We start from the raw sequence: 55,159 nt of genomic DNA, 5'->3' as shown, positions 1-55,159 counted from the left end.
TGAATGGAATTTAAAGATTGTATCAAATATTATCAAAAATATCTCAACGGGGAAACAGATGCTGTAAATCAACTATTTACAGCATCTGCAAAACACCTATTTTAATAAGATACGCAGATCCATATTTTTATGACGCGCCATTAACTGGGCTATATACAACGAACGGGGGAATACATTCAACTCATTATGACCTTCCCATATACCATCCTGCCGATCGGTGAAATGCCCGGGATATTTTTCTCCCTTCATACCGATATTATAATTATTACCGGAAGTCCACGGATTTTGTACCGCAGCACGTTTCACCCGGCAATTCCACAATACCTGAGTAACACCTGCCCAGCCATGACCGCTGCCCATTTTTCCACGGTCCTGTACATTTATCTCGCCGTCCGTCACAATATTATCATACAAAGTCCCCACTGCCCAACGGTGGTGAGGTCCTATATCCGCATAAGTTTGAGAAGCCGTACAATTATAAAAGACATTCGGTCCGCACACGCGGGCACCTGTCACGTAATCATGACGCCCTTCCGTACTTTGGCAATTCATGAAAAGATTCTGTTGTCCCCAATTATTAAACGAATAGCGCAAGCCGCCCGTTATGACCGACTTTGTTTCGAGACAGCGGCAATTCGCTACCGTCACATTTTTGGCAAAACGTTCGCAACTTACCGCAGAGTATCCGAAATAACGGCAGGTAAGATTGCGCGCCCAGCAGTTTTCCACCTTATCGAACTGAACGCCTATCCATCCGTGGCGGTTGTCCTCGTAGTGTTCGAACTCCGATTCCAGGCACATGTTGCTTACCCCTACCTCACTGATGCGATCGGCAAAGGTGTACTTGAATATCTCACCGCCGCCATACTTCTCTTCCATCTGCATGACAATCGGATTGTCTATATGGATGCAGTCGCCCTCTATCTTCACGATTTCCCGCTCAAAAGAGAGGTTGTACTCCTGAGGTGTCCACTGACGGGTTCCTTTGCGCTCTACGATTTGGTCCATCTTTATATCATGTATCCAGTTCTGCGTTCCCGGACGATACACGATAATACGGTCGCCGACTTTATAACCGGCAGCCGAAGAGACATGGAAAGAGTGAGTGCCGACAGGAACAAAAGCGTCCGTAATCTTAGTACGGGTGCCGGGCACTTCTTCCATTCTACCCTTACCGCTTACTTGAATCAAAGAAAAACGTTCTTTGCCCTTCGCCAGCAACCGGGTTTCATGCACATTCTCTCCCTCTCCCATCAGAACAACGCCGCCCACCGTTATCCGAATGCTTCCATGCACATGATAGACACCGCGTTTTAACAATACCGTTCCGCGATGCCCGTCCTTATCGGGAGCCATACGTGAAACTTCATCGATGGCATTTTGGATATTCTGACGGTTATCCACATTCTCAATCGGAGACACAACTTTTGTTACCGGATAATGGGGAATCGATTTATCGCCATGATGATACCCCACCCTGCTAAAGTCGGGAATTGTATTCCCCTGTTTGTCCGGATAATAGGTCAGTATTCCTTCCGGGGTTATTTTCACAAGAGACGACTGCCACCCCGGTGGTAATTTGGTTTGCGCAGAAAGCCCCATACAAAAAACAGCAACTGTGATACCGCTGATTAATTTACTCAAGTATTCCATACATGTTTTATTATTGATTGATATAAAATTTCGATTTCATTTTCCTACAATTGCCCGCATCCATCGGATAATAATCTGCCTACATGGCTCACGGCTCTTGCCGCAGTGCCATCCCGTCTCGTATTTACAGGCATCCTATTTCACCGCATCGCGGATATTCTTAACCGTTATCTTTTCTCCCGCAACGGTTGAGAACTGCAACCGTCTGCCGTATAAGATTTCCGAAGGTTTTCCATTTCTAATAATCCGTACAGAGTGGTCTCTCCACGGATTTTCCATTTCGCACACCCTTCCTTGTTCGCTTACAATATCCACGTCTTGTATAATTCCATCCTTAAGAGAGGCGGTAATCAGAAATGCCCCATACGCCCTCAGGCATGTAAAAGAGGCGTCTTTCCGGCGATTCCAATTCGGAAAAATCCGAACGACCCCTTCATAGCTTTGAAGCAACATTTCATTAATGGTCAAAGGCACTGCCGCAAGGGTTTCAATACCTCCCCCGCCTTGCACAATCCAGCCATTGGGGTGTACATCCATTTCTATCCGCTGTTTCATACGGGCAAGTACTTCATCGGCAGGATACCCTACGCGTACGGCACCCGGATAGCAAGTTTCGATTCCGTTATTCAACGTATTCCCCCAGTCACCTTCAATGCGTTGCTTTTGCGTCCAACGTTCCACATCTCCCAACAACATGGCATTGAAGACAGAGTCCGTAACCGGTCCCATGACCCCTCCCGGCAAAATCAGCCCATGAATAGAGACACGGTTCAATCCGTATGGCACAACTTCCCTGTTTTGAGGTCCGCGTTCCATATTCTTCAAACTCAAACGCCCGTCCGACATACCTACAGGATAATCGCTCAGTTTCTTCAAAATGTCTGCCCAGCGGGCATGCCGCGCCTCATCCACTGCCAAAAAAGCGCTCATATCCAGCATACCTTTGAAAAGCATCCGTACAAGCCCGAGGGAAAGCGTGGAGTTAAAGTCTCCGAGTTTATCGCGCCAGATACCACCGTTGCGTTTGTTCGGCATTACTTCATTAAAATGATCCATACGGATGACATAGCGCCCGTCTTCCAATGAGAGATAGTCCTCCCAAAAATCAGCACAAGCCAGCAGATAAGGATATACCTTCTGCGCATACTCCTTATCATAAGTACTATAATGACGCATCAACATATTGCCGACACTGAAGACCGCATTTATCTTCTGACCTAAAAACTTATACCCGTCGTCTATGGTGTTCTCGCGGGTCGCATACTTCTCCTGCATCTCTTCCGGAGTCAAGGGCCACATGGATGTGCACAACCCTTTAGGACCTATGCCGACAGGATAATAAATGCCGTTGCAATCCAATAATTTCCGTGCATGCTTCCGGCCTGCTTCCGTATAATCCAGCACAGGTTGGTCAAAGTTTTCCGTTAGGCAAATGTGATTGGACGAATAAGAAGCCCAATAAGGTGCCTGATAGTTATAGTTCAAATGATAATCGCCACCCCACGCAGCCTCGTCGCGCGTGATAAACGGTCCCCAGATGCCGGGCGCGAATTTCCCCTTGCGGGAAGAGCAGGCAAAAAGATATTGTGATTGATAATAGTATTTCTCAAAATAACCGTCACCGATTTCAACATGCGATAACTTCCAGAAATCCGCCCACCATGCCTGATGTTCCCGTTTCAGCCGTTCGATTGCGACATCCGTTATCTCTGCGGCTTCGGATATCGCTTTATTTTTCCAATCTTCGGTATCATGATTGGTATATGCGGTTATCACCAACCTTACCGTTTCATCCGGATTTAAAACCAACTCGTCTTTATCCGTGTTCATAGCCAATGCCACATGAGTGGACCAGCTCAATAGTCTTGCATTTTCAAACGAGCGGCTCACCCATACGACAGGGTTCTTCCCCCGGGCGGTTGCCGATGTATTTCCCTCCGCCGCCCAAAGACGTATACGGGCTGTCTGCCTTTTATCGGATTTCAGTTCGATAACAATCTTATTGGCTGTAGCCGCCACCCATGCAGACAGGTGTACACGGCAATCTTCGGTAGCGAAAGCCGCCGTTATTTCGGCACTTCCCGGCAACTGTTCCGCATAATAAGAGGCGCCTTTCAAATCTTTCAGTGAAATATCCAGCCCTCCAGGGAGCGCGATGCCGCCGGGATAGACAGGATATGCCCTCCAAAAATCATTCTTCCCTATATAAAAGCGCAAGCTATCGGGCGTTCCGCCCATCGTTATACCGATATCCCCGTTGCCTGCCAAAGGAGCGTCGGGGGTTTTGACAGTAGGCACATGCTGCGGCGGATTGGTGAATATGACCTTGTAACGGTCCATAGGTTGCTGAGCTTGAACTCCGGCAATGCCAAATGCAAACAGCAGCACAAAAAGAAAAGCCTTATTGATATTCATATGTAACTTATTTATTGTTTTGTAAACAAAAATAAGGGGTTCATATCAATAAGGCTTGCACTATTATTTCAATCGTTTGAAATAATGCCTCAACTACAAAATAATATTATAACTTACTGATTGTCCTTTCCTTCCGGACATAGGAACGGTCAGCTCTTTGCTGTCAAGTTTCAGCCTGACGGCATCACTGCCCTGAGTAGGTTCGGCACACCACATATTATAGCCACCGCCCTCTTCACGAAGCATGTATATACCCGGCGTATAAATATCCAGGGAATGACCGGAACTTAAAACCAAAGAAACGGGCTGGTATGCCGTAATACAATAAGTCTTTTTCTCCTTGAGGTAAACAGCTTGAACAACCTCGTCGTTGCGAAGAATCCGGATAGAAGACAAATCAAAATGTGCGGTCGCAGCCCGGCTTACGGCAGGCAACACAAGATATTGGTATGTTTTCTTCTTCGGAGAAACCCCATGTTCCACATAGATTGAGGCGACTTCTCCGGTCACCGTTTTGGGACGATACATCTGCATTACATCATGCCAGCGTCCCGAACGTTGCGCTACCTCAGCCACACAAGGAGAGGAACCGTCACTCCACACGATATAACCCGTATTGTTATGGAAAAAACGTTGTTCGGCATTTGCCGACTGCCATTTATCGGATACTTCATGCCAAGTTCCATCCTGCAATACGCTTAAATCTCCCTTTCTATGACACTGCTCTATGGCGGTAGTAACTACCAAATTGCTGTCGGCGTGTATGCCGGCTCCCAGGCAAAGCATATAATCATCCATAAATATCCAGGACTTACGTGCCTTTATGCCTGCACGGTCAATCTCCATAGCCGATACTCCCTGCGTGCCGTCAGACACCCCACCCACAAAAGCCGCAGCATTGCGCGGACGGTATTTCTGAATTACAGGCATGGGAGCATCCGATTGAAAGGTTGTCACACCGGGTATTTTCCGCCAATCCCAAAGAGGAAATATATCCAGGTACTCATCCCCGTCCCGATAGACGTAAGTGGCGCCATCCGCCATATAAAAACCTTTCATATTATCCCCATTCATCATTTCCACCCCAACCACACGGTCGGAAGCCATCTTTACGGAAGCCATCCACTGAGGCGTGCGATGGATGGTATAGTCCGATTGCCAGAAATGTTTATGTCCGGTCAACGGGTTTTGCTCCATCATCCCATAATTTTCCTGCAACAGATTACGTGCAACCGAAATACATTGTCCGGACTCTCCGCCACCTAATTCTGATGCGGAAAAAGCAAGGCTCAACGCTTTATGGACCTGGGCATGATGGAACAACTGACGGCCCAATGAGCTCACATCCATCTTCCCTTTCCACACGGTCCAACGATAACCTTTATCTATTAAAGTACTGATGATTGCCAACTGCCGTTCGTCGAAAGCCAATGAAGTACCGGCAAAAACTCCCGAGAAGAAACTCATACCGGATACAAAAGAGAGACCGTAATTGCCGAATTGCTGCTGGGCGCCATGCTGGTGGAAAGACCAATCGTCTTTAATACCTTCAGTCCTTCCCGTCACAATCTCCGAAGCAATTGTATCCCGTGCCATCTTCACCAGCCCGGCATCGTTTTGAAGCAATGCACGCATCATCACATTACCGGCAAGCCACACCTTGTTCTGTCCGGTCATGCCGAACTTCGCATTCTCCATTACAGTCATGGCAGCCTCTTTTTCCTCGGCAGTCAGCTTTTGTTCAAACAAGATAAACGCGGTGCCCAATGTTTTCGGAATGCCAATCTGGTTATACCACCAATTCAGGCATACGGGCTTTGAGGAGAACCAATAGCCCAAAGCCCTGTGGATGGCTTCCTCCACTTTTGCAGACTGATAGTAGGACGTCTGTTTGGAGCGGTACACTTTCACCAATTCCAGAATGCGCTCGGCATGCATCTTGGGTTCCCAACCGGAACGCTTTTTATCTTCATAATTGATATCCGGCCATGCCCCGTTGTCTGACAACGAAGCGATATAGAGTGCCATTTTTTCCTCATTAAGAGGGTAACGTTGATGCAACTCCACCACTACCTGGTCGGAGACTTCGTCTTCCGGCTCTATGGATGAAAGAACCGATTTCAGATGAAAGGGATCCGCATCCGAAGGTATCAACAACGTGGCGAAGTTCTGCTTGATTCTTGATAACTCCTTATGGGAAACCGCTCCCACCGACCACGGCAGGCAGAGCAGGAATATACTTGCAATTATTTTACGGGCAAACATAATCAATCAACTTTCAATTGTTCAGCCTCCATGATGACCGCAGCCCATAATATGCCTGCCACAGCCTCTTTGGCGTTTAATATCTTAGGGACAGTCACGTACTCCGTAAAGTCACGTTTAATCGTTACCCCGTCGCAAGCTCCTATCACATCGAGCAACCCTTTGTTGTTCACTTGTACAAAAGGGAACAGGCTCTGATAGCCTTTTTGAGCCACAGAAGCATATTCTTTCGCTTTCAGCAAGCCCAATTGTATGCCCCGTTGAATGGAGTAAGTAAACATTGCAGTACCGGACGGGTCTATAAAGTTCAACGGGTTCTCCCCCTTGTCCACCACCATATACCATCCGCCGGTCTTTACATCCTGCGCGTTCTTCAAGCCTTTGCACATTTTCAGGTAAATATCCAATACCCGGTTATAATCGGGATGCGTCTTGGGCAACAAAGCGAGCAACTCAGGAACAACCAATGTGTACCACCCCATACCTTCGCTCCAAACTTCCGGAGAGAGTCCGGTTTCCTTATCAGCCCATACGGCTTTCTCGGGTTCGGTAGTCCACGCATGGAGCACCAATCCGTCCGGACGCTGCAAATGGCGGGCTGCCGCAAGGATGTTACGGCAGGCGACATCATAGCAATAATCCGCCTCCCCTACATATTGGGCACAACGTATCAAGAACATCTGCATCATAAACACACCGTCAATCCACATATTCGGGCTGCGGTTGCCGTGCCAGAACTGGCCATCGGAGCTCGGGTACGTTCCCACAGCTTTCAGTATCTGCAATGCCGCCTTTTTATATTTTTCCTCTCCGGTACGCCCGTACAAAGTACAAAAAGCAGACCCTGTCATGAAATTGTCCAGATTGGTCAATTTATCTCCTTGATAATTTCCGTCCTTATCCAGAAAATGGTCTATGTACTTGCGCATGTAATCAAGATACTTGACATCGCCCGTCAACTGTCCCAAACGGTCCATGGCTTCAAACATGTATCCTTGCACATACGTATAATTTTTCCAATAAGCCATGCGGTAGTCCGGATAGCGCGCCATCACACTTTCCGACAGGGGAATTGCCAATTGCTTCAACTCCATCCCGGGAGAATAGTCCAATTTGGCATTTTCCACCCCTTGAGAGGTAGTACGCCGATAACGTGTGGTAATCTCCTGAGTCACCCGCATCGTAACCTCGCCTTCAACAACCGTTCCTACGGTATGCTGAGTTACCACTCTGTTTTGAGCTGCTACAGGAAAGGCGATACACCACGAACAGATAACAACTCCTATACCCTTTATCAATTTCATAATATTAAATAGATAAGTAAAAATTAAAATACTTCATTAACCATCAATACTTATTTACAATTGGTTCATACCATAAGTATTGTCAAATCCAAAGCAAAGGATTTCTTACAGGCAGATTACGGACCACTTCACCCGTACTCGGGAAATGCTCCAATCCGGCCCAAGTAGCAAGCCACTCTTTATTATCCGTTTGCAAAGCACCGAAAATAAGGAAAGGGTGCGCCACCGGCCATTCGTCCCAATACATCACATCGTGCGCAAAGGGCCAACTGCCTTTATCTTGGACATAGGGATAAATAAAATCTATTCCCTGTTTCATATTCTTAGTACCGTCAGCCGTATAGTTCCAAAGATTATCCGACTCATTGGAAAGCGTCTGGCAAATGGTCGCCATTGCATCCAGATTAAATAAAGAATATCCATAAGGCTTCGTGCGGGCAAGTTCGAGCGGGAAACCTCCTTCTTCGTTCATCTGGCTGGGCAAAAGAACCTGTTTATAACGGTCTCTGCAGAAATCCATCATGGCATCGTCTCCGACATAACGTGCAAAAACCGCAGCCTGCATCACCCAGCAGGTTCCATGATTATTCTTCGCCTTCATTTCATCTTTCCCGTACGGATGTCCGGACATCCATTTCAGGTATTCGGAGAACCATTTTTTCGTACCTCTGATATCCTGTTCCGAAAGCACACCCGCCATTTCCAACCGATATAAAGCCTGTGCCACCTCCATAAGATGTACCGTATCTATAATACCGATGCCGCGTCCGGTCGCGATGCCTTTGATGGCTTGGGCATATTGCAGGTTAGGCCTCATAAAAGTCTGTTCGTCTACAAACCATGCACGGACATGTTCCAGCACGGTCGCCACATATTTTTCATCCTTAGTCAGCAAATAAGCGGAAGTAAGATTTCCGACAATGGAACTGAAGCGTATCATAGCCTGACGATGGGCAACGAAATTATCCGGATTGGTCTGCCCGTCACGCCGCACATAAGGACCGTCGGGGTTCAGGGAATCGGGCCACCAATAATCGCCTTCCGAATAAAAGTCGTGGCAATCGCCCGCACTACGTTCGGCAATGAAAGAAGTAATGGTAACCGGATTTTCCCGAAGATTCGTAGCTGCCTGCTCCAATATGCCTTTCTTCAACGTCTCCTCCACATAATCTTTGTTAGAATGGGACATGCAAGATGAAAAAGAATAGAGGATAACCGCGAATATTAGTATAGTTGTCTGTCTCATAGTCATTTCACCGTAATAAAAGAAGTTTGAACATTATCCGCTTTTACAGCCACACACGAAGTTCCCCGATTTGTCCGCACTAAAATCCGGGCACGGCCGTTTCCGGCTTGTACTTTACGCGAACCTGTAACAGTGCCCTGATTTTGAATCAATTCACCATCGCCCGCAACATCAAAGTAAACAAATTCTCTGGAGTCCAAGCATTTTACGCCCTTGTCATCTACCAATTGCGCCTCGACCATTACAATATCATCTTTCACCGGAGTGATCTTCACTTGGAAAGCAACCGCTTTTCCCCATTTCGCCGTCTGATATTCAAAAGCCAATTCGTCCGCCAACGGCTCTTTTGCACCGACCGCAACCGCGCGAAGTGTATTCATTCCGTTTTTGAACTTTACATTCCAGCGCAGCCCTGCGGCAGGAAAATCCTGGCTATTACGTTGGCGGATGCCTTGACTCTCTCCATTTACAAACAATTCTACTTTCGGGCAGTTCGAATATACCAATACCTCTTTTTCTTCTCCCTCATCTCCCCATCTTACGGGCCAACCATGTCCGTAAATATGCAGCATCGGCTTTTGAGTCCAATAAGATTGGAAAACATAATAACTTTCCTTAGGAGTAAAGTCACGCTCTATCACCCCTTTCTGATTCATGTAAGGAATGGGGTTTTCAGGACGTACCGGCGTGGAGAAATCTTTAAAAGGCCAGTAAGCGGCACCGGTAAGCCACGGCATATTTTCCTGCTCCTTCAAATGCCAATCAATCAATTTCACGATATAAGTCTCCGACCAATCGCCTTTTTTCAGCACCAAAGCCGAACCGTTCAAGGCAGCATCGCCTTCCGCCTCTCCTTCTTTGCGTAAAGGCGCAACCGCCTCCGCATGCCGTCCGGCATGACTGTCTCCTCCCCACTCTACATGCAGGAAGTGTCTTACCTTCTCCATTTCCTCTTTGGACATTTTCTGATAGTCCGTATAGTTGCCACGATACCAACCTGCCCATATAGAGGGAGAATACACATCCACAATGTCGCTGCAGAAGCTACAACGGCGGATGGCGGTTTTGCGGCTCTTATCCAATTGGTGTGCAAGGGTGTTCAACTCACTCATCAACTTACGTATTTCCCCCTGCTTGAACTCAGGGAAATCATTGGGCCAATCGTTTTCGTTGCCCAATCCCCAGATTATAACGGAAGGATGATTGTAATGCTGGGCAATCATATTGTTCAGCATGCGCTTCGCCTGATTGCGGTATGTTTCATTACCGACTCCGCCACGGCACCAGGGTATCTCTTCCCATACCAGAATACCCAGTTCGTCACACAGGTTGAGGATTATTTCCGACTGCTGATAATGTCCAAGACGGATAAAGTTGACTCCCATCTCCTTCATCATCTTCATTTCCCGCACCATCTGATCCTCGGTCATGGCTGCTCCCACTCCGGCGTGGTCTTCATGACGATGCGTACCTCTCAGCAGAAGCCGTCTGCCATTCAGCATGAAAGGGCCTTTCTCTATGAACTCGAACGAACGGAAACCGAACCTCTCCACGGCTGTCATCTTTTGTCCGTTCGCAGCAAGCGTCACTTCGCAAGTATATAACTGCGGAGACGTTACATCCCAAAGAGCGGGTTTGTCCAAATGAATATCCTGTACGGAGAATTCGCCCAACGGAGTGATGCCATCAAGGTTCCGGGTATAGACGATTTTCCCTTGAGGGTCCTTTACAAGAACCTCGACAGACGCTTGGCGCACATCTGCCGGATTATAAAACAATCCGGATATGTCCAAGCCGGCTTTCTTCATTTTGGCATCCAGCGCAGGCACTACCTTTAAGGAAGCCACCGACACCTCGGGCAGATACACCAAATTCAAATAGCGGTAAATGCCGCCATATACATTAAAATCCGATAAATCGGAAGGAATCATTTCGGCATCCCGCGTATTGTCGCAACGAATGCTCAAAGGGACTTTTCCACCAAACCGTTCCGCATCCTTGCTCGACAAGAATGCCTGCACGGCATCCGTTATATCTACATTCCAACTATCGTAGCCGCCCACGTGGCTACCTACCTTCGTCATGTAAATATAGACATCCGTTTTTTGCCCGGCACCTTCAAACTCCAATAGGATACGCCCGTTTTGATAAGGATTATCCAACTTCAAACAGGTCTTGTACCAACCGGGACCCTGATAATAGTTCACATCGGGATCAACGGCATCTTCCGCATTAAAGCAATGCGGAAGAGTTACTTTGGTCCAAATGGGTTGTTCTTCCGGCTGTCCTTTTTTTACCGGCCTTACCAATTCCCATATATTACCTACATCTTGTCGAAGAAATTCCCAATTATCCGTCAAACGAATTTTGTTGTTTGCCGTGGGGACTTTGGCATACAAGCCCCCCACAACAAAACAACCTATCATTAACAATAATACCAAACGTTTCATACCCTATTGACTGCCCTGTTTATAAGATTGCGGTACCCTCTTTTTCTAACTTCTCCTTCTTCAACAATGCTTCGAGGAAGTAATAATCCGCGTATACCAAAGGAACATCACGCTCGAAGTTACGCGCACCGGTGCTGTGAAGCAAAACAAATCCGTAATCACCTTCCGAAGAAGCACGGTAGTTCTTGCTTAAGCTCTCCACGATAGTATCCGCCCACTTCTTGTATTGAGCCGCCTTTTCCGCATTATACATAGACAATTCATACATCGCACACGCCATTACAGCAGCAGCAGAAGCATCGCGCGGTTCGTTCGGAATGCCGGGGGCGTTGAAGTCCCAATAAGCCACCATATCTTCCGGCATCGTCGGGTTGGTGAAAATATAATTTGCTATATTCTCAGCCTGAGCCAGGAATTCCGGCAATTTCGTTTCACGGTAGCACATTGTATAGCCATACAATCCCCAAGCCTGTCCTCTGGACCAAGCCGATTCATGGTTATATCCCTGATGTGTATGTTTATGGAGGACATTACCATTGATTGTATCATAATCAATCACGTGATATGAGCTGTAATCATCGCGGAAGTGATTTTTGATTGTGGTACGTGCGTGGTTTGTGGCAACATCGTAATAAACGGAATCGCCTGTTTCCTTAAACGCCCAGTACAACAGTTCCAGATTCATCATATTATCAATGATAACCGGACACAACCACTTATCACGGCTGTGGTCCCAAGAACGGATACAGCCGATTGCCGGTTTATAACGGGTAATCAAAGTAGCCGCCGATTCCAGCAATATATCCTTATAAGCGGCATCCTGTGTCAAACGATAACCGTTTCCGAAGCTGCAATACATCTTAAAGCCCATATCGTGCGTACCGCCATTTGTTTTCTGGTCTTCTATGTCGGCAGTAAACTCCTGCGCCTTGGTTTTCCAATAATCATCTTTGGTATACTCATACATATACCACAGTTCACCGGGGAAAAATCCGCTTGTCCAGTCTCTGGAGGCTACCATCTTAAAAGAGCCGTCATCTTCAATCGTGCGAGGAGAAACCAGTTTCTTCTTGGAGTCCGCTGCTGCCAGCGCCGCTTTTACCGAATCGACCTGTGTAAACGCAAACTTCAATTGCTGTCCTGCAAAATCAAAACTGTCCTTTACGAGGTCTTCTTGTTGAGACACCTGGCCACAAGCCCCGCAAACCACCAATAAGGATAATAATCCTGTCTTAAAATTCATCATACTTTATTTATATATTTATATTAATGATATATGTTTTCATTCTTCAAAGGAATAACTATCGACGAGACAGACTCGAATCCGTCGCACGGGCCAAAGGAATTTATTACATTCTTATTCCAATCCACCCAATAGATGTAGGGCACTTTCTCCTTTACATGCCCTGTCCAGTTGGTAAAAGCAATGCCCATGCCGGGAATATATTGCATTCCCGACAGGAACTTCAAAGGCGCCCCCTCCATATCTTTATTGGAGAACTCCCAAACAATCTCTTTGCCGGCATTAAATTCCACTATGCGGGGGTTCTTATCCATGTCCGTAACCGCAACCAGCGTATTTCCGTTGGGCAGGCGAATCACCGAATGAGCACCGCCCGATACGGGAACCTCCCAATACACATTACCGTTTTCATCGTATTCCACCACCTTCTTCCCGCCATAGTGTGCCACCAGATAATGACCGTTCTCCAACCTGCGGGCATTCCGTATGAAAGACTTCCTGCCGTTCGTCATCCCTGCCGGAAGAATGGACAGTTCCTTTACTATCTTCCCGTCGGGAGCTATTTCCAACATACGCCCGGACTCGCACTCGCCCACAAATGTATTGCCATCGGCAAGCCGCTGGCAGGCAAACACATGATGCCTGGATGTATATTGAAAGATTGTATCATTGTCGCGCGTCACTTCCAGCACCCCATTGCCTGTAGTAAACAGCAAATTCCCATTGTCCAACACCCATACATCATTGGACAAAGGCGCATCGTGCTCCCACATTTTTTTGCCTTGCTCGAAAACAAATACTTTGCCCTGCGAATAATCGGTACATACGAAATTCTCGCAAAGAGCAGGCTTCACATAAACCGCTCCGCCTTTCCTGTTTTCAACAATGGTCGTTGCCCATAAAAAAGAAGAGATTACTTCCTGCCCATTCCGTTTTCGCGGACGTGTAACATAGGTCTTATAATCTTTCTGAATGCCCAATCCGTTATTTGCATCATACAGGTCTATCAATCCGTCATCTTTATTGATCCGGGCTTTGGACAGCAACCCCACGTATCCCCTTTGCACACATCCGGCATACTCTTTCTCCGGGATAATGCCCAACTCAATGGCACGTTGCATGGCATATACGAACATTCCGCTGCCGGAAGTCTCCAGCCAATTGCCCGGTTGCCTTCCTTTATCAACCACCTGATACCACAAACCGCTGTGTACATCCTGGTTCTCTTTCAGCCCTTTCATCAAGCTGCGGGTTATGTCCGCCAATTCGCGATATCGCGGATGCTTTTCCGGAAGGACATCCAGTGTCTCCGCCAATATCAAGGCATACCAGCCCAAGCCCTCGCTCCACACTTCCGGAGCCATGCCCGTTTCCGGATTTGCCCAGCGCGCGTCCTTGTTCTCATCCCAGCCATGATAAAGCAAACCGGAATTTCCTTTAAGAAGATGGCGGTACATGCCCGTCAGTTGTTTGGCAGCCTCATCATAACAATATTCGGCATCGCCGATATAACGTCCATATTTGGTCAGGAACATTTGTCCCATAAACACACCGTCCACCCAGATTTGACCGACGGTTCCCCTGCCGTGCCAAAACACTCCGTCGGACGTACGCGGATAGTCATCATAGCTTTTCCGTATGAAGTCGGCGGCTTTCCTGAACTTCTCCTCACCCGTGTGGCGATATGCCCACACCATGACAGCGCCCGCCATCATGTCATCCATGCTGCGTCCTTTGAAATAAACCAACGTCCCGTCCGGACGCACCACTTCATTAGCCCAGTCCAATATATAATGATAATATCTGGCATCGCCGGTGGCTTGCCATAACTTGTCCATTCCCATCAGGAAATATCCCTGCGGATAGCACCACGGTTTGAAGGGGATGGTAACAGCAGAAGGATAACGTGTCATCACGGTTTGCGCGATGCCCTCCGACCACGACTCCGGATTGCGTCCCGGCAGTTGTGCCGATAGCCATGACGGCAGAAGCAAGCAGACAACGAGTAAAATGTTTTTCATGTGAATCACCTATTATAAAAAAGTTTGCGCTAAGATAGGCGATTTATCTTAGCGCAATTTTAAATATTGTCTTATTCATTTGAGATTCTATTCCAAAGACAGGCAAATCATACGAGATTACTGCCCGTCTCCTTGCTCATTGTGCCTTTGCACCCACTCAGAGGGAGAATAACCGTAAAATGACTTAAAGCAATTGGTGAAATAGGCATGACTGTTGAAGCCTGTATAAACCGCAACCTCCGATACCGTATATCCCGTTTCCAACAACAATTTAGCCGCAACTTCCAAGCGTTTGTTGCGGATAAGCTCGGTGGGGGAAAGTTCGGTCACCGCCTTCAACTTCCGGTAAAGATTGGCGCGGCTTAGTCCCAGTTCCTGGCTCAGCAACTCAATGCCCAAATCCGGATTGGAGATATTCTTCTCGATAAGTTCAAAGAAGTTTTGGGTAAAGCGGTCGTCGCCGGAAACGATTTCAATTCCCAAGGCATCGGGCGAGAACTTCTTACCATACAGTTTTTTGAGTTTGTCACGGGATTCCAATATATTATTGATACGACAGATAAGCACATCCATGCTGAACGGCTTCACGATATAATCATCCGCCCCTACGGAGAAGCCCTCCTTTATATGTACCACCATTGATTTGGCCGTCATCAGGATAACCGGGATATGTCCCAACTGCAAATCCTGTTTCACACGGGAACACAACTCCAGACCATCCATCCGGGGCATCATGATGTCACTGAGTATTAAATCCGGATATTTCTCAAGGCTTAACTCCAGCGCATCTTTCCCGTTATCTACATCCAATACGTAGAAATAGGGTTCCAGGCTCTCCTTCACATATTTCCTAACCTCGTCATTGTCTTCTGCCAGCAACAAGGTCCATTTCTTCTTAATATCGAAATGCGTGCTTTTATCCACAGGAATCACGTCCTCTATCACTTCTTCCTTCGCCAGTTCATCCTTATCGTAGACAGAACTGCTGATAGGGATGTAAACGCTGAAAACAGTACCTGTCGGCTGATTGCCCGAAACCGTAATGGCTCCGTGATGCAAATGTACGATGGAGCGTGTCAGGCTCAGACCGATGCCTGTACCTACATTCTCCTTGTTCTCATCCTCTCCCTGATAGAAAGGGGCAAAGACATTTTTTATCTCCTCTTCCGAAATTCCCTTTCCCGAATCGGCAACCGACAGGCATACGAACTCCGCCTTGGCAGACGCCGCCGAATCAGCCTGCGCATCGGCAGGCAAAGCGGAGAATGGCACCTTCGACAGTGAGAATACGATTTTGCCGCCATTGGGGGTAAACTTCATGGCATTGGACAGCAGATTAAACACCACCTTCTCAATCAGCATCTTATCAAACCATGCCAGCAACTGCTCTTCCTTCTTCTCGAATACGAAAGATATGTTTTTCCTCGTAGCCAGATGATTAAAGGCGTAATAGATTTCCAATAAGAAAGGACACATATCGGTCTTTGTGATATGCAATTTCAGTTTTCCTTCCTGGTTCTTGCGCAAATCCATCAATTGGTTTACCAACAGCAGCAAACGTTGTGCGTTGCTGAATATCAGCCCGAGCTTGTTCTTTACAACTGAAGAGAAACCGGGCATCGCCACCAGTTCCTGCAAAGGAGCTATAATCAAGGTCAGCGGCGTGCGAAGCTCGTGAGAGAAATTGGTGAACATACGTATTTTTGCCTGGTGGAACTCTTCCAGCTGCTGTTGTTCTTTCTGCTGAAAAAGTAGTTCGCGTTCCAGTGCCTGCTTCTTCGACATGTAATACATTATCAACACCAATACGGAAACGAACACCACCGCATAGAACAGATAGGCATACCATGTCTTCCAGAAAGGCGGGTGGACAACGATACGTATCTTACGGGTATCCCGGCTCCACACGCCGTCGTTATTGGACGCCTTTACTTCGAACACATAAGTGCCCGGGCTGAGGTTCGTATAATATGCTTCCTTACGGTTGCCGATGTAGTTCCACTCCTTGTCGTAGCCGTGCAGGAAAACAGCATACTGGTTCTGCCGCGCAAAAACAAAGTTCAAGGCACAATATCCGATGGAAATGTTGTTCTGGTTGTAGTTCAACTCTATTTCGGACACATCGTCCAGCACAGAAGACAGGATACGGGTTTCGTCTCCGGCATTGATAATCTCGTTATTCACCACCAAACGGGTAAAGACCAAAGGCGGAATGTATGAGTTCTGTTGCAACTCACACGGATTGAAAGTGACAAAACCGTTATTACCGCTAAAGCAGACATCGCCGTTGGACAGAAGCGTGCCGCAATGCAAGGTAAACTCGTACACTCCCACCCCGTTGGCGGAACTGTAATTCACAAACTCGTCACTCTCCGGGTCGTACTTGGAAATGCCGTTGCTGGTACTTATCCAAAGTTTGTGCTCCCGGTCCTCCACAATGGCGCAGACATCATTATCAATCAGCCCCTGCTCTTGGGTAATGGTTTTCAACACTCCTTTCTCTTCATCATACAGCAACATGCCGCCGCCGAACGTGCCCACCCAAACACGGCCGGAAGCATCCCGGATGATGCTTGTGATATAATTACTCAAAAGCCTGAACGTTTTTGGGGCATCCATATCATAATGGGTAAACTCCTGTTTGCCCACATCGTACTTGACCAAGCCGTTATTGCGCGTACCGACCAGCAGCACCTCATCCCTCAGTTTCAACATGCAACGCGCGCTGGGAATACGACACGAACCGCCTTCTGCGGTGGGAAACGCCTTCCGCAACTCCTTTTGCGCGGACAGGTGCATCAGTCCCACCTTAGGATCCGAACCCACCAGCCACAAGCCGCCGTCGTTTGCCGGCACCATGGCATAAATGGACATATCCTTGGAGTATTGATAATACAACTGGTACTTCTTCGTCCGTGTGTCAAACCGGTAGATAGCCCCTTTGTTGGTTCCGCACCACACCGTCTCCCCGTCCAGCATCAATCCTTTGATGATATTCTGGCTGTACTGCAAACGGGACGCATTGTTTATGGGATAGTAATAATACTTGCCGGAATTCAGGTTGTAATCGAGCAACCCGCGTCCTTCCGTTGCCACATACAGGCATCCGCCCTCCGTACAGACCATGCTGCCGTAGATGCCGAACAAGGAGCCAAACGCATTGGCAGGGTCGTGAAAATCGAAACGGTTATTAAACTTATTCGAATAGCTTACGCCACCTGCGTAAGTGCCCACCCACACCGTCTGGCTTCTGTCCACAAACAGCGAATAGATGGAGAAATGGTTCAAATTGCCCTGCTCCAAAGAGGCATCCGTGTGTTTCCCGAACGAATAGTCCGAAAGGTTCATCGTGTAAAGCCCGTCGAAAGTGCCCACCAGCAATATGCCGTGAACTTCCGAAATACAGCGGACACTGTTGGTCGTCAAGATACTGTTGCCTTTATGAAACCGGATGATTTCTTCCTTGTCGATATCCATCCGGAACAGTCCGCTAAGATTGCCTCCTCCCCAAATATATCCTTGAGAGTCTTCATACAGCATGGCGACACTGTTGTTGGGCAGTTGGATGCCGGCGCCGGTCATCGTAAAATGTTTCTGCGGCTTCATGTCCATGTCGCACACAAACAACCCTTTGGTGGGAGTGCCTATCAGTATCCTATGGTTCTTGGTCTCATAGATTGTAGAGATAAACTCATTTTTTATCGCGCCATTCAGGTCGATACGCTGAAATGTGTCCATTTCGGATATATAAAGGAACAACCCTATGGAAGTGCCCACCCACAAACGGTTACGGCTATCGACAAGCAGACTGCGGATTTCCGTTTTCGCCAGCGCTCCATACTTCTCGTTCGTGTAGCGCCTGATGCGGTCTGTCTTCAGGTCCAACCTGTTCAAGCCGCGTGTCGTCCCAATCCACAGGTTACGGTTATGGTCCTCGGCAAGCGATACGACATAGTTGTCACTCAGACTCAATGAATCTTCGGGGATATGCCTGTATACGACAAAGTCGCTGCCATCGTAACGGTTAAGACCGTTACGGGTAGCAAACCACATAAATCCTTTTGAGTCCTGGAATATTTTAAGAACAGAAATCTGAGACAATCCGTCCTTCAGATTCAGGTTCGAGAAAAAGAAAGTCCCGTTGTTTTGGGCATTTCCCCACAAGATAGTCAATAATGAAAACAGCGACAGAATAAACCTTTTCATATTTGTTAATGTATTCTTCATGTATTACGAGAACAAAAATACGCTAATTTTTCATTATAGAAAACTATATGCCTGATTTTATCTCGTACGGGCACGGATTTTTCATTCACAGAAGTTACAGAAGTCTGAATTAGAAAGAGTTAGAGAGAGTAAGAAGACGATAGTAGCGTCATACATCAACAGGGCTATCGGCTTAACTCTTCAGCCCAAAAGGCGATATCCCCTTTCAACTCCCTCCAACTCCTGTAAATGTAAAAATCACATCCGCGCGCGCAGCCGGAAACGAAGCGGCTCCGGCTGTGCGCGCGGGTGCAAAGTGAAGCGCCATCCGTTTACTTTATAACAAAAAGGCGGAAAAACCGCCTTTCCGCTTACTCCCTTCCCTGCCGCTTTCTTCCGAAACAGGAACACTCTGCATAAAGTACGGATAGATATGCTCCGTTTTTCGATGGATATGCGCTGTTTATGCAGAAATCGAAACTTCCTGCCGTTGGATACAGGTGTTTCGAGCGACAGATACAAGTGTTTCAGCCGAGCGACATTAATGCCTGTCGTGAGGAACATTAATGTCTATCATGACAGGCATTAATGTCTATCGCGAGCGATGTCAATGTCCCTTGCGAAAGACGCCGGTATTCGGAAGACGGGATGCCCGCAAGCGGCATTTCCGGCGTTATTCTCTTCTGGTTTATTTGTAAACATTTCGCTACCGCACTGGCTATCGGGAAGATAGGCGTTTTCCGTTCCATTTTTTCCCGCCGGCAGCACGCAGGGACGGAAACAGCCGATTCTGCGGCAACGGGAAATACAGATTGTCAGAAGATACGGGCGGAATGACAAAAAGACAAAATGATTATCCGCATAACTTCCCCAATCAGCCTGAAAGTGTATCGAAATACCTCAAATACGCCAATCACCCCTGCCATAGATATCCGTGACAGGAGTGATTTGGTTAATAAGAGAGTTTCGACATACCCTCATCATGGCTTTTTTATTTAAGAGCCTGCTTAAATTTTGTTCAGCCTTTTTTTGAGTGTTCTTTTCGAGGATGTTTTCCAGAAACGGTTCTTTCATTTGGAAAGCAACTCCGTAGCACACCACAATAACGGGGCGTGCGCATGCAAGTCACCTGTTATCTGCTTGCGATTCATGTAATGGTTCTTGTCATTCTTGATGTTCGTACCCTCGCACACGTTAGTCAGTTCATCATCCGCATTCAAGTAAGAGTTCAGCGCCAACCAGCCTTTCATGGCGGCAGGTCCATAGGTCTTCTTGTCCAACCAGCCACGTTTCACACCCACCAGCATGGCATAGGTAAACATTGCCGTACCCGAAGTTTCCTTATAGGATGCGGGTTCGTCAATCAGTTGGTGCCACATGCCGTCCGCGTCCTGGTTCTTCAGCAACGTCTCCATCATCTTCCGGTAGGCTTTCATGATTACGGGACGGTCGGGATTGTCTTCCGGCAACACGGAAAGCAGGCGCGACATGCCGGCAGCCATCCACCCATTGCCCCTTGCCCAGAAGAAAGGAGCGGCAGGAGCATGATAGAACAGGCCGTTGGGGCGTTGTATCTTCTCCAGATACATCACCATTTCGGCAGCCGCACGGTCTATATACTTACGTTCGCCCGTGGCAAGATAAGCCTGCGACTGGATGGTGGTAATCATAAACATATCGTCAATCCATACGCGTGTCTGCCATGAATATCCTTGGTCGGCATAAGCCTTCTGCTCCGGTTTGGCATCGGCAGGCACTTCCCATTGAGAGTCGGCATACCGCATACCCAAATCATAATACTTCTTGTCGCCGAGCTTTTGCATATAAATCTCCAGCGGTACGGCACCCACCACATTATGGTCTACATGATTCATACGCGGTATCAGATGCTTTTCAGTGGTGAACAGGGGTTCAAAACGTTCTTTGAGCCGCTGCTGCATGTCTTTGTCTTTGATGGTCTTGCTGAACCACAATGCGCCCAACCACGCACATGCGTCCGGATAGGTAATGTAATTGGGAGCTTTTTCGGCACGGGGATTGCCAAAACGAGTATGCGGCGTTACGATAAACTTATTAACGATACGCGTACCCACGGCCTTAGGATCCGCTTCTTTCATGCGCTTCTTCAAAGAGGCGTTTTGAGCTCCCGCGGAAGCACACATCAGAAGCACACTCACGGCAATGAACAGAAATTTGTTTTGTTTCATCATAGCATCTTTAATAATTGATAATTACGGGAACAAATGTAGGCGTTCCACCATAATCCGTCTTGTGATATTATTTCAAATGCTTTAAATATTGCATCAGCAATCCGTTTTTTTATAAAAGGTTTTGAGCAAAGCTGATTTTATCGCACCCGACCAAACACTCCGTTACACTTAACCGAACACTTTGTTATCCCGTATTGAACACTTTGCCACGTCAAACAAGAACAGTCTGTTCCACTTAACAAAAGCAAGGGGTTTCACTTAACAGGAACCGAGAGTTTCAATTAACAGGAACTCTGTGGTTCACTTAACAAGAACAAAGTGCCACACTGTATAAAAGTAACCTGTTTCACTTAACAGGAACAACCTGTACTTATATATTAAAGGGTGTCAGAGCTCAGGCAGTCGTATCCTTCCTGCCAGAGTTTTGACACCCTTCCGTAGGGTAGAACAATTCTCCCCCAATAAGCTATGCAAGCCAAAGCCCGGCTTGCTATTTGAGTCTTCCCTGCCTGCTTCCGGCATAAAGAGCCAACAGAAAAGCCGCTCCGAATATTATAAAGATGACATATACCCCCGGCGGTGCTTCGCCACTGCCATAAGAATGCAAACCGGAGAGGTAATAATTCACCCCGAAATACGTCATCAGCACCGAAGACAACGCAAAAACAGACATTACGCTAAACGCGTAGTCCGAACACAATGCCGGAATGAAACGGGCATGCAACACGAAAGCATAAACAACCATGGTGATAAGCGCCCAGGTCTCCTTCGGATCCCATCCCCAGTAGCGCCCCCAAGACTCATTTGCCCAGACGGCACCCAAGAATATACCCGCCGTAAGCAGATACAATCCGATATGGAGCGACATCTCATTGATAATGCGCAACTCGCGTATATGTGCCTGAAAGAGCGTGGCCGTCTTTCCTGCCGCCATAAAGCCCAACGACAACAGTCCCAACAGGAAGCTCATGCCGAAAAAGCCGTAGCTTGCCGTGATTACCGCCACATGAATCATCAGCCAATAGGACTTCAGCACCGGCACCAAAGGAGTAATCTCCGGATCCATGAAGTTGAGGTTTGCCACAAACAGTATGATGCCCGCAAAGAATGCCGCCAAAGCCAGTGTCATGGATGAACGGCGTACGAACAGAAGTCCCGCTAAAGCCGTTGCCCACGCCACATAAATCATGGACTCGTACGCATTGGCCCAGGGAGCACGTCCCGAAATATACCAACGGATGCCTATTCCAAAGGTGTGCAGCAGGAAGAAAGCGACAACCGCCACCGTCAATGCCACGATAACGGCACCCAGCCACCGCCTACGCTTCAGCAAATGCCACACCGAGAACAGAAGCAGCAACAAACCGATGCTCATGTATCCTACCGATGACATGAAAAACAGATTCGCACGATTGTAAAAGAGTTCCCAGGACACTTGCCTGTCGGTCAGCAGTCCCGCCGTGCTTCTTTTCTGCTGGTACACGTCCATCATCGACAATACTTCATCCGCCGCAGACCAGTCTTGTGTCTGCAAGGCTCCGTCCGCCTCTTCCGTATACCAATAGAATATCTTTGAGACAAACATCGAGTCCTTACCGGTAAATGCCGACAAATCGTCGCCGGGCGAATACCATTTGCCGTCCTTGTCGCCGGGCAGCGGAAAGAGAGACAACATCTTGCCTTGCTGCAACGAATAAAGAATGTTAACCTTTTCATCCAGTTTCAGCAAGTCTTTCTCCATACGCGAGCGCTCCGCCGCCGGACGCGAATAGGCACTGTCCACCGCCTCTGCTATGAGATACCGTCCTTCACCGTCGAACAAATCAAAAAAACGGAGATACTTGCCGGAGGGCAACAACAGTTTCCGTGCCAGCTCCTTATTGCTCTGGCGCATCAATGGCACATTGCCCCAATAGGAAGGATTTACCAAAAAACCGATAATGACCTGCTCCGAACGCAACCCTTCAAAGCTATCGCTACGGTAAAGTTTACGCAATAACTTAGAGGTATAGGTATTTACCGGCTCGACACGGCCTGTAGAGCACTGCACTTGCATGCGTCCCCATTTCTCGGCATGTTCCGCCGGAATGGTATTCTCGCGCAACTGTCTGGTAGCGTTCTCCTGCGCAAAAAGCGACATGGGAAAGCAAACGAACATCAATACCGGCACCTGTTTCTTCAACTGCCGCGCCAAGCCGGCAAAACGCGACCGGGAATCAAACAAGGTCAGCAGCATCCCTGCAAGCAGAAGCAGATAACCGGCATAGGTGATACCGGTTCCCCAATTGTCGTGATTGACAGAGAGGACGGTGCCCTGCTCGTCAGTATCGTAAGAAGATTGGTACAGACGGTATCCCTGCTCATAGATTACTTTATTCATATAGATGTGTTCCGAACGTACACCGTTCTGCGAAGAGATAGTCAGGAAGCTCTCAAAAGAGGACGGACTGCGTGAACCCGGATAACGTACCAGCCTGAAATCGTCCAAACGAATGGAAAAAGGAAGTTCACGCGTCTTCCCCTGCTGATGCAGCAATGAGACGGTTTCTCCCTCACGGATATGGACGATACCTTCGAAACCAAACAAATTCGTAACCAAAGCACCGATAAGGATTACCATAAATGCCACATGGAGCAGTCCGACGCCATACTTACGCTGTTGCCATAAGCGCATGCGGACGGCAACCGCAAAGAACTGCAACACCATGAGCAACTGAAGCAGATAAAAAAGCGGCTGGTTATAGACCAACTGCCTGGCAACAGGCGTCCCTTTGGCACTCTCTATGAATGTAGCGGCAGCCAGCACGACCGCATAGACCGACAGCAAAATCAAAGTGAACCGCCAGGATACAAACAACCTCTTTACGGCGGAAAAGCATATCTTCATAGTTATTCCTTTATTGAAACATTCAACTCGTCCAATAATCCTGCCAAAGCATCCGGGGTGAGTTGCTGGGCAGAATCGGACAAAGCCGTCTGCGGATGGCAATGAGACTCTATAAACAATCCGTCGACATGCAAAGATAAGGCTTTTTTGCAAACGGATGATAACAATTCGCGTTTTCCGGCTATGTGGCTCGGGTCGCAATAAAAAGGAAGGTCGGGGAAATAAGAACGGAAACGCTCCGAGCATTCCCATAACGGGGCATTGCGATAAGGCTGGTGGTCGACTGCGCAAAACCCGCGATAGATGACGCGGATGTCACGTATTCCGGCATGCTGCAAACGTTCTACTGCTCCAATCCACAGCTCCACATCCGGACATACGGGATTCTTTACCCACACCGGCATGTCGCAATCGCGCAATGCTTGTGCCAGCTCGGTCATCATGAAAGGATTGACCGTGGTACGGGCACCAATCCACACCATATCCACCCCCGTTTTCATCACCGCCTCCACATGCGATGGCAATGCGACCTCCGTCATGGTCTTCATGCCCAATTCCTGCCGTATCTCGCTCAACCACGCCAATCCGGCCTCGCCTACCCCCTCGAAGGTTCCAAAACGCGAACGGGGCTTCCATAATCCGGCACGTATCGTTCCGACTCCCGTTTTCCGTAATCCTCTTGCCGTCTCCAACATCTGCATGCGGTTTTCAGCACTGCACGGACCGGCCACTAAACCTATTTCTCTCTTCTCCATCTTTTCTGTTACAAAAGAAAAACCGGCGCATATTTCTCTTATCAAGAAACAGGCACCGGTTTACAATCAATCTAATCAATCTTCAATAATCACACGGAAACCTACGTTATACACTTTCTGCCACGGCAGATAGGCACGACGGTAGTAAGCCGTACTTGCTTTGGGATGGTCGTTCCATGAACCGCCGCGTACCACTTTCTCCATACCGCTTCCCTGATTCTTTTCGTTGTAAGGATAAGGCAAATAATCGGAACGCGTCCATTCCGCCACATTACCCTGCATATCGTACAAGCCGAACGGGTTTGCCTGATAACCGCCACCTTTCACTTGCAGCATGTTGCCGTCGTCCACTCCATTCTCCTTAGGCTGATAAGTGTAATACTTATACCAAGGGTCATTGGGCTTCATCGGTTGGGGGTCGACACCGCGTACAGCCATCTTGTTCAGCTGTTTATCCGCCAGGTTCTCGTACTTGCCGAAATCCGCATTCAGCGAACCATACCAGAACGCATCATCGCTACCGGCACGGCAAGCCCATTCCCATTGCACTTCGGTGGGCAACGTCACGTTCTTACCGGTCTTCTCGCTCAGTTTCTTGCAGAATGCCATCGCCTGTTCCCAGCTGACGCGGATAGCCGGCTGCTCCGGTTTATTTGCCGGGTAGCCCTGATGTACGTGGTCTTTCCACAACTGTCTGTCGAAACGGCTGTCATGCTCGGGGAAGATGGTGCGGAACTGCTCGTTGCTGACCTCAATCTCGCCCATCCAGAAAGCCTTCTTCACCACCTGTTTGTTTGCCGGAGAGTAATCGGAATTGCCACGATTGCTACCCATTACGAAAGAACCTGCAGGGATACGGACAAAATTCATCTTGATACCCGGTGCCAAATCAATGCTCATCTTGGCAGAACCTTCCTGCACAATCATGGCTTGGGCAGCTTCCTTGCCGAACGGCCATCCTTTTACTTTTACTTCTTTATTCTTATGCTCTTTATGTTCCGGTTTCACGGGAGCCTGCTTGGGCTGTGTTTCCAGATATTGCGCATACGAACGGATTTCCGCTTGCCAATCGACACCGGAACCTGCATATTTCTCAGTCAGTTCCGTACGACGGCAGATTTGTTCCACACCTTTAAACTTATTGGCATTGAACTTGCCATGATAAGGAGCATTGAAGTCTATCCAGTTGTACAACGCCTGCCATTCCTTATCTGTCAGCTCTACGCCATAATGTCCGGTCTTCAGCATTTTGATAAGCGGGCTGACGGAAGCATGATATTCATAGGGGTCAAGCACTTCAATCTCAGCTTCCGGTCCCTGACGATATACATAAGGATGCAGGTTCAGATAGCTTTCACCGAAACCGGAGAACTTATCCGTACGTCCGCCCCTGAAATCCGCCAATTTGTTGGAACCGTCATGGCAAGCGATACAAGCGCGATCCAATACCGGTTGCACTTCAAGGTCGAATGTGAAAGGACGCTGGCCGCCTTCCGGCTTAGCAATCACATGCGGAGCAATCTGCGATGCCTTCACACGCTTGGGAATGGGCAATTGGTTCTGGTCTTCATGGCAACCTACACAAGAAACCGTTTCGCCGGGCATACCGGTCAGCCAGCTACGCATCCATTGGATGGCACGTCCTTCCGAATCCAACGGCTGCAAAGAAATCGGAGTATTAGCCGGTATCTTAAAGATAGCCGAACCGTCTTCTTCCACAGGTACCGTACCCAGCAACCGCTTGATGTCCCAACCGCTCTGCACACCTTGTGCCCAATGGTCGGACGGGGTCTTGTTATAAGCATACTCATAAGACAACACACGGAAAGATTTCACCGTGCCACGAGGCACACCTTTCAGACCTTCGCCTTCATAAATATCCTGAATGAAGACGGTAGCTTCCTTGCTGCCCGGAACAATCTTGTCGGGAATTACCGGTGGAACCGGTGTTTTCTTTACCGGAATCGGGCAAATCAATCCTTCACCCTCAAATTCGGCAAGCAACGTAAGGTTATCATACACGTCAATCAGATAAATACCCCACAAGGAGTTCTCATCCAATTTGGCGGTAACCAGGAAATATTTGTCCGTCAAAGGATAAGGCTTGATAAACTGCGGCCATACACCGTCCACCAGACGGTCTTTTACAATCGGCTCGATTTTACGGTCGCGGAAAGGCAACTCCTGTACCATTCCCTTCTCCGACTTGCGGCTCTTGGACGGGTCATAAATCATCATTCTACCAGAACGGGTAACTCCATGATGTCCTGAAACGATTCCTACAAACTGCGAAGCATGTCCCGGAAGAGGTTTCGCATCGAATGTACTGTTCGGGAAATAAGAACCACTACCGTAAAGGGACTTCTGCTCCGTTCCGTCAGGATTCATGTGCATCACGAAACGGGAGAAGTAGTGCGTCAGGTCCGTGTACTCCCAACGGGTGTACATGACGCGTCCGTTGTGCATGACAGTGGGAGCCCAGTTGGCATCCTGGTCGAACGTCAGACGACGTAATGAACCGTCTTTCGGGTCGTAGAGACACATATTGCCCACCTCGTCATTACCATTCACACAAGGTACGCCGTTGTAACCGATATTGGAAACAGCAATAATCTTGCCGGAAGGCAGGTAAGTGGCATCGAAAAATTCCAAATCCTTTTCGGGAGCTTCAATCAGTTCCTTCAGACCGGTACCGTCCAGTTTCACTTCGAACACCTGCCAGCGTTTGTCCGTATCGACCATAGAGAACATGACGCGCTCCGCGTCCCAGTGCAACTTCAAATCGGGCACGGACGAACCGTTGGCAGGTTTGAAGATTGTACGGGTTTTAATATCTCCGCGAAGATTGGATAACTCTGCTATTTCGGCATCGAAACCACCCCGGGCAGCAGAAGTCTGGTTGGACCAGTTGTTGTTTTGCGTACCCAACGCACGGGGAGTCACCTGGCGGGCGGTAGTACCGATTTTGTAACGGCCTACTATGATTTTGTCAATGTCCAATGCCGGATTGGCGAACAGGATCTCCTTCTTCAGGTTCACTGCCTTGTTGGCAGCATTGATAGCGGCAGCATCGTTCTTGTAAATTCCGGCAAAGCCCTTACCTACAAGTTGCTTCAACTCGGACAATTTAGCCTGGTTGGTATTCTTGTCATATCCCGCAGTCGCCGCCATATCGTTGTAGGCTTCTTCGATAGCACGCATATTAAGCCAGTTCAAAGAGTTCTGCAACTGATATACTTTCATGGCATCCTGTGCCAAATTCAAATAACCGATAACTTTTTCGTCCAATGTGGACTTGGCATCTATCCGGCTTATCTGCGCATTGAAATAGGACTTATCCTTCAGTTGTTTCACTACGGAAAGAGCTATATGTCTTTCAATATCGGCATCGTAAGTAGTGACCAAAGCCTTCATGTCGCTACCGGCAAAAGGCAGGAACAGCGTAGCTTCTTGCGGATACTTACGTACAAGGTCGGCAGCGGCTTCCGCACCTGTAATACCTTGCAGACGGAAAACAACCGTACCGGCTGAAGAACGGTTCTCCAAACCGATTTCCGCTTCGAAACGTACATACTTCTTATCCAAAGGAACTACAATCTGCGCATTGGCATTTGCCATAATGGTACGCTTGTATTGCTTTCCTTTCATGACTACCGTCTGTCCTTTCGCATTCTCATTATAACGGAGACGTCCGCTACCCGTCTTCTTGAATGTATTTTTCAAATCATTCAACCACACGGAAGAGCCGTCTGCCGCCACCAACTTGGCATTCGCCCATACAGCCTGGTCGTCATTAGCACCGTCTACCGTGCCCCATGTATATAATACGATTTCATCCAGCCCCGTTACATCCGCGCTGAAAGGAACAGCAGCCGTTTTTGCCTTAATCACTTTGGATGTGACAGGCAAACAAGTCTTTTGCATCTCTACATTGGCATGGTTCTTTGCCGCTGCAATGCTCTCTGCCCATGTCACCGGTGCATCGGGCTTTGCTTTCGCCTTTCGTTGTGCCATAACCGGCAACGAAAGCGCAGCGCATACAGCCATTACTATCAGTTTCTTATCCATAATATATTGTTTATAGTTTGTTTTCTATTTCGAGTCCGGCATGCGGAAGTTGTACAAATAACAAGCGGCAGAAATCTTATCGACATTCCGCTTGTCCTTCAATGTCCATACAACCTTGCCATCTTTATCAATCTCAACCAACTGTGGTACATCCACTACAGCTCCTCTTGTATGTCCGTCCCAATTACAAATCAATAAATTCTTGTTCTTCAGTTCCAAGACTTGGGCAACAAACCAAAGTGGAGCACCTTCAATATCCTTACTGTTTACCCTTTTCAGTTCCTTACCTGTTTTGCGGTCCACAACCATATAATAATGTCCGTCACCGCAAGGCAACAACAAATTGCCATCGGACAGTTCCAAAGAGGAAAATGCCCTGCCATCAATCTTATGTTCCGCAACCAGTTTTCCTTTCCGGCTTACTTCCACTATTTTCTGTTTTGCCATCACCGGTATCAGGTAGTTCTTATTTCTGAGCTGAAATACTTGCCGGAATTGGCTATGAGGCTTTTCAACCTCCAAATCAAACACAACCTTATTTACTTCTTTTCCTTTCTTATCCAACTCCACAAACTGAGCCGGATTGCCGCAAATGCCCAATAACACCCCACCGTTACGCAACAAAGTTGCCGATTGCAACTCGGTTTTATCAGGTGCCGGATAATCCCATACGGTCCGGTGATCCCATGTCACCACTTTAGCCCCTCTCTTATATGAATACAGTATGTTGCCGTCTTTTGTCAAAGCAACCGTATTGCACTCCTCCCCTTTCTCCAGTGCATGTTTCCACTCTACCTTTCCGGTCTGTTTGTCTACAAGCAAAATAAATGGATTTCCGGAACCGGCGACCAGGATCTTATCCTGAGCCGCCGCCCGAAAACCACATATAAGAACGGCTATGACTAATGCATAAAGTCTCATCATTCTTTTTTAAGTAGTCGTTGTTACTTATTCTTCAGTTCATTGAACAATTCCAAGGCCTGTGCCGGTTTCATGTTCTCATGAACCACTGCGCTTACAGCCTGTATCATAGCGACCGGCGCTTCTGATTGGAATACGTTACGTCCCATATCCACACCTGCGGCACCGTCATTGATTGCCTTGTAGCACAATTCGAGCGCTTCCAGTTCCGGCAACTTCTTACCACCGGCAATCACCACCGGTACCGGACATGCAGCCGCCACCTTCTCGAAGCCTTCGCAATAGTAAGTTTTCACAATATTGGCACCATTTTCAGCGGCAATGCGAGAAGCCAGTCCGAAATAACGCGCATCACGAGCCATATCCTTTCCTACAGCCGTCACACCCATTACCGGAATGCCATAACGAGCAGCCTTATCCACCGCTTTATACAAATTGGCAACCGTAACAGCTTCGTGTTCCGCATCACCGATAGCCAACATGACTGCCATTGCAGATACATTCATGCGAACAGCATCTTCAATATCCATTAAAACATTGTCATTCAATGAAGTCAGAATGGAGGTACCCGCATCGGAACGCAAGCAAATAGGCTTATTGGTAACAGGCGGTATAACCGAACGAAGAATACCGCGCGTACACATCAGACAATCTGCATACTCTATCAGCGGAACAATGTTCAGGTCGATACGTTCCAACCCTGACGTAGGTCCCATAATGAAACCATGATCGCAGGCAAGCATCACTGTTTTGCCGGTCTTGGGATTAAAGATACGAGACAAACGGTCTTTCATTCCCCATGAAAGATTTTCCGCTCCTTTTACGTGAAAACTTTGGTTGGCAGAAGCAACCCCCAAACCAAAATTACAACCTTCTCTCAAATCATCTAAATCTGCCATTTTTCTTTTTCTATTTTCTTTAAACGTTATTATTTCATTATCCTCAGATAGCCTTTGCAAAAGCGTCAAACATACAAGACCACGACGAAGCTCCCGAGTCGGCATAGCCGATGGAACGTTCACCATAATTACGGGCACGTCCGAAATTCGCTTTCATATCTTTCGTTGCTTCCGCACCTTGCAAGGCAGCTTGCGCACCGGCTTCCAAAACGGCTTTCACATCATCGGTCTCGGCGGCTTGCATCGCTTCCACAGCCGGAATCAAGGCATCCATCATCGTCTTGTCGCCACGCTGAGCCTTAGTTTGTTTTCTGACACCTTCCAAACCACCGGCAAACATGGCTTTTACCGCAGCAACATCCAGTTCAGTACCCTCAGCATGGTCGCTCATTCCTAAAAACAGACCGCCCAACAACGTACTGGTAGAACCGCTAATCTGCAACATTACATTAAATCCCATGTCATTCAGCATGGTCTTGAACTCCGTACCTTTCTCAGCCGACTCCACAATGGCAGACATAGCCTGCACAATAGCCGTACCATGGTCGCCATCGCCCAATACCGCATCCAACTTTGAGAACTCATCGGCACGCTCCGTAATGCATGCCAATGCATTACGAAGCATCTTTTTAAAATCTTCTACTGTCAATTTATCCATATTACTTACCTACAACTGTCCAGTAAGGAGCATTCGACATCTTATTATTCAAGTAATCCACATGGTCGGCATCCAGCAAACCAAGTATCATCTGGAAACCGGCCTGTTCCTGCACTGTCAGCAGTTCACCGATACGGCTTGACACCACTTCAATACCTGCATTTTCAAGAAGCTGATGTGCTTTGCGATAGATGATATTCATCTCCATATGGGTAGTAGCACCTACACCATTGATAACCAACAATGCCTTATCACCGGCTTTCGGCTGTAATTTTTTCATAAGCAAACCGATCATTTCCTCAGCCGTATCATCGGCAGACACCAACTTTTTGCGTCCGCCGCCACCTTCACCGTGTTGACCCATACCAATCTCCATCTCGCCGTCAGGCAATTCGGAAATCATCATTCCATTCTGAGGATGCGTACAGGACTTCATAGCAACAGCCAATGTGGCGACCTTCTTATTAAAACGCTCACCGATTTCAATAATTTCGTCCAAAGATTTGCCTTCTTCGGCAGCAGCACCTACAATCTTAATCAATGGAATACAACCTGCCAGACCGCGACGGTCGTCATCAGCCGCATCCAGTCCGGCACTGATGTCATCGTGTGTCAGGATAGTTTTCACCTTAATTCCTACACGCTCGGCCAATTGGCAAGCCATGTTGGCGCTCATCACATCACCGGAATGATTTAATACAACCAGCAAGATACCGGCTTCGCGCTTGAACAACTGCAATGCCTGGAAAACACGTTGTGCACCCGGAGCAGCAAAAATATCTCCCACTACCGAACAGTCCAACATGCCATCGCCGACAAAACCGCTCAAAGCAGGCTCATGGCCCGAACCACCCAACGTGATGACGGCAACTTTGTCTTCCGACTTGGCATGTGCACGCACAATAATATTTTCTCCGCCGATAGCAACTTGGTCGCTATATGCCATTACATAACCTTCCAGTAATTCGGAAGTGATATTATCCGGATCGTTTATAAATTTATGAATCATAATTTTCTGTTGTTAAGTAAGTAATCAAAACTAATTTATATCATTGATACTTAGAACCTGTTTAAACTTTCTTCAAGGAAAATACCAAACAAAACTCAAACAGGCTCTTACATTAATTAAACTGCATTAACTCTAAAGCAATACCCTCTTCTTCGATGAAAGCTATAGTCAGGCTATCGTTCACTACAGTCTTTGGAAGCAAGACTTTAGCATTCTCCAACTCATTATCCAAATCATCGACTTCATAAGCGATATGAGCCAACTTCTGGATTTTTTCGGGCATCCAACTATCTTCTTCGAAACGAAGGAATTCTATCTTATTGGGGCTCTTGGCAAAATCCGTCAGGAAAACCTTCATTCCCTCGTTATAAACTTCTCCGGGAACCGGATCCTGAACAGGTATTCCGATATGATTTATCTTTCTCATGGTATGTAAGTATTTAAAATGAATTATAATGCAGCATTCGTATTTGTGAAACGCAAACCGTCATTATCATGGTAGCATGCCCATTCTTCAACGATAGCACCCTCGGGACCTGCCATCATGAAGTGGAAAGTCTCCAGTTCTTTCAAACGCAATACATCACCTACCTTCTGCACAACGAAGTTCTTACTCTTAATAGGACCATGACCTGCCGGAATTTCAGGAGCATTCGGTGTCTCCTCTCCAACCTCAGAGAAATTGTATACCCAACCGTGATTAACCATCCAAGACTCATGCTTTGCCGGGAAGTTGGTCTTAACATGCGCATGTTCCGGAATCATCTGTCCGGGCAACAAATAGATGTTATGGGCAAAATAACCATATTCAGGATCGTTAATCCAGAAAATACCGCCCATACCTACATGTTCAAAATCACCCAAACCGAAGTCTGTAAACCAAATATCCTTCTCCATAAGCGGAGTGAAGGGTACGCCATAAAATTCAAACATATCAAGAAAAGCTTTCTTTGCAGCTTCTTGATCGAACTTACCATCTTTGTAGAAGTCAGCATTCGTGTACTTCTTCTGATACGTAGCTTTTTCCTGTGTCATAATCTGTTCTGTTTTTTCTGTTTTTGCCGTACAAGAGACCATTCCCATACCGCAAACGGCAATCATTGCCAATGTTAATACTTTCTTTACTTTCATTTTTTCTTGATTTTTATTTATTTAATTCTGTATTTATTGCAACAATCCCAAACCTTCTATCTCTATCAGCAATTCCGAACGGCACACATCGGTCAGCGTATAGATAGCAGGCAGTTCCGGATATTTAGCCTCTATCACTGTCTTGGCTTTCTCCATATCCTCCCTATATTTCACATACACGCGAAAGTTGACAAGTCCGGCATCTCCGGTTACCGGAACACCCGCCTGCCTTAGATTCTCATCGGAAACCAAGTATTCTATATTCTCAAGAGTTATGGCGGTTTGCTCCTCGATACCCACTCCTTCCAGGCTTTGCTCTCCTCGGATAGCAGCCGTTCCCGAGATATAGACAAAGCCGTGATTATCTTTCCACACTGCTTTGGCACGTTCAAATTTGGGAGTTGTCTTTGCCTGCAACTGCGTTTCACCCAGTAACACCTGTTGGGAATAGGCATGTGCAGCCACTTGTAACGGATTGTCCACGCCGGCAACCAAGATTGTGTCATCCTCACAAAGCAGTACATCCATATCTATCATAATGCCTCCGCATTGCGTCCCGATACCCGTAGCGGCAGGATAACCGTTTTTCCACTCTGCATTTGCATAAAATAAAGAGCGGGCATCATTAAAATCCTGATAATGCTGATGTCCGGCATTATCATAATCTGTTATCTTTTCAATATAATTCCATTGGCGGATAATGGCAGAGACCGGCATACGTTCGTTGTCAAGTACCTGACGGATACGTGCGAAAACATCTTCGGATTGCCGGCAAATACTGTGATGCAAGACATCACCCGTCACTCCCCCCAAAAACAAACGTCTGCATCCGTCCCGTTCAACCATGATATAAGGAATATCGGCATGCTTCCGGTAAGTAACCCTATCTTGTTCCGTCAGCACTATTTCATGTACTTCCATTGCCATCCCTTCCGTATCAATCGGCTGTGCCACATAACTGACTACCGGTTGTTTGTCGCCGAAACGCTTCTTTACAGCCTCTTTCAAGTAATTAAGATGGAACACATACTCATCGTTATCTATCGGTGCTCCAAAAAAGACCATGCGTACCGGCATATAATGTGCTGAATATTCCGTCAACAAACCTTCTGCCATTTCTTCAAAAGAAGCTTTCGCCACTTGATAGAAGCGATGTATAATTTCCATATATTGCTCTGTCGTTACCATATTCCGTTCTTGATATACCTGTCCATCAGAGTGAATTCACATACTCGGCCAGTTCGTCAGCCTCCTTCGATGAAATCTTCTTGTCAATGCCATGTTTATGCACTTCAAAAACCTCTTTCATGGTAGCCGCTCTTCCGTCGAACAAATAAGGAGCGGTTCTCCATACCTCCCGCAAGGTAGGAGTATCCCAACCCTTCTCAAATTCCACATCCTCGCCAATACGGTGCATCTGCATATCCGTATAATAAGGACCGGAATGACATTCGTCGCACTTGAACTTCTCAAACACCTTACGGCCCCGCTTTGCTTTCTCCGACAACTCACCATTTACCAGATAAGGACTCGGAACGGGCTTCAATGACAATAAATATTCATCGACACAAGTGGCAAACTCTTCCGGCAGGTCAATAAACTGAATAAATTTATATCCCGTGCGCACAGCCACATAAGAAGAAGCGCGTATTCCGGAAATCATAGCAGGCGGAGTGACATGTGAGAACAACAGGCTCTTGCAGTTCTTGGAGTTGCCGATACCATCGTTCATCAAATCCCAGTTCATGGCATCCATACGGGCATCACCCGGATGACATCCATTACAGGATTGCCAATTCTGAAAGCAATATTCCGCATCATTGAAATATTTCTCACCCTTATCAATACGGCTCTCCACCCGATTCTTCACCATAGCAACCGAATAGATATCAGCCGTATTCAAGTTAACCACATTCAATGTATCGGAGAAATAAGTAGGTACAATTGCATCATTTCCTTTAATAGCGAAACATCTTGGACCATTACCAACCAAGGAAATCCGCTGACGGATGCCATACAAGAAACGTAAATCGTATGCCAAAGCATCCTTTTGAGGATATTGTTCGAACTTACGGATAAACGCCGGATAATCAATCACACTGATTTCATGAGTACCCGAATGACTGATTACAACCTTATCATCCGTACACTTCACATCCCAAATGCCGGCAGCACCACGTTCGGGCTCGTCCAATAATACCGCACCTTCAAAATTCAATGTTTCCAAGTTCACAAGGCTCATGGCGCTTGTATTCATCCACCCCTGCTGCAACTGGGAAGTGGGGACCTGAAAACGTCCCAAATTGTGTGTAACCAACAGGTAGCGACCGTCGGGGGAAAGCGTCATCCCCCGCAACGCATTGCTACCATTCTCCAATTGTATATCTTTTACCTTTTGAAAACTTTCCTTATCTATCACCGATACGCATGAAGCCACCGTATCCACATCCGCCCGTTGTGCCGGAAGAAAGTTGGCAACAAACAGGTATTTCCCTTTCGGGTCTAAAACCATTGATTTCGGTTCACGCAACACACGCACCGTTTGCAATTCCTTCTTCTCATTCCGGTCAATTTCCGAAACTGTTCCGGCAAACTGATTGCATACATATAATTTTCCGGAACGGCTGTCTATCGTTGGAGCACAAGTACCCGAAGCGGTTTTCACGAATACCTTCTCTGACGGAGCGGAAGATGACAGGAAATAAACACCGTTTTCATGTTCACCTGCCACTGTTACTACAATCTGTTCACCATCTACAGCAACCCCCGTAGGTATTTCATCCAACCTCCATTCTTGTAAACATTCTTTGTAATCAGAAGAATAGATTGTTACTTTACGGACACCTTTCTGCGTAACAATCACCCCTGCTTTATAAGGCACAATACTTGTAATAAATAAAGGCGTGCCTTCCGGCTGCTCGGCTGTATGCACAGTAAAGGCAAATAAAGATACAACCAGCATTACCGGTAAAATCATTTTCATGAATTTGCAATTCCTATATTTCATAATAATTAGAATTAATCGTCATTTTCTACACACAAAAATAGCGCAAACTCTTTTTAATGGGTATCAATAATGTACCATAGAGTTATAATAATGTATCAAAATCTCCCTTATAAAATATTTGAAACGGGATAAACAAGAAAATTAAACAAAATCCCCACCAATCCGGGAAAGAGATCTTCCGGACCGGTGGGGATTTTATTATACACTTGATATTTTTATCAGATTACGACTTTCATCAATAATTAGGATTTTGCACCAAAACGCCGTTTGAAAAATCTATCTGTCCTTGCGGCAAAGGTAGATATTCATGCTTCTTTGACCATGCCGGAATAATATTCGGATAAAGCGGGTCAAGTACAAGTCCGTTCAATTTGTTCATTATTTTCCAACGTTTCATGTCATAATATCGAATTAATTCAAACGGAGTCTCAACCCGACGTTCGTGACGAATGGCTTCACGCATTTGCTCTTTGCTTACCCCCTCCTCAGGAAGAGCGTCCAAACCCGCGCGTTCTCTAACAAGGTTCACCATATCGGCAACACCTGTCATGTCCAATTCGTTGGCAGCTTCAGCTTTTAAAAGAAGCAGTTCGCCCCAACGGAGAATTACAATGTCTTGTTCGCTACGCTCCGTCTGATTCCAATAATCACTTTGTTTCAATACCGGACGTAGCCATTTCATCATACGCTTACCATTACTGGATTTGGTCAAGTTGATTACTTCTCCTCCTTCCCATTGGTACTTATCGTTAAAAGCAATCGTTTGGGCCATGCGATTGTCCCCCTCTTCATACTCCTTTACCAAATCCTCTACAGGATTCAACATACCATAATTCCCATAAGAATTATCAAAAGAATGATAACTGTTCGGAGCCAAGAATTTGATGGAAAATACAATCTCGTCACTACTTTCCTGATTGGCGGGACGGAATATATCGGCATAGTTTTCGTCCAAAGAGTAACCCGTAATCGTATTCAGCAAAGTATATGCTTCCTCTACTTCATCTTTATGGGCAACTTTGCCATCATCTCCATAAGCATGAAACATGAGCACACGGGCTTTTAAAGCTTTGGCAGCCCCTTGGGTGGCATGTCCTTTAGCCGCTTTATAGGTCTTGTCGTCCATTTTGGTAATGGCAGCCTGCAAATCTCTTGTCAAATTCGTATATACCTCATCCAATGTGTTTTTAGGCGCATTTTGCGTTTCCAATGTCAAAGGCTTGTCGATATACGGGACTTCCCCATAAAACATATACAACAGATAATAGCAATAGGAACGCAAGAACAAGGCTTCGCCTTCCATTTGATTACGAACGGACGCGATATCCCCGCCCTGGTATTTATTCAACTGATCCAAAAACAGATTCAAACGGGCAATGGCTTTATAAGCTTCTTTATATATGTTCGCAATAAGACCGGTTGTAGACGGGTCAATATTATCAGCCTGAATCATATCCGCATTGTATACCTTACTGGAACCCTGATTGCCATACGCATTATCCGTCAAACAATCGAAAGTGGGGATAATCCATGATAACGTTTCCTCTTGCATTCCTTGATAACAAGCTGCCAAAGCAGACTCAAAATCAGCTTTTGATTGCCAAAAAACATCCTCCGAAGGAGTTGATGTTGGAGGAGTATCCAAAATTCCTGAACAAGAATTCAAGGTCAATGTGCCAATCAGCAATGAAATATATGCTATTTTTTTCATCTTTATACGCATTTATTATTGATTAAAATTGAAGGTTTACACCAAAAGAAACAATACGGTTTTGTGGATAATAAACCAAACGTGTGTTATCTTTGGAGGTATAATTACGTTCCGGATCTCCCCCCTGAGGGAATTTCGTAATAGTCAGCAAATTATCTCCCGAAAAATAGACACGTAACTTTTCAATTTTCACCTTACGTGTCAGTTCTTGCGGAACGGTGTAACCCAAAGTCAAATTCTTCAAACGGAAATACGAACCATTATATAAGAAGAATGAATTGGCACGCGTATTTTTAGTTCCGCCCATATTGTCATAATACAAACGCGGATATTTACCATTCGGATTTTCCTCGGTCCACATGTTTTCTATGTAATCCCAAGAAATAGGCGAACCTTGTTTGAACGGATGGATACCCCAGTCTTTCGCATAGTGCTTTACACCTTGCACTCCTTGTCCCATTAATGAGAAATCAAAACCTTTCCATGCGGCACCAAGATTAATCGTATACTCAAAATCAGGGAAACGTCCGTCTATCACAGTACGGTCATAATCATCAATCACTCCATCCGGTTTACCATCTTTGCCACTGATGTCCTTAAACTTAATATCACCGGGCAAAGTATTGTCATTATATTGTTTAGGAGAACTTGCCACATCTTCCTCATCTTTGAAAATTCCTATCGCTTCCAACATATAGAATGATTCATAAGGCAAGCCTTCCCGGCAAATAGTTCCATTTGCGATATAATCAGAACCGTATTTTGTAAGTTCATTACGCGAACGGTCAAAAAAGACTCCTGCATTATAAGAGAATCCTTTCATCTTACCGTTATTAATATATCCGTTGTATGACAACCCTATTTCAACACCTTTATTCACCATTTCTCCACTGTTGATGTAGGGAGCATCTAAAGCCAGCAGATTATTGCCTTGTGCTTTACGAAGAATGTCATAAGTTTTTTTCTTATACCAATCAAAAGTAACATTCAAACCATTGAATAAGGTCGCATCAAAACCGAAATCACCGATAGCGGTTGTCTCCCACTTCAGATTAACATTACTGAATTTTGTTTGTGCTACGCCTGAAGTCAATTCCGAATTATCAAAACTGTAATCTTTACCGGTAGAGAGAACGGCATAATAAGAGTACAGGTCGATATTCTGATTTCCAAGTACACCGTAAGAGCCACGTAACTTCAGGTTATTCAACCAATTCAAGTTCAGGTTCTTCATCCATGATTCTTCCGTAATGCGCCATCCCAGTGAGAAAGAAGGGAATAATCCCCAACGGGAAGCTTTCGCAATACGCGATGTACCGTCATAACGCGCATTCACCTCTAATAAGTAACGTTGCTTGAACGCATAATTGGCACGAAAGAAAACAGACATCAGCCCCCACTCTTCCGATTTGCCTTCATTAGTCTGTACAGCTGCCGTACCACCATCAATTTCATGTAATGGGAAATCATAAAATTGGCGATATGCCCCGACTTTATCATAGCGGTAAGACTCCAAGTTATAGCCCGCCATCAATGAGACATCATGATTGTGTAATTTGGAAGTCCAGTCATATTTTAAATAAGTATAGAAATTTAAGTATGTGCTATAGTCCATATCGCTGTCCAATCCGGTTCCACCCGTATTCAAATTATTAGCACTTTCACCTGTATGATACCAATAAACAGGAGTAACTTGGGCACGCCAATCTTTTTCATGATTTTGCTTATAGCGTATTGCCCCTTTACTATACCAGGACAAACCTTTTGCCAAATTCAATTCAAGCCATGCCTGCGCATTGACATCCGTATTCACATATTTCTTAAAATTCTCTGTCTCAATTATTCCCACCATATTCTTATTATTACCTTCAAACTGATAGGCTTTATAAGTGTATTTACGGATACCCGATCCGTCATCGGGCAACCACGGCATATAAGTCGGAGCTTGAGAAATGGTAGACAAATAGGCATCGGTATCACCTTGACGTGTTTGCTGACGATAACCACGGCTTCCGGCAAAGTACATGCCGAACTTAATCCAACTGTTAATCTCCGATTTCAAGTCCAACGCAGCATTATATCTTTCATAGGTTTGTCCTTTCATCGTTCCCGGTTGCTTCACCATGCTAAGAGAAGCATTATAGGATGTTTTTCCGACTGTTCCCGCTACACTCAAGTTATGCTGTTGCACAAAAGCAGGATTAAACATATAATCAATCCAATCAAAACTCGGATATCTTTCCTTATCAGACGGATTTGTATATGCATCAATCATTTCCTGTGAATAACGGTCCGTTGCAGGAGCACCGGAATTGTCTTTTGCCATGTTGAAATACTTCATATAAGTAGGAGAATCCCATACCAAATCAAGCAAAGTAGTAGGAGTATGTACTGCATAATTTCCATTATAAGCAACGGAAACTTTCTCTTTCATCCCGGAGCCGTTCTTGGTTGTAATCAAAATCACACCGTTGGCAGCACGTGAACCATAGATAGACGCCGAAGCCGCATCTTTCAATACAGATACAGATTCAATCATATTGGGGTCTAAAGTTGCCAAATCACCTTCTACGCCATTAATAAGAATCAAAGGATTAGAACCTGCAGAAGAGTAAGTGCCTTGACCGCGTACACGTATCTGTACATTCTCGTCACCGGGAATACCACGGTCCGAAGTAACGCGAAGCCCCGGCATTTGTCCTTGCAACATGGTTGAGGTATTAGCCACCGGACGTTTGGATAATTCTTCTCCGCCTACAGCAGATACCGCACCGGTCAGATTTACCTTTTTCTGAGTACCATAACCCACTACCACTACTTCCTCAAGATTTTGGGCATCTTCCTGAAGTACAATTTTCAACAAGGTGCCCGTCACTTTCACTTCCTGTGTTTTATAACCGATATACGAAACAGCCAGAATATCCCCCTGCTTGGCTGCTATCTGAAAACGACCGTCAATATCAGTTATTGTACCTGTAGAAGTTCCTTTCAACATTACCGATACTCCAATCATCGTTTCACCCGAAGTATCGGTTATTGTACCTGTAACGGAAGTTTGTGCCTGTACACCGAGTCCCAGACCTAAAAACAGTGCCATCAACACCAGCCGTTGCATAAACGACCATAAATAATCTGTTTTGTTTTTCATTTTGAATTAAACACTAATTAGACATAAATTAACTTTCACTTTCTGTCGTGTCGACCGTACAAAAATATAATTCACACCCGCTTCCATCTTTATATATTTTCTCAAATCATTAAGATCAAACAATAATGAGACAAATACTACAATTTATGAGACGGATAAAAAAGCGAAGCCCGAAAAAGCATCAGCTTCCCCGGACTTCACATTCACTAACAATCAAGGTTTATTATTTAATATTCCTTTGCATAAACTCAGAAGGCGACATTCCATAAAATGCTTTAAAAGAATTTGAGAAATAAGAATGACTGCTAAAGCCCAGCGCCACCGCAATATCCGAAACAGTCATTTCCGTTTCCTTCAAATACTTCATCGCCACTTCCAACCGTTTATTACGAATCAACTCTGTTGGCGACAATTCGGATATGGCCTTTATCTTGCGATACAAATTAGCACGACTGATGCCAATCTCGTGACACAACACTTCAATTGACAAATCCGGGTTGGATATATTCCTCTCTATCACCTCGAACAATTTCTGTGAAAAACGTTCATCGGCAGAAACCATCGCAGTGCCTATCACTTCCGGCGAAAAGCTCCTGCCATACAGTTTCTTCAACCTTTGACGGGATTGCAGCAAACTATGTATCCGGATACGGAGCACATCCATGCTGAAAGGCTTGATGATATAATCATCGGCACCTGCCTGGAAACCTTCTTTTATATGCACTACCATCGAACGTGCAGTCATCAATATCACCGGAATATGCCCGATACGCATATCTTCCTTTATCAACGAACATAGTTCAAGCCCATTGCGCTTTGGCATCATAATATCGCTCAATATCAAATCCGGGAAGTCCTGCACCGCGCGCTCATACCCCTTAACACCGTTCACGGCTTCTATTATTTCATATTCCGTTTCCAAAGACTGACGTAAATAATCACGGACACCTTTATCATCTTCCACAATAAGTACCACCGGCTTCTTTTGAATCTCTCCTGAAATCGGCGTCGCTATAGATTCTGTTTTCACCGGTTGCACAAAAGCCGTATCGCCAATCGTTTCCATCGGCATCACTTCCTTCTCCTGTTCTGTAAAAGCATCCCCGACGGCAGGCAATTCAACGAAGAACACCGTACCTTCCTCACCGCCTTCCCTGTCTTCAATGCGGATACTTCCCTTGTACAATTGTACGATAGAGTAAACCAGACTTAATCCGATGCCGGTACCGGAAATATTGACACCCGTCGTTTCGGGAACCTGATAAAAAGGAGTGAATATTTTCTCCCGTTCTTCCTTCGGTATGCCGCATCCGGAGTCTTCCACACGCAATAGTATCATCCCCCTGTCCTGCTCGTATTCCACCTCCATGTGTATGCTTTTTCCCGCAGGAGTGTATTTGAAAGCATTGGAAAGCAGATTGAACACGATTTTTTCCAAAAGCGTCTGGTCGTACCAAGCGACAAAGGAGTCCGGACGGCACTTCAAGGTGAAGTTTACCTCGTTGGTCTGTGCAATCTGTTTAAAAGCGTAATATATCTCCCGCACAAATTCGCACACATTCCCCTGGGTCACATGAAGTTCCATTGTTCCGCTCTGATTTTTCTGCAAATCCATCAGCTGGTTGACCAACAACAGCAACCGCTGTGCATTCTTATAGATTACCTGCAACTTCGTACGCAATTCATGCCCCAAGTCAATACGTTTCACCAGTTCCTCAAAAGGAGTAATAATTAAAGTAAGCGGCGTACGCAGTTCATGAGCCAGATTGGTAAAAAGACGTATTCTCGCCTGATGAAATTCCTGTTGCTGCAATTTTTCCCGCTGTTCGGCCCTCAGCGCCTCACGCAATCTGCGACGTGCATTGTAATAATAGAAAATCACATAAACCACTATCGCCACTGCCACAACATATAGCAACCAGGCATACCAAGTGTCCCACAAAGGCGAAGCTATCACAATCCGCAATGTACGTCCCTGTTCATTCCATACGCCATCATTATTCGATGCCTTTACATGAAACAGGTATGTACCCGCAGGCAACTTTGTATAATAAGCCGTGGTGCGTCCGCCTACCTCATTCCACTCTTCATCATAACCTTCCAAACGATAGGCATATCTGTTCATAGAGGAGTTGATAAAGTTCAGAGCCCGATAACTTATAGCTATATTGTTTTGGTCATAGCTTAAATGTATTTCCCGGGTATTATCCAGCAAGCAATCCAGAATCCCCGTATCATCGCCCACTTCCACAGGGCGATTATTGACCTGAAAACTCTCCAACACAACCGGCGGCACAAAAGTGTTCACCGGCATTTCCGGAGTATAAAACGTCACAAAACAGTCGTTTCCCGTAAAGCATACCGTACCGTCGGGCAGTGCCACACCACCGTGCAAAGTAAACTCACGGGCACTGATGCCATTGGAGTACGGGTAGTTCTTAATACCACCATCCGTCATCGAATAGCAGGAAATACCTTTATCCGTGCTCATCCACAATGTGTTGTCCGCTCCCTCCACCAAATGGCAGACGGTATTGCTCATCAATCCCTTTTTATCCGTAACGGTTTCTTCTATTTCCCCCCGATTGTTTATGCGATATATACCGCCACCATAGGTAGAGAACCATAACTCCCTCTTACGGGTACGGATGATGGCGGAAATATAGTTATTATCTATCGCATGCCCGGAACCGCTTGCATCCGTTGAATAAACGTCCAGTGCCCCTGTCACCTTCCTGTCCGCCCCCACCGTTTGCAAAGAATCAATCTTCAAACGCAATAACCCCATAGAACGGGTCCCTATCAGCAATATGCCCGGACGCTCCTCAACCATGCACCTCACATAGTTGATCGGCAACTTCCCACCGGAACCGTCCACAATATTCTCTATCCGCTCACCCGCCGGAGTAAAACAGATTAAGGGGTGCTCTCCACCGGCAGCGCCTATCCACAAATTGCCGGATGAGTCACGCAGTATCGAATAAACGGAGAAGGCTTCCGGAAAGCGGTAGAACAGTTGGAAAGCAGATGTCTTCCTGTTGAATTTCCAGACTTCCCCTTTGGTGGTGCCGCACCAGATACAATCTTCATCCGCCCACACCGCCTTTATCACATTGGCATTATAAACCGAATAGGCGGATGAATCAACCAAATAAAAATGGGTCTCACCCGTAGAGATATCATAATTCAGCAACCCGTAACCTTCCGTCGCTATCCAAAGCCCGTTATCCTTATCATGGCAGGCAGCGCCATAGATACCTGTACGTATATTATTCCACACTCCGGGAAAATGGTGCGCAAAACGCGAAGAGAGCATACTAAGCCGCGATATGCCACCGCCGTAGGTTCCTATCCAAAGAGTTCCGGTACGGTCGAGGCAGAAAGAATATACGGAATAGTGCCCCAGGGTTTCAGCCCCGTTATCATATCCGCCCACCTTGGCTATCTTGTTGTCGAACTGATTAAAAGAGTACACCCCGTCATAGGTTCCCAGCAGCAACTCCCCGTTCCATTCTGCCATACATCGGACAAAATCGTTTTTCAGACCGCTGTTCCTGCTTGTATAGGAAGTAACGGCATGCGTATGAGGGTCTATCCGATTGACTCCGCCCGGACCTGTCCCGACCCATATACGATAGTAGGCATCTTCGTACAAAGATGTCACTCTTGCACCCGCCAGCATGCCCTCTTCCTCACAGAAGTGCTTGATGAACTGCATCTTGCTGTTGCACAGATACACGCCATCCAACCTTGTCCCTATCCAGAACTTGCCACTGGTATCTTCCAATATGGCGGATACTATCAAAGTATCCGTCGTAAACACAACAGGCTCAAAACAGTCCTTTTCCGGCGAATAACGCGCAAGTCCTTTCCTCGTACCTGCCCATACTTGCCGGTTTCGGTCCACATAGACCGCCAAAGTGGCCGCATCAGGCAACCCGTCTTCCTCATAATAATTACGGATGCTGTCCGTTGTCAGAGAGAGACGGCTGATGCCGCGATTGGTACCAATCCATAAATATTGTCCGTCCTGTTCCGACAAACTTAACACTTCATTATCGGCAAGGCTCAATGAATCATCGGACTGGTGGGTATATACTGTGTAGGTGCTGCCGTTATAACGGTTCAAGCCGTTACGGGTGCCCAACCACAAATATCCCCGCGTGTCCTGGCACATAGCTATTACAGACAATTGGGATATCCCCTCATTCATTCTCGGGCTATAAGAAAAGGAATATTTAAAAGGAGCTGCCTGTATGGATGCAGCGGTCAACGGCAAGAGCAAAAAGATAAACAAAATTATGCGTCTCATAGTAATTGCGAAATTTTTACCTCACAAAGGTATAAGAAAGAAAGATACGATAAAGAAAACAAGAAGCTTTTAACAACCGTGTCTCAAAATTTGAGACGGCAGAGACAGGGATTGAGACACTGATAACATCGGGCAAAAGCGGAACAGGTTTTGAGAACGGTTGGAGAAGATGCCGTGTGTTTGTATGTATGTTTATTTGTCTTTTTATCTTTTTGTCATTATACCCGTATTTTCTGACAACCTGCATTTTCCAATCCCTCAGAATCGCCTGTTTCCGCCCAGAGGTGCTGCCGCCCGGAAAAAACGAAACGAAAGCCACCCATCTTGCGTATTCTCAATGCAATAGCGAAATCCTTACAAACCAACCAGCGCGGAAAAGCATCGGAAATGCCCTGTACAGGCATCCCATTTGCCCGATATCGGTGTCTGTGGCGAGCGGCAATAATGTCGATCGCGAGGGACATTAATGTCGCTCGTGACAGACATTATTGTCTGTCGGCTGAAATGCCGGTGTCCGACAGAAAAAAGAACTGTTTTTTTGCATAAGCGGTGCATTTTTATCGAAGAAAGAAGCATATCCATCCGCCTTTTATGCAAGCCGCTTCTATTCCGGAAGAAAGGCGCAGGGGCGGGAGTAAGCAAAAACACGGTTCCGGTGTCTTTTTGTCACAGCCGAAGCCGCCGGCATCGCCCTCCGGACCCGAAGCTAAAAGCCAGCCGCCATCCCTCATTCAAGGCATAACAAAAACTGTGGGATATACAGATGCAACACAATACATCCATATATCCCACAGGTAGGTAAGTTTCTTCGAAAAAGCGCAGGTATATATCAAACGGAGTTATTCCGCCCCTTCCGCCTTATCGGGCAAGCAACCGTGTTGCACAGCCCTTTATAGCTGTACCTTGATTGTCTTTCCTTCCTCTATATTCTTTTTCAGGACAGCCTTGCCGCCTTTCAGCACTTCCACGTGCAACTTCTTTCCGGCGCGTGATACGCGGATATCGAAATCGGAATTAAAGGCACGTACATTGTTCAGGTTCATGTAATTCCATTCCTGAGGAAGACGGGGTGTCATTTCGAAGCTGCCGAGTCCGACAGGACGGATACCGAACAATCCTTCGGTATAGATGCGGCAATAAAGACCGCTTTCGGCAGACAAATGGCGCTGGTCGCCTTCGGGCCATGCCTCGATGGCATAAGGCACATGGTCTCCAAGCAAACGGCGGCGGGAATACTTCTTCAGGAAGTTCATGCCTTTTGCCACTTCACCGGCGGCAATGGTGCCGCGCAGGGCATAGAGCGTGGAGCGGTCCCAGAAAGTTTCCGTTCCGGCTTGCGTCAGCAGCCCGTCGTCCGTCCAAAGACGGGGCGAGAAGAGAGCGTCGATGGTACCTTGTGCACGGGTGTAGATGCCCATAACCAGCGGCATGCAAATCCAGGAACGGAGAATGTCGTTTCCTTCGTAGTAGCGATAGCTATGGAAGCCCTCTATCTCGTAGCCGAAATGCTTCTCGATGGCTTGTTCCAAAGTTTTTGCCCGGTCACGGTAAGTATTCAGCTGCTTGGCGGATATGCCCAACTCACGTCCCAACAATACGGCGGAATGCAAAGCATCGTAATAGAGCGTAGACGTACAGAGGTTGGCATCGCCGGCAGGGAAACGGTTTTCCAGTTCATCGGAATTGGAAGCCACCACCCCGGCGGGTGTCAGTTTGCGATGGCAGTATTCGAGACACCATTCAATGAGTTTCCAAAGTTCACGGGCTTCTTCCTTATTGCCGCGTGCCAAGGCATAGCGGGCGGCACCATAAGCTATCATAGCCCCGTCGCCACGGTCTTTCGCCCCGTGCCAGAAACTGACACCTTCGGAAATAATGGAACTCGGAATAGGTTTGTATTCAGGATTCATGTAACGGGCAAAATGGCGGAAACTGTTCAGAGCCGATTCATTGCCGATTTCATATCCCAAGAAAGGAAAGAACGGATTGATATATTCCGCCTGGTCATTTGCCCATACGGCTGCATAATAAGCCTCACCGCCGGGACCGTGCATCAAACCACCTTTTGTGCGATAGATGCTCTCCGCACCACGCAACTTGGCAAAGGCAAACATACGGTTCAGCACCGGATCGGGAGTATCCAGCACAAGGTTATTCCACCATTGATTGATAAGCGCCTGCCGCCCTGCACGTTCACTTTGGATAGTAATGCGCGAGAAAGCGGTGTTGTCCTTTTCCGTCACAGCATCCGACACCTTGCTTCCGGTGAAGAGTGCGTAGAACTCCAACGTTTCGCCCGGCTTCAAGACGAACGTGCCTTGTTTGGAAAGAGAGGCTTCAATGCGATAAGCGCCGTAAACACCTGCTTCCTCGGGCGTGGTATAGGTGACGCGCCACTCGGGCACACGCAAGGTAACAGCCTGCCGGCTGTTATTCTTGAACGCATATTCCTCCAGATAACGGGCGGCGTTGGTAGAGGGATAAAGGATGCGCGTCACGTGAATGGCATCTTTCAGTTCCTTACGGCGGTAGACGTATCCGAAATCACTTTCCACGCGCATGATGCCGTTGAAAGTAATGTCCTTGACGTTTTCGTTCAGAAGGGTTTGGTCGTCCACAGTCACCAAAGCAGGGATATTGACATCAAAGCGCTGTTTCAGGTTGTTCTGCGTTTTGTTGGGCTTCATGCGAAGCATGGGAAAAACCAGGCTACGATTGAGGTGGAAACGCTGCCCGGCATCCACACCGTAACGGAGAACAACGGAAATCATCTGTCCGCTCATCTCCAGATGATCTTCATGCGGCAGGTTCTGCACAGGCACCCATTGGATAGAACCGTCCGGCTGAATGGTCCAACGGTCCTGAGGCTGGGCTACGGCTGCAAACGAGACAGCCAATAAAAAGGATATGAGTATCAAGAATTGTTTCATATATATAATAATGTATTATTGAAAGAATGGAAGTTTATTTCAAGATAAGCACCGCGCTCTCGAACTGCGTATCCAACGGATTGGCAAGTCCTGCACTCATCAGTTCGGCACCTGTAAAGGTTTTGCCATGAGCCGGGAAGCGGGAGACAGCTCCTTTCGGAAGTCCGACTTCCTCTACGCGGTATTTCTTACCGGCATCGAGCCCACCCAAAACCACTTGTGGCACATTGCCGTCTTTTGTCTGATAGAGATAGACTACGGCATGCTGCTTATCCGTGGAGACATAGCTCAAAGAAGCCAACGGATGCTCGTAAGGAGATACCAGGCGATAAAGTTCGCCTTGCATCACTAACGGACGGATACTCTCTTTATAAAGTTTCACGGCATCGGCTATCTGGGCACGCTCTTCGGGAGTGGCTTTGTCCAATGCAAGGTCTACACCGAAAGCACCGCTCAGCGCCACATCAATCGCCAGTTTCAGGTGGCGCTTGCCCATACGGGTAACGTGTGCGGAAATAGTGCTTGCCGGGAAGAAATGAGAGAAGCCCCACTGTATCTTGATACGTCCAAGCGGATCGGTATTGTCGCTGGGCCAGAAACTGTGGAAGTAAGGCATTGCACCGTAATCCACACGGCCGGAACCACCGGCGCAAAGCATTGCCATGACGTTGGGAAACTCCTTGGCAAAGCGGTCCATAAGGCGGTAAAGCGCCCAGTTATAATCAATCCAAAGATGGCTTTGTTCGGCAGGTTGCAGATAACCCGAACCGGGTTGGGTGACGTAACGGTTGCAATCCCACTTCACATAAGTAATGTCCGGATTGGGACGCAAGGTCTTATCAATGATTTCCCACTCGTATGCCTGCACTTCGGGGCGTGTCAAGTCGAGTATTTCCTGATGACGACCCAATATCGGGTCACGCTTGGGCTGGGTGATAATCCATTCGGGATGCTTACGGTAAAGCTCGCTTTGAGGATTCACCATTTCCGGTTCGAGCCAGATGCCGAATCCGACTTTCCGCTTCAAGGCTTCCTTGGCAATGTAGGAGAGTCCGCGAGGCAGTTTCTTGGTGGAAGGTTCCCAATCGCCCAAACCGTGTTTGTCGTCATCGCGGGAGTAGGCGCCGTTGCCAAACCAACCGTCGTCCAGCAGGAAAAGTTCCGCGCCCGTCTGGCGGGCACCGTTGAACAGTTCTTTCAGACGTTCTTCGTCGAAGTCGCAATGGGTGGCTTCCCAGTTGTTCAACAATACGGGACGGTCTTTCTGCGCATCACGTATGGCGTGCTTCATAGCCCAACGATGATAGCGGCGGCTTGCTTCGCCTTTGCCCTGCTTGCTGTAAGCATAGAGAATGGCAGGAGTGGTGAACGTGCCGCCGCGCTCCAAATGATATTGAGAGCCTAACGGGTTCATGCCGGTTATGAGACGGAGATTCTTGTTCCAATCCACATCGAAAGCAAACTGGAAACTACCGCTCCAACGCAAGGAAGCGGCAAGGACTTCGCCCTTGTTCTCATCTGCCGGAGCATTGAGAGAGAGCATGAAAGAGGGAATGCGCATCTGGTGGGCACGTACCCCGAGTTTAGAGTCGAGCACCTTGACACCTTCCGTCAGCCGCTCTTCACTAAGCGTTGCTTCACGCTTGTAGTTACCCATGAACTGAGTGAGCCAGTATGCTTTGGCTTTCAAGACGGGCGAAGCGGAGGCAAAACGGTAAAGGGTTACCTTCCCTTTCTCGTTATGACTGACGGTATTCCAGATTTCCATCATGCTGTTATCCGGATAACACTTAATGTAGATATCCACCGTAAACGGATAAGCAGGGTCTTTCAAAGAGATAACGGTTTGGGAAACATTGTCACCCAAATCTTCCGTGCGGTGTCCCGTATAGTGAAGTTCGGTAGAGGTGTTACCGTCCACATGAGTGGCTTGCAGGGCGGGTTCGGTAATCACTCCGTTGCCGTATGGCGGAAAAAATTCACTTTCGCGGGAAGGCATCTTGGCAGGAGGGGCCACTTCAACGGCAGCATCGCCGAAACCAAGCTGGTAGAGACGGTTGTCCGAACCTACCATAAAAGAGAGTTTCAGTTCACCGGAAGTAACGGCAAAAAGTTTCTTTACATTAGGATTGTCTGCGGCGCGCATCAGGCAGGCACAGCAGAGAAAAATGGATATTAGAAAGAGGTTCTTCATTATTATGATTGGTTTATAAATGAGAATTTAGTGTGTAGTGCTATCGTCATCCGGCAATGTATGCCGGATGACAAACCGTCACTTAGTCATTAGTCATAAATTTCCAGCTTACCGTTGCAATATTATCCGGTTTCCCTTTCTCCGCTTTGGAGATAGTACCCTTCAGACGGCCTTTCTTATCGCGTGTCACTTTTATCTCACGCCACGAATAAGCGCCTTTCTCGTAATCGAAAGTCTCGCCATCATCGTCATACAAACGGTAAGCACCGTCTGCCTTGCCATAGTGGCGGATTTCAAGATTAACCTTCTGTCCAGCCTTGGGAGCATGAAGCATGGCTTCCATAAAGGGGATGACGGCGCCGTCTTTGACGAATACCGGAATACGGTCCAAACCGGGAGCTACCTTAATACGTTCTCCATTACCCACGTACTTGCCGGTATAGAAATCGTACCAATTGCCTTGCGGCAACACAACGGTACGCTCTTTTTGTCCTGCGAACATCGGAGCGACCAACAGGTATTCGCCTGCCATATACTGGTCTTTGATTTCCTTGGATATGGCTTCCAGATACGGATTATCTTCCAAATTGGTGCTCTTCATCTCCGTGCTAACGGCTTGTTCAGGATTGAAGCCCGGTTCCAGATTGATGGCACGGAAAGGAGGAATACCGTCAAAATGATAACGGGCAAACTCCGTGTACCAATACGGCATCATCTGCATACGCAATGTGGCATATTCCTTGATTTGCGGCGCAACTTCCGGGAACGACCAAGGTTTCGTGCCGCTTGCCCAGGCATTAATCATCGCCATAGGTGAAAAGACAACCGACTGGAAACGACGCAACCACTCTTCACCGGTCTTGGAGCCACGGACTTCCGGTGTCCACAACACTCCGCTGAAACCGGAGTTTATCAGTGCCGTGATGAAATCCTGATGGCTGTAATAATCGTTATAAATGACATAAGGATATGAACTTGCACCGGCATTGGAGGCACGTACCAGTCCGAAGGTACGCTGATTACGCTGTTTGTAAAGATCGGCAGTGGTACGTTGCACCCACAATCCATACGTCTGACGCATCTGTTCGGCAGAAACACCGCTGGGGAAAGTGGCGACATCGGGCCACAAGTAGCGGTCGTATCCGTCCACCTCATCTATCTTATATCCGCTCACGCCGATATTGATATGCTCTTTTTCCAGCTTGTCTTTCCAAAGCCGGCGCGCTTTTTCACCTGCCAGGTCGGGAACGATGCCGCACCATACCGTATGCGAACCGCTGACCGGATACATTTCCTTATACACATCAGACTCGGGAGATACATAGGGGTTTGTCCACAGGTTGATGCGCACGCCTTTATCCAACATGGTCTTGACAAAACCTGCAGGATCGGCATAGCGTCCCTTGTCCCACTCGAACGTGCAGGGATATGCCTTGCTCTGCCAGCCCGGTTCCAGTCCGATGAAATCCAACGGAAAACCGCGGCGTTCGAATTCAGCGGCTTCCTTCTCCACATCATCGGCCGTATAGAGCTTCTTGGTGCGTTGTGTAAAGCCCAATCCCCAGCGCGGAGGCAATGTGCCACCGCCGCAGAACAGGTTGTAACGACGCACTACATCCATCGGCGTAGGTCCGGCAAAGAGATAAATCTCGGTACCCGGAGCCGGAACGAGGATAGATACGGCATCGGAATAGGGAGCGGAAGTCCAAGTCTTGTCCGTATTACGGTCTTTGGCTACCGGAGCATTCGGGCTGTCCTTGCGGGCACCGCTACCGGCATACACGGTGAGGTAACGTGCCGAATTGATGAGAACGCCATACCCCCGGTTGGAGATATAGAAAGGAACAGGCGCATGCGTGCGACCGTTATCTTTACCACCGTAATGGTCTACGTGCAGGTTCAGTATCTTGCCACGCTGATGCACGGTCTGGAAGTTCAGACCGAAACCGTAGAGTTGCTCTTTACGTTGCAGGGGAATGCGAAGGCTCGTTTTACCGTCTTGCACCGCACCCACTATCTCGTTCGCCAATGCAGGCAGGCCGACTTCCGGCAAACGGGTAAAGCCCTCTTTCAGAGGAGTGGCACCGGAAACATCCAGCAAGGAATAACTTTCGGGCGTGCCGACTACCCCTTTCCAAACGCCGGGTTCCACCTGTTGCCAGGCGATTTGCGCCTTTGCAGGCAATAACATCAGCACAGCAAGCGCTCCTAAAATCAATTTCTTTTTCATGGTTTTCATTTAATTTGTAGTATTTGTTATATGTTTATGCTCAACCGGACAATTACTTTACAAAGAAACCGATAACGCATTTACACAACTTGCAAAATTGTTTTATTCTTTTTCAATAATGTCTCAAATACATTGTTTCCTTCAGGAAAGGGTAAAAACATAAACCCACATACAGATACCGGTATCATTTATCAGCGGATGATGCCTGCAAAGCCGCCATTGGGCAACAACTTTATCTTAACCGTCCCGTCCGTATTTTCCATCGGCATGGAACCGAAACTGTCCTTATCCTCACCGTCCGTTATCAGGGTAAATGACTTTCCTTTGCAGGCAGCAGGCAACGCAAATTCTATCTCACGCTCTTCCGCCTTACCGCTGATGCCGCCTATGAACCATGTATCACCCGAACGACGTGCGATAACCGCATAATCGGCAGGATAACCTGCCAGCAGGCAACTTTCATCCCATGCCGCAGGCACATCTTTCAGGAATTGCTTCGGCTGTTCCGGCAAAACAAGATAGGCTTCCGCCCTGTCGGCATAACATTGGAAACCGGACTCGAAGACTACTGCCAAAGCCAACTGGTGTGCCACGGTAGTCTGGCGGATTGCCTCTACTCCCTGGCGGATTTTATTGGAGAAAGTTACCGGAGTATAATCCATTGAACCTACCACATTACGGGTAAAAGGAACGGTAGCGTTATGTTCGGCAGCCTTGTCGCAACGTTGCTGCCTGCCCAATGTCTCCGCTCCGCGAATAGCTTCCGTCGTCATCATATTGGGATAGGTACGTTCGAAACCGCGCGGCAGAGTGGCACCGTGCAAGTCTACCAGCAGATGGTGGTCCGCCGCATCTTTCAGAATGGCCGGATAGAGTTGGATGATGCGTTGTTTGTCCGTATCAAAAAAGTCGACCTTAATGCCTTTCACGCCAATCTCACTGATACGCTTCATTTCCGCACGGCGCAATTCGGCATCGGACATGAGGCGACGGGCGGCAACCGTATCATTCTGACGTCCTGCACCGGAGTGATACCACAACCATACTCCTACCCCTTTCGTTTGCGCATACTTCACTACATCTTCCATTGTACCGCCATTTGCCATGCGCTGCCATCCGGCATCAATCAGCATATACTCCCAGCCCATTTCGGCACTGAGGTCCACATATTTCAGTTGTTCTTTGTAATCGAGCACGCTGGAACCCTTATACCACCAGCTCCAGCACGAACGTCCTGCCTTTATCCAGGATTCATCCTCTACGACAGAAGCCGGATTGAGATGCGAGACCATCTGGTTTTGGAAAACCGTGTTCAGCTCGTTACCAACTATGACGGCACGCCACGGAGTGTACCAAGACAACTGCGATACGGGTTCCACGGCATCCGGGACAATCGGTTCGTCCAATTCCGGGAAACGGATTTTATATGCCCCGTCCGTACCGGAATTATCGATATGTGTAGCAGGATAAGTTCCGTCCAAATGGGCTTCGGTTATCATCATCCACAAGCCATTGGTCTGAAACAGCATCGGGAAAGCCCAACCTCTTCCATGTTTACATTCCGAACGAATTTCGATGGCATTGCTACAATATTGCTCGTAACTGGGTTTCTTACGCTCATTCCAATCATAAGGGTGTATCCATGCCTTGCCATTGACAGGTACCGCAAACTCCGTATGCTCCGCCTGAATGGTGTGGAGTTCCTTGCCCGAACCCGGCAAACCGTAACGGAAAGCGATACCATTGTTATAAACGCGTACAATCAGTTCAAAGTTGTTTCCTTCCGAAGAGCGGAACGTAAATACCTGCTCACGACAATCGTCAACCGTATTGACCTGCTTGCCCGATTTCAACTGATAGGCTTCCGTAATATCTTTCACCGGAGACGCCGATACGAACTCCGCATCTTTTCCATACTCCAACGAATCCATCATCAAGCCCAAAAGAGATTTGCCGACAGCAATCGTATCTTTATAGTATACGGAATAAGCCAGTTCCGTTACTTCACCCGCCGTCTTGTTCTCCAATACAAAACGGACATTATTATCTTTTGATTTCAGTTCCCACGAATCGGGAGCCGTGCAAGCGGCAACCAATACCACATACAGCAACAGTGCCGCATTCCATAATTTCTTCATACTGTTTTTATTTTAAGCAAATATCAAGAGCCTGTTTAAATTTTCTTCAAAAAGTTGTTTCTTCAGCTTCTTCCCAAGTCTCTTTCCGGTCTGTTTTCCTCTTTTTCATTCGTCACATAGCCCGCTATGCTCCTCATAAAAATAGAAA

At 47.1% G+C, this 55,159-nt stretch carries 30 protein-coding genes; 1 reads left to right on the top strand and 29 read right to left on the bottom strand.

The genetic code is table 11. The features are described from left to right. Positions 1–96: 96 nt before the first annotated feature. The 9 genes from QZ327_RS07345 to QZ327_RS07305 all read right to left on the bottom strand — a co-directional run bounded on the left by QZ327_RS07345 (position 97) and on the right by QZ327_RS07305 (position 18,803). Positions 97–1,602 carry a hypothetical protein gene (locus QZ327_RS07345; protein ID WP_294618383.1) on the bottom strand — a complete coding sequence of 502 codons (1,506 nt, stop codon included), beginning with the start codon at positions 1,600–1,602 and terminating at the stop codon, positions 97–99. A 186-nt stretch (positions 1,603–1,788) separates the two neighbouring features. Beyond that, positions 1,789–4,068, bottom strand: a complete 2,280-nt coding sequence (locus tag QZ327_RS07340) for a trehalose hydrolase (protein ID WP_294618373.1) — start codon at positions 4,066–4,068, stop codon at positions 1,789–1,791. Between the two features lie 93 nt (positions 4,069–4,161). Continuing rightward, complete coding sequence (locus QZ327_RS07335) at positions 4,162–6,333, bottom strand: polysaccharide lyase 8 family protein (RefSeq protein ID WP_294618371.1); 2,172 nt, start codon at positions 6,331–6,333, stop codon at positions 4,162–4,164. Positions 6,334–6,335: 2 nt separating this feature from the next. Continuing rightward, the gene (locus QZ327_RS07330; RefSeq protein ID WP_294618370.1) at positions 6,336–7,637 is read right to left on the bottom strand and encodes a glycoside hydrolase family 88 protein; all 1,302 of its coding nucleotides are present in this window, start codon (positions 7,635–7,637) and stop codon (positions 6,336–6,338) included. Positions 7,638–7,719: 82 nt separating this feature from the next. Continuing rightward, a complete protein-coding gene (locus tag QZ327_RS07325) occupies positions 7,720–8,883 on the bottom strand; it encodes an alginate lyase family protein (protein WP_294618368.1) in 1,164 nt (387 codons plus the stop codon). A gap of 2 nt (positions 8,884–8,885) precedes the next feature. Then, positions 8,886–11,333 carry a glycoside hydrolase family 2 TIM barrel-domain containing protein gene (locus tag QZ327_RS07320; protein WP_294618366.1) on the bottom strand — a complete coding sequence of 816 codons (2,448 nt, stop codon included), beginning with the start codon at positions 11,331–11,333 and terminating at the stop codon, positions 8,886–8,888. Positions 11,334–11,352: 19 nt separating this feature from the next. Beyond that, on the bottom strand, positions 11,353–12,576 hold the full coding sequence (locus tag QZ327_RS07315) for a glycoside hydrolase family 88 protein (protein WP_294618381.1): 1,224 nt from the start codon (positions 12,574–12,576) through the stop codon (positions 11,353–11,355). Between the two features lie 23 nt (positions 12,577–12,599). Next, positions 12,600–14,597, bottom strand: coding sequence for a glycoside hydrolase family 88 protein (locus QZ327_RS07310; RefSeq protein ID WP_294618364.1), 1,998 nt, complete (start codon positions 14,595–14,597; stop codon positions 12,600–12,602). Between the two features lie 117 nt (positions 14,598–14,714). Further along, entirely contained in the window at positions 14,715–18,803 is a 4,089-nt protein-coding gene (locus QZ327_RS07305) for a hybrid sensor histidine kinase/response regulator transcription factor (RefSeq protein ID WP_294618362.1), read from the bottom strand. Between the two features lie 588 nt (positions 18,804–19,391). On the opposite strand from QZ327_RS07305, the gene QZ327_RS07300 reads away from it, so the two are divergent. Further along, positions 19,392–19,640: a hypothetical protein gene (locus QZ327_RS07300; protein WP_294618360.1), complete on the top strand. Its 249-nt coding sequence runs from the start codon at positions 19,392–19,394 to the stop codon at positions 19,638–19,640. Between the two features lie 233 nt (positions 19,641–19,873). On the opposite strand, the gene QZ327_RS07295 is transcribed toward QZ327_RS07300, so the two are convergent. The 20 genes from QZ327_RS07295 to QZ327_RS07200 all read right to left on the bottom strand — a co-directional run bounded on the left by QZ327_RS07295 (position 19,874) and on the right by QZ327_RS07200 (position 55,011). Then, on the bottom strand, positions 19,874–21,010 hold the full coding sequence (locus tag QZ327_RS07295) for a glycoside hydrolase family 88 protein (protein ID WP_294618379.1): 1,137 nt from the start codon (positions 21,008–21,010) through the stop codon (positions 19,874–19,876). A 493-nt stretch (positions 21,011–21,503) separates the two neighbouring features. Further along, a complete protein-coding gene (ccsA, locus tag QZ327_RS07290) occupies positions 21,504–23,900 on the bottom strand; it encodes a cytochrome c biogenesis protein CcsA (protein WP_294618358.1) in 2,397 nt (798 codons plus the stop codon). Between the two features lie 2 nt (positions 23,901–23,902). After that, positions 23,903–24,655 (bottom strand): phospho-2-dehydro-3-deoxyheptonate aldolase, encoded by a 753-nt coding sequence (locus QZ327_RS07285; RefSeq protein ID WP_294618356.1) that lies wholly within the window; start codon positions 24,653–24,655, stop codon positions 23,903–23,905. A gap of 75 nt (positions 24,656–24,730) precedes the next feature. After that, the gene (locus QZ327_RS07280; protein ID WP_294618354.1) at positions 24,731–28,723 is read right to left on the bottom strand and encodes an SUMF1/EgtB/PvdO family nonheme iron enzyme; all 3,993 of its coding nucleotides are present in this window, start codon (positions 28,721–28,723) and stop codon (positions 24,731–24,733) included. 24 nt (positions 28,724–28,747) lie between these two features. Next, positions 28,748–29,644: a hypothetical protein gene (locus tag QZ327_RS07275; RefSeq protein WP_294618377.1), complete on the bottom strand. Its 897-nt coding sequence runs from the start codon at positions 29,642–29,644 to the stop codon at positions 28,748–28,750. A 23-nt stretch (positions 29,645–29,667) separates the two neighbouring features. Continuing rightward, complete coding sequence (lsrF, locus tag QZ327_RS07270; RefSeq protein WP_294618352.1) at positions 29,668–30,543, bottom strand: 3-hydroxy-5-phosphonooxypentane-2,4-dione thiolase; 876 nt, start codon at positions 30,541–30,543, stop codon at positions 29,668–29,670. A gap of 43 nt (positions 30,544–30,586) precedes the next feature. Continuing rightward, positions 30,587–31,201, bottom strand: coding sequence for a DAK2 domain-containing protein (locus QZ327_RS07265; protein WP_294618350.1), 615 nt, complete (start codon positions 31,199–31,201; stop codon positions 30,587–30,589). Position 31,202: 1 nt separating this feature from the next. Further along, positions 31,203–32,210: a dihydroxyacetone kinase subunit DhaK gene (locus QZ327_RS07260; RefSeq protein ID WP_294618349.1), complete on the bottom strand. Its 1,008-nt coding sequence runs from the start codon at positions 32,208–32,210 to the stop codon at positions 31,203–31,205. A 112-nt stretch (positions 32,211–32,322) separates the two neighbouring features. After that, on the bottom strand, positions 32,323–32,637 hold the full coding sequence (locus QZ327_RS07255; RefSeq protein WP_294618347.1) for a hypothetical protein: 315 nt from the start codon (positions 32,635–32,637) through the stop codon (positions 32,323–32,325). A gap of 23 nt (positions 32,638–32,660) precedes the next feature. After that, entirely contained in the window at positions 32,661–33,341 is a 681-nt protein-coding gene (locus tag QZ327_RS07250; RefSeq protein ID WP_294618345.1) for a hypothetical protein, read from the bottom strand. A gap of 33 nt (positions 33,342–33,374) precedes the next feature. Continuing rightward, the gene (locus QZ327_RS07245) at positions 33,375–34,508 is read right to left on the bottom strand and encodes a hypothetical protein (protein ID WP_294618343.1); all 1,134 of its coding nucleotides are present in this window, start codon (positions 34,506–34,508) and stop codon (positions 33,375–33,377) included. Positions 34,509–34,554: 46 nt separating this feature from the next. Then, positions 34,555–36,348 (bottom strand): YVTN family beta-propeller repeat-containing protein, encoded by a 1,794-nt coding sequence (locus QZ327_RS07240; RefSeq protein WP_366143340.1) that lies wholly within the window; start codon positions 36,346–36,348, stop codon positions 34,555–34,557. Between the two features lie 235 nt (positions 36,349–36,583). Next, a complete protein-coding gene (locus QZ327_RS07235) occupies positions 36,584–38,059 on the bottom strand; it encodes a RagB/SusD family nutrient uptake outer membrane protein (protein ID WP_294618342.1) in 1,476 nt (491 codons plus the stop codon). Between the two features lie 22 nt (positions 38,060–38,081). Beyond that, the gene (locus QZ327_RS07230) at positions 38,082–41,207 is read right to left on the bottom strand and encodes a TonB-dependent receptor (protein WP_294618341.1); all 3,126 of its coding nucleotides are present in this window, start codon (positions 41,205–41,207) and stop codon (positions 38,082–38,084) included. Between the two features lie 223 nt (positions 41,208–41,430). Next, complete coding sequence (locus QZ327_RS07225; protein WP_294618339.1) at positions 41,431–45,519, bottom strand: hybrid sensor histidine kinase/response regulator transcription factor; 4,089 nt, start codon at positions 45,517–45,519, stop codon at positions 41,431–41,433. 218 nt (positions 45,520–45,737) lie between these two features. Next, positions 45,738–45,983 carry a hypothetical protein gene (locus QZ327_RS07220; RefSeq protein ID WP_294618337.1) on the bottom strand — a complete coding sequence of 82 codons (246 nt, stop codon included), beginning with the start codon at positions 45,981–45,983 and terminating at the stop codon, positions 45,738–45,740. Between the two features lie 426 nt (positions 45,984–46,409). Next, positions 46,410–48,449, bottom strand: coding sequence for a hypothetical protein (locus tag QZ327_RS07215; RefSeq protein ID WP_294618335.1), 2,040 nt, complete (start codon positions 48,447–48,449; stop codon positions 46,410–46,412). Between the two features lie 34 nt (positions 48,450–48,483). Continuing rightward, positions 48,484–50,643 (bottom strand): alpha-galactosidase, encoded by a 2,160-nt coding sequence (locus QZ327_RS07210; protein ID WP_294618333.1) that lies wholly within the window; start codon positions 50,641–50,643, stop codon positions 48,484–48,486. Positions 50,644–50,725: 82 nt separating this feature from the next. Continuing rightward, positions 50,726–52,873: a TIM-barrel domain-containing protein gene (locus QZ327_RS07205; protein ID WP_294618332.1), complete on the bottom strand. Its 2,148-nt coding sequence runs from the start codon at positions 52,871–52,873 to the stop codon at positions 50,726–50,728. Between the two features lie 191 nt (positions 52,874–53,064). Further along, the gene (locus tag QZ327_RS07200) at positions 53,065–55,011 is read right to left on the bottom strand and encodes a glycoside hydrolase family 97 protein (RefSeq protein WP_294618330.1); all 1,947 of its coding nucleotides are present in this window, start codon (positions 55,009–55,011) and stop codon (positions 53,065–53,067) included. Positions 55,012–55,159 lie beyond the last annotated feature (148 nt).

It is taken from the genome of uncultured Bacteroides sp., assembly GCF_910578895.1.
GTDB lineage: Bacteria > Bacteroidota > Bacteroidia > Bacteroidales > Bacteroidaceae > Bacteroides.
The sequence above is the reverse complement of the archived record's forward strand: the minus strand, read 5'-3'. Positions and strand labels throughout refer to the sequence as shown.

Excerpts from the sequence above, each read along its gene's own strand:
- QZ327_RS07275 (WP_294618377.1), bottom strand. The coding sequence starts at position 29,644 with ATGAGACTTTATGCATTAGTCATAGCCGTTCTTATATGTGGTTTTCGG.
- QZ327_RS07220 (WP_294618337.1), bottom strand. The coding sequence starts at position 45,983 with ATGTCCCTCGCGATCGACATTATTGCCGCTCGCCACAGACACCGATAT.
- QZ327_RS07325 (WP_294618368.1), bottom strand. The coding sequence starts at position 8,883 with ATGAGACAGACAACTATACTAATATTCGCGGTTATCCTCTATTCTTTT.
- QZ327_RS07225 (WP_294618339.1), bottom strand. The coding sequence starts at position 45,519 with ATGAGACGCATAATTTTGTTTATCTTTTTGCTCTTGCCGTTGACCGCT.
- lsrF (WP_294618352.1), bottom strand. The coding sequence starts at position 30,543 with ATGGCAGATTTAGATGATTTGAGAGAAGGTTGTAATTTTGGTTTGGGG.
- QZ327_RS07345 (WP_294618383.1), bottom strand. The coding sequence starts at position 1,602 with ATGGGGCTTTCTGCGCAAACCAAATTACCACCGGGGTGGCAGTCGTCT.
- QZ327_RS07235 (WP_294618342.1), bottom strand. The coding sequence starts at position 38,059 with ATGAAAAAAATAGCATATATTTCATTGCTGATTGGCACATTGACCTTG.
- QZ327_RS07280 (WP_294618354.1), bottom strand. The coding sequence starts at position 28,723 with ATGGATAAGAAACTGATAGTAATGGCTGTATGCGCTGCGCTTTCGTTG.
- QZ327_RS07205 (WP_294618332.1), bottom strand. The coding sequence starts at position 52,873 with ATGAAAAAGAAATTGATTTTAGGAGCGCTTGCTGTGCTGATGTTATTG.
- QZ327_RS07200 (WP_294618330.1), bottom strand. The coding sequence starts at position 55,011 with ATGAAGAAATTATGGAATGCGGCACTGTTGCTGTATGTGGTATTGGTT.
- QZ327_RS07320 (WP_294618366.1), bottom strand. The coding sequence starts at position 11,333 with ATGAAACGTTTGGTATTATTGTTAATGATAGGTTGTTTTGTTGTGGGG.
- QZ327_RS07255 (WP_294618347.1), bottom strand. The coding sequence starts at position 32,637 with ATGAGAAAGATAAATCATATCGGAATACCTGTTCAGGATCCGGTTCCC.
- QZ327_RS07295 (WP_294618379.1), bottom strand. The coding sequence starts at position 21,010 with ATGAAACAAAACAAATTTCTGTTCATTGCCGTGAGTGTGCTTCTGATG.
- QZ327_RS07315 (WP_294618381.1), bottom strand. The coding sequence starts at position 12,576 with ATGAATTTTAAGACAGGATTATTATCCTTATTGGTGGTTTGCGGGGCT.
- QZ327_RS07250 (WP_294618345.1), bottom strand. The coding sequence starts at position 33,341 with ATGAAAGTAAAGAAAGTATTAACATTGGCAATGATTGCCGTTTGCGGT.
- QZ327_RS07310 (WP_294618364.1), bottom strand. The coding sequence starts at position 14,597 with ATGAAAAACATTTTACTCGTTGTCTGCTTGCTTCTGCCGTCATGGCTA.
- QZ327_RS07240 (WP_366143340.1), bottom strand. The coding sequence starts at position 36,348 with ATGAAATATAGGAATTGCAAATTCATGAAAATGATTTTACCGGTAATG.
- QZ327_RS07245 (WP_294618343.1), bottom strand. The coding sequence starts at position 34,508 with ATGGAAATTATACATCGCTTCTATCAAGTGGCGAAAGCTTCTTTTGAA.
- QZ327_RS07300 (WP_294618360.1), top strand. The coding sequence starts at position 19,392 with ATGTCTATCGCGAGCGATGTCAATGTCCCTTGCGAAAGACGCCGGTAT.
- QZ327_RS07340 (WP_294618373.1), bottom strand. The coding sequence starts at position 4,068 with ATGAATATCAATAAGGCTTTTCTTTTTGTGCTGCTGTTTGCATTTGGC.
- QZ327_RS07265 (WP_294618350.1), bottom strand. The coding sequence starts at position 31,201 with ATGGATAAATTGACAGTAGAAGATTTTAAAAAGATGCTTCGTAATGCA.
- QZ327_RS07260 (WP_294618349.1), bottom strand. The coding sequence starts at position 32,210 with ATGATTCATAAATTTATAAACGATCCGGATAATATCACTTCCGAATTA.
- QZ327_RS07210 (WP_294618333.1), bottom strand. The coding sequence starts at position 50,643 with ATGAAGAACCTCTTTCTAATATCCATTTTTCTCTGCTGTGCCTGCCTG.
- QZ327_RS07285 (WP_294618356.1), bottom strand. The coding sequence starts at position 24,655 with ATGGAGAAGAGAGAAATAGGTTTAGTGGCCGGTCCGTGCAGTGCTGAA.
- QZ327_RS07305 (WP_294618362.1), bottom strand. The coding sequence starts at position 18,803 with ATGAAAAGGTTTATTCTGTCGCTGTTTTCATTATTGACTATCTTGTGG.
- QZ327_RS07230 (WP_294618341.1), bottom strand. The coding sequence starts at position 41,207 with ATGAAAAACAAAACAGATTATTTATGGTCGTTTATGCAACGGCTGGTG.
- ccsA (WP_294618358.1), bottom strand. The coding sequence starts at position 23,900 with ATGAAGATATGCTTTTCCGCCGTAAAGAGGTTGTTTGTATCCTGGCGG.
- QZ327_RS07335 (WP_294618371.1), bottom strand. The coding sequence starts at position 6,333 with ATGTTTGCCCGTAAAATAATTGCAAGTATATTCCTGCTCTGCCTGCCG.
- QZ327_RS07215 (WP_294618335.1), bottom strand. The coding sequence starts at position 48,449 with ATGAAACAATTCTTGATACTCATATCCTTTTTATTGGCTGTCTCGTTT.
- QZ327_RS07330 (WP_294618370.1), bottom strand. The coding sequence starts at position 7,637 with ATGAAATTGATAAAGGGTATAGGAGTTGTTATCTGTTCGTGGTGTATC.